The sequence below is a fragment of the Stagnihabitans lacustris genome (assembly GCF_025950525.1).
Taxonomy (GTDB): Bacteria; Pseudomonadota; Alphaproteobacteria; order Rhodobacterales; family Rhodobacteraceae; genus Stagnihabitans.
This window is the reverse complement of the sequence record NZ_JAPDGS010000008.1, coordinates 56,684-113,029: the sequence shown is the minus strand read 5'-3', so window position 1 is coordinate 113,029 and position 56,346 is coordinate 56,684. Positions and strand designations below refer to the sequence as shown.

The following is a 56,346-nucleotide window of genomic DNA, read 5'->3' as shown; positions in this document are numbered from 1 at the left end:
GGGAAATGGACCTTCAGACCCTGCAGGGCTGGAAGGATTGCATCGACAACGCCCATCACTTCGGCGCGCATACCGTTGCGGGCTTTACCGGCCGGCTGCGCGGTCGCCCGCTGCCCGAAAGCCTGCCGCGCTACCGCGAAATCTGGTCCGACCTGGCCAAGCGCGCGGCGGACAAGGGCATCCGCATCGCCTTTGAAAACTGCGCCATGGATGGCAACTGGCAGACCGGCGACTGGAACATCGCCCATAACCCCGACGCCTGGGAGATGATGTTCAACGAGACCCCGGACGACAATCTGGGTCTGGAATGGGAGCCCTGTCATCAGTTGGTTTACCTGATCGACCCCCTGCCGCAGATCCGGAAATGGGCGTCCAAGATCTTTCACGTCCACGGCAAAGATGCCACCGTCCGCCACGACGTGATCCGCGAGCATGGGATTTTCGGGCGTCACCCCTTTGTCTTCATGCGCACGCCGGGCTTTGGCGACAGCAACTGGACCGACATCATCAGCGAACTTCGCCTCGGCGGCTACCAGGGCTCCATCGACATCGAGGGCTGGCATGACCCGGTTTACCGCGACGCGCTGGAGATGACCGGCCAGGTCCGGGCGCTGAATTACCTGAAGGATTGCCGGGGCGGCGACTTTGTTCCGCTGTCGGCACAATACGAGGGCGGAGACCCCTCGCTGACCAAGTAACAGGCGCACAAGCCTGTTTTCAAACAACCAACGGGAGGAAGACATGAAGAAACTGTTTTTGGCGATGACCGCTTCGGTGATCGCATTGTCGGCCCAAGCCGAGCCGGTCAAGCTGACGATCTGGGGGCTGGATGGCGACAACGGGTTGATCCCGACCATGGCGAAAGAGTTCGACGACGCGAACGAGGATATCGTGGTCGAATTCCGCGCCGTGGCCTTTGACGATCTGGTGAACGAAACGCTGAAGGCCGTGGCCACCGGCAATCCGCCCGACATGATCAGCCTTGATAACCCGGATTTCGCGATGTTTTCCTCGCGCGGCGCCATGCTGGACATCACGGAACGGGTGGCGGCCAGCACGGTGATCAAGGCCGACAGCTATTACCCCGGCCCGTGGAATTCGGTGATGTGGGACGGCAAGGTCTATGGCGTGCCAAAGGCCACCAACACGATCGCGCTGTTTTACAACAAGGACCTGTTTGCCAAGGCTGGCATCGCGAACCCGCCCCAGACCTGGGACGAGCTGCTGGAGGATGCCCGCAAGCTGAACGATCCGGCCAACAAGGTTTACGGCCTGACCTGGTCGGCGCGGGCAAACGAGGAAGGCACCTTCCAGTTCCTGCCGTGGATTCAGATGTCGGGCGGCGGCTATCAGGCGGTGAACGGCCCCGGCGCGGTCAAGGCGCTGGACCTGTGGAAGACGCTTGTCACCGAAAAGCTGGGCTCTCAGGATGTGCTGTCCCAAGGCCAGTGGGATTCGACCGGCACCTTCAACGCGGGCAATGCGGCGATGGCGATCTCCGGCCCGTGGGAGCTGGGGCGCATGTCCACCGACGCCAAGTTCGATTGGGGCGTGACGCTGCTTCCGACCGAAACGGCGGGCGGGGCGCGGTCCTCGGCCATGGGCGATTTCAACTGGGGCATCTTTGCCGCGACCGAACATCCCGATGAAAGCTTCCGGATGCTGGAGTATTTCGTGTCCCAGGCCGACCGTCTGTTCCCCGAGTTTTCCAACATCCCGGCGCGCAGCGACATCGCTTTGCCCTCGACCGGCGACGCCCGCAAGGATGCGGCTTTGGCCGTGTTCCAGGAGCAGCTGAAATATGCCCAGCCGCGCGGTCCGCACCCGGAATGGGCCAAGATCTCGAAGGCGATCTATGACGCGATGCAACAGGCGCTGACCGGCCAGGCCACGTCGCAAGAGGCGCTGGACCAGGCGCAAGCCACCATCGACGGCATCCTGAAAGGCTGACGTCGCCGCCCGGGGGACGCTCCCTCCCCCGGGCACTCTTAACCGGAGACCCCAATGCGCATCCTTCGCAGCCTGACCGACGGCATCGGGTTTGACCTGATCCTGATCGGCGCCGCCATGGCCTTTTTGATGGCGATGGCCGGCCTGCCCTTGGTCTACAACGTGCTGATGAGCTTTCAAGAGGTTGACATGTTCTCCCTTGGAAGCCTGATCCGCCCCTGGGCGGGGTTCGACAATTACCGATCCGTCGTGGCGCAGCCGGAATTCTGGCTGGTGATGAAGAACACGGCGCTTTTCGTGGTGGGCTCCATCGCCGGCCAGTTCACCCTGGGCTTTGCGCTGGCGCTGTTCTTTCACCAGAACTTCCCGGGGTCGGCCACGATCCGGGGCCTGTTCCTGGTGTCCTGGGTCATGCCCGGCCTTGTGGTCGGCGCGATCTGGAGTTTCATCCTGGCGGGCGACTACGGCGTCTTGAACGCGCTGTTGCAAGGCGTCGGGCTGATTTCCGAGCCGGTCTTCTGGAAGTCCGATCCCAACCTGTCGCTGTATGCCGTCATCATCGCGAACATCTGGCTGGGTCTGGCCTTCAACATGCTGTTGCTCTCGGTGGGCCTCGCCGCCATCCCGCGTGACATCTATGAGGCGGCGGAGCTGGACGGCGCGACCGCCTGGCAAAGGTTCCGCACCATCACCCTGCCGATGATGCGCTCCACCATCGGCGCGGTGCTAAGCTTGGGCCTGATCGGCACGCTGCAGCAATTCGACCTTTTCCCCGCAATCACCGAGGGCGGCCCGGCCAACACCTCGAACGTCTCGCAATACTGGGCCTGGCAGATGAGCTTCAAACTTTACGACTTCGCCCGCGGCGCCACGATCTCGGTCATGATGCTGGTCCTGGTGCTGTTTGCCGCCGTGATCTACGTGCGATCCACAAGGGGCGAGGTGCGCGGATGAATATGGTGAAGCGCCCCTGGGTCTGGTTCGGCTTTGCGGTCTTTTTCGCGGCCATCTATCTGTTCCCGCTGTATTGGATGTATGTGACCGCGGTCAAAACCCAGTCCGAAATCTTTGTCTCGCCGCCGACTTTCTGGCCGAATGACCCCGATTTCGGCGTCTATTCCTATGTCTGGACCGACCGGAACATGGCGCCCTATCTGTGGAATTCGGTCGTTATCGCGTCGGGCGTCACCGCGCTGACCGTGTTTTTCGGCACCGGTTGCGCCTATGTGCTGGCGCGCTATCGCAACGCCTGGGTCGATGTCGGGCTGTTCACCATCCTGATGCTGCAGGTCCTGCCCGCCTCGGTCATGGTGACGCCCTTGTTTGTGGCCTTCAACCAGTTGGGGCTGCTGAACTGGCCCCGCAGCGCCGTGATCCTGGGCGCGGCCGCCAAGGCGATGCCCTTCTTTGTGGTCCTGACCCGCGCCGCCTTCATGTCCGTCCCGCGGGAGTTGGAAGAGGCCGCCTTGGTCGATGGCAACTCGCGCCTTGGGGCCTTTACCTCCATCGTGCTGCCCCTGGTGCGCAATGGCGTGCTGGTCTGCGCCATCCTGACCTTCATGAGCGCCTTTGGCGAGTTCATCTATTCCAAGTCGATCATCCAGGACCCGGGTCTTCAACCGGCCTCGGTCGGGCTGCAAGGCTTTCTTGGGCCGAATTCAAAGGACTGGAACGCGATCATGGCCTATTCCGCGATCTATGTGACCCCGATTCTTGCGATCTTTGTTTTGCTGCAACGCCGGATCGTTTCTGGCCTGACCTCCGGAGCCCTGAAATGAACGGCGCAATGAACCAGATCGAACTGACCGGCATCGAGAAACATTACGGCGGCTATCACGCGTTGAAATCGGTCAATCTGGCGATCCCCAAGGGCGGGTTTGTCGCCTTGGTCGGCCCGTCGGGCTGCGGGAAAAGCACCCTGCTGCGCACCATCGCGGGGCTGGAGACGATCACCGGCGGGGCGATCCACATCGCGGGGCAGGATGTCACCACCCTGCCGCCGCGCCTGCGCGACATCGCCATGGTCTTTCAAAGCTATGCTTTGTATCCGCATATGACGGTGGCCGAGAACCTGACCTATGCCCTGCGGCTGAAAGGCGTTCCCAAACCCGTGGCCCGCAAACGCGCCGAGGATATCGCCGAGACCATCGGCCTGACCCCCCTGCTGGACCGCTATCCCCGCGCGCTGTCGGGCGGCCAAAGGCAACGCGTCGCCATGGGCCGGGCGATCATCCGCGAGCCCAAGGCCTTTCTGTTCGACGAGCCGCTGTCCAACCTGGATGCCGCCCTGCGCGTCCATATGCGCGCCGAGATCCGCAAGTTGCACAACCGGCTGGGCGCGACCTCGGTCTATGTGACCCATGACCAGATCGAGGCGATGACCATGGCCGATCATGTCGTCGTGATGCGGGCGGGGGTTATCGAACAGCAAGGCGCGCCCTTGGAGCTTTATGACCGCCCCGCCAACCGCTTTGTCGCGGGCTTTATCGGCAGCCCGGCGATGAACTTCATCGACGCGGTGACGACGGACCAGGGTGTAAAACTCGCCCTCCCCGGTGAGCCTGTGATTGCGACGACAACCCGCAGCCAACCGGGCCGCAAGGTGCTGGCGGGCCTGCGCCCCGAACATCTGGCCGTGGACCCGGACGGAGCCTTGCGCCTGCCCGTGGCGCTGGTCGAACAAACCGGCTCGACCTCGTATCTTGTGACCGACACCGAACCGATGCTGACCGTGTCGGCCAACCTGCGGCGCGATATCCACCCGGGCGATGTGGTGGGCCTGTCCATCGACCCCGCGCGCGTGCATCTGTTCGACCCCGCCACCGAAGCGCGGCTATAAGGGAAGGGGAGCGCCCACCCCGTCCCGGGCGCTTGCCCGGGGCTTGAGGTGGGCGCTTCCCCCTAACCATTACCCCTGCCCGTGTTCATAAGGCACGTCTCGGCGCAAATCCGGGTCGATGCTCAACCGGCGTCCCACCGGCGGAAAGGCCCGTTGCGCGCAATCCGCCCGGTCACACAAGCGGCACGAGGTCCCGATCCGCGCCACCTCTCCGCGCTTCACATCCAGCCCATCGGCAAAGACCACCCGATCCGCATAAGCGATGTCGCACCCCAACCCCAAAGCATAGCGCCGCACCGGCGCATGGGCCGTGGCCCCCCTTTTGGTGATCGCCACCGCCAGCGACAGATAGCGCAGCCCGTCCGGCATCTCGGCCACCTGGGTCAGCATCCGATCGGGCGTCTCGAAGGCCTCATGCACGTTCCACAGGGGACAGGCCCCGCCATAACGCGCAAACTGGAACCGCGTCGCAGAGTGTCGTTTGGTGATGTTCCCCGCCCGGTCCACTCGCAGAAAGTAAAACGGCACCCCCTCCATCCCCGGCCTTTGCATTGTGGAAAGCCGGTGACAGACCTGTTCCAGGCTGGCGCCGAAACTGGCCGCCAAGGCCAGGATGTCATGGCGCAGCGCCCCCGCCGCAGACAGGAACCGCCCATAGGGCAAGACCAAAGCCCCGGCGAAATGGTTGGCCAGCGCCACCCGCGCCACGGCCATGGCGTCCGGACTGCGAAACCCCGCCCCCCGCGCGATCCGGTCGATCTGCGCCCCCGCCTCCAGCAGCGCCAGTTGATGCGCCAACGCAAAGGTCTGCGTCGGGCGGTCGGCAAAGGCATCCACCGTCACCACCCCCGCCGCGCGGTCAAACCGCCGGATCGGCTTGCGGTGATCCAGGCCCCGGTCATAGCCCACCTGCACGCCATGCCGTTGCACCAACCGCGCCTTGATCCGTTCATGCGCCTCGGCCCCGGCAATCGGCAAAGCCTCACTGACCGCTTCCGCCATCGTGTCCAGCTCGTCCACGTAATTGCCAATGGAATGGAAGTAATCGCGCACCTCGTCATAGGGCAGGTTCTGCTCACCGGTCGTCTGGTCCAGCGCCATGTAACGATCCAGCGTCGCCCGATGCGCGCCCTGCAGCCGGATCAGCGCCCGGGCCACCGAAGGCGCGTTCTGCGCCACCGATTTCACCTCGACGGCCGGGGTTTCCGCGCCCCCAAAGGCCGGGTCCGACAGGGCATCGCGCAGGTCATAGATCAGCCGGTCCTGGGCATCATCCGAAAACGCCGCGACATCGACGCGAAAGACCCGTGACAAGGCGATCAGCACATTGGCCGACAGGGGCCGCTGGTTCTGTTCGATCTGGTTCAGGTAGCTGGGCGAAATATCCAGTTTCCCGGCCAATTCGGCCTGCGTCATCCTTGCGTCGGCCCGCATCGCCCGTATCGTCAATCCGGAGAAGAGTTTGGCTTGTGTCATTTTGCGAATCTGCGAAGTTTGCTGATTTGCAAGATGGCACGAAAACCCGAGACATGCGCAATAAAATTACAATAGGGGTCAGGGAACGATGGGGGGACGCATGAAAGACGTGTTGCAAGAGCTGGAAAACCGCCGCGAGGCCGCGCGTCAGGGCGGCGGTCAGCGCCGCATCGACGCCCAGCACGCCAAGGGCAAGCTGACCGCGCGGGAACGGGTGGAACTGCTGCTGGACGAGGGCTCTTTCGAAGAGTTCGACATGTTCATGGCCCATCGCTGCACCGAATTCGGCATGGAATCCGACCGCCCCGCAGGCGACGGCGTCGTGACCGGCTGGGGCACGATCAACGGCCGCCAGGTCTATGTCTTCAGTCAGGATTTCACGGTCTTTGGCGGGTCTTTGTCCGAAACCCATGCGCAAAAGATCTGCAAGATCATGGATATGGCCATCCAGAACGGCGCCCCGGTCATCGGCATCAATGACAGCGGCGGGGCGCGCATCCAGGAAGGTGTGGCCTCCTTGGCCGGTTACGCCGAGGTCTTTCAGCGCAACATCATGGCCTCTGGTGTCGTGCCGCAAATCTCGCTGATCATGGGGCCTTGCGCGGGCGGGGCGGTCTATTCCCCCGCCATGACCGACTTCATCTTCATGGTCCGCGACAGCTCTTACATGTTCGTCACCGGCCCCGATGTGGTGAAAACCGTCACGAACGAGGTCGTGACCGCCGAAGAGCTGGGTGGGGCGCGGACCCATACGTCGAAATCCTCGGTCGCCGATGGCGCCTTTGAAAACGACGTGGAAACCCTGGCCGAGGCCCGGCGCCTCTTCGACTTCCTGCCCTTGAACAACCGCGAAAAGGCGCCGGTCCGCCCCTTCTTTGACGACCCCGCCCGGCTGGAGGCCAGCCTTGACACGCTGATCCCCGACAACCCGAACACGCCCTATGACATCAAGGAACTGATCCTGAAGACCGCCGACGAGGCCGATTTCTTTGAAATCCAGGCCGCCTATGCCGGCAATATCGTCACCGGCTTTATCCGGCTGGAGGGTCAGACGGTCGGCGTCGTGGCCAATCAGCCGATGGTTCTGGCAGGCTGTCTGGACATCGACGCCAGCCGCAAGGCCGCGCGCTTCGTGCGGTTCTGCGATGCCTTCGAGATTCCGATCCTGACCTTTGTCGATGTCCCCGGCTTTCTGCCCGGCGTGACGCAGGAACTGGGCGGCGTCATCAAGCATGGCGCGAAACTGCTGTTCGCTTACGGCGAGGCGACGGTGCCCAAGGTGACGGTCATCACCCGCAAGGCCTATGGCGGCGCCTATGACGTGATGGCCTCCAAACACCTGCGCGGCGATTTCAACTATGCCTGGCCCACCGCCGAAATCGCGGTGATGGGGGCGAAAGGCGCGGTGGAAATCCTGTATCGGTCGGAACTGGGCGACCGCGACAAGATCGCCGCCCGCCAGGCCGACTATGAGGCGCGCTTTGCCAACCCCTTCGTCGCCGCCGAAAAGGGCTTTATCGACGAGGTGATCATGCCCCATTCGACGCGCAAACGGATCGCCCGCGCCTTTGCCTCGCTGCGGGGCAAAAAGCTGGTCAACCCGTGGAAGAAACACGACAATATTCCCTTGTGAGGCCCATCATGTTCAAGAAAATCCTGATCGCCAACCGGGGTGAGATCGCCTGCCGCGTCATCAAGACCGCGAAGAAGATGGGCATTGCCACCGTCGCCGTCTATTCCGACGCGGACCGCAATGCGCTGCATGTGAAAATGGCCGACGAGGCCGTCCATATCGGCCCCTCACCGGCCAACCAGTCTTATATCGTCATCGACAAGATCCTTGACGCCGTCCGCCAGACCGGCGCCGAGGCCGTCCATCCCGGTTACGGCTTCCTGTCGGAAAACCGCGCTTTCGCCGCCGCACTAGAGGCCGAAGGCGTGGTTTTCATCGGCCCGCCCTCCTCCGCGATTGAACAGATGGGCGACAAGATCACCTCCAAAAAGATCGCCCAAGAGGCGGGCGTTTCCACCGTCCCCGGTTACATGGGCCTGATCGACACCCCTGACCAGGCCGCCGAAATCGCGGCCCAGATCGGCTACCCCGTCATGATCAAAGCCAGCGCAGGCGGCGGCGGCAAGGGGATGCGCATCGCCTGGGACGATGCCGAAGCGCGCGAAGGTTTTGACTCTTCGCGCAACGAGGCCAAGGCCAGCTTCGGCGACGACCGCATCTTCATCGAGAAATTCGTGACGCAACCGCGCCATATCGAAATTCAGGTCCTGGCCGACAAACACGGGTCAACGCTGTATCTGAACGAGCGGGAATGTTCGATCCAAAGGCGAAACCAGAAGGTGATCGAAGAGGCGCCCTCGCCCTTCCTGGACGCCGCCACCCGCAAGGCGATGGGCGAACAGGCCTGCGCTTTGGCGAAAGCCGTGGGCTATACCTCGGCGGGCACGGTGGAATTCATCGTCGACGGCAACCGCAACTTCTATTTCCTTGAAATGAACACCCGCCTGCAGGTCGAACACCCGGTCACGGAACTGATCACCGGCATCGACCTGGTGGAACAGATGATCCGCGTGGCTTATGGCGAGCCGCTGGCGTTCACCCAACAAGACGTGAAAATCCACGGCTGGGCGATGGAATCACGCCTTTACGCCGAGGACCCCTACCGCAAATTCCTGCCCTCCATCGGCCGCCTGACCCGCTATCGCCCCCCGGTCGAAGGCCCAACCGAAACCGGCATCATCCGCAACGACACCGGCGTCACCGAGGGCGGCGAGATCAGCATGTTCTACGACCCGATGATCGCCAAGCTCTGCACCTGGGGCCCAACCCGCGCCGCCGCCATCGAGGAAATGCGCCTCGCGCTCGACACATTCGAGGTCGAGGGCATCGGCCACAACCTGCCCTTCGTGGCCGCCGTCATGGACCACCCGCGCTTTACCAGTGGCAACATCACCACCGCCTTCATCGCCGAAGAATACCCCGACGGCTTCAAGGGCGCGACGCTTGATCCCGACACCCTCCGCCGTGTCGCCGCCGCCGCCGCCGCCATGAACCGCGTGGCCGAGATCCGCCGCACCCGCATCTCCGGCACGATGGACAACCACCGCCGCCGCGTGGGCGACGCCTGGGTCGTGGACATCCAGGGCGAGACGATCCCCCTGACGATCAAGGCCGATCCCAACGGCTCCACCGTCACCTTCGACGACGGCACCCACCTGCGCGTCACCTCTGACTGGAACCCCGGTGAGACCCTGGCCCGGCTTCACGTCGGCGCCGCCCCCCTGGTGATGAAAGTCGGCAAGATCCCCATGGGCTTCCGGCTTCGGCTCCGGGGCGCTGACCTGAAAGTCCTGGTCCGCTCGCCCCGCGCCGCCGACCTTGCCCGGCACATGCTGGAAAAAGCCCCGCCCGATACGTCGAAATACCTCCTTTGCCCGATGCCCGGCCTTCTGGTCAAACTCGCGGTCGAAGAAGGCGAAGAGGTCGAGGAAGGTCAGACCCTGGCCACTGTCGAGGCAATGAAGATGGAAAACATCCTCAAAGCCACCCGCGCCGGCGTGGTGAAAAGGATAAAACACCAGCCCGGCGCCAGCCTTAAAGTCGACGACATCATCATCGAATTCGCCTGACACCAAGCGGCGCCCCTGACCGGCGCGCCGCTTCGAATTCATCTTTTCATAAATATCCCGGGGGTCCGGGGGCAGCGCCCCCGGCGACCTCCACGAGGAGATCACGATGACGAATTCCGACTGGACGGCCAAGGATTGGGAAAAGCTTGCCACCAAAGAGCTGAAGGGCGCCGCCCCCGAGACGCTGAATTGGCAAACGCTTGAAGGCATCGCGGTCAAGCCGCTTTACACCGCCGAAGATGCCAATGACCTCGCCCATATGGGCGGCTTCCCCGGTCTTGCGCCTTTCACCCGGGGGGTCCGGGCCACGATGTATGCCGGCCGCCCCTGGACGATCCGGCAATATGCGGGGTTTTCCACGGCCGAGGAATCCAACGCCTTTTACCGCAAGGCGCTGGCCGCCGGTCAACAGGGCGTCTCTGTCGCCTTCGACCTGGCCACCCATCGCGGCTATGACAGCGACCACCCCCGCGTCGTCGGCGATGTCGGCAAGGCCGGCGTCGCCATCGACAGCGTCGAGGACATGAAGATCCTGTTTGACGGTATCCCCTTGGATAAAGTCAGCGTTTCCATGACGATGAACGGCGCGGTCATTCCGATCCTGGCGTCTTTCATCGTGGCAGGCGAGGAACAGGGCGTCCCCCGCGCGGCGCTGTCTGGCACGATCCAGAACGACATCCTCAAAGAATTCATGGTGCGCAACACCTATATCTATCCGCCCGAACCCTCGATGCGGATCGTCTCGGACATCATCGCCTATACCGCCAGCGATATGCCGAAGTTCAACTCGATCTCGATTTCCGGCTATCACATGCAAGAGGCCGGGGCGAACCTGGTGCAAGAGCTGGGCTTCACCCTCGCCGATGGCCGCGAATATGTCCGCGCCGCGATTGCGCGCGGCATGGATGTCGACGCCTTCGCCCCGCGCCTGTCGTTCTTTTTCGCCATCGGGATGAATTTCTTCATGGAGGCCGCGAAGCTGCGCGCCGCCCGCCTGCTCTGGCACCGCATCATGACGGAATTCGGCGCCACCAAGCCGGAATCCCTGATGCTGCGCACCCATTGCCAGACCTCGGGCGTCAGCTTGCAGGAAAAAGACCCCTATAACAACGTCATCCGAACGGCCTATGAGGCGATGGCGGCGGCGCTTGGGGGCACCCAATCCCTGCACACCAATTCCTTTGACGAGGCCATGGCGCTGCCCACCGAAGCCTCGGCCCGGATCGCGCGCAACACCCAGTTGATCCTTCAGGAAGAAACCGGCATCACCCATGTCGCCGACCCCTTGGCGGGCTCCTATTACGTCGAGGCCCTGACGGCGGAACTGGCCGACAAGGCCTGGGCGCTGATCGAAGAGGTGGAATCCCTGGGTGGCATGACCCGCGCCGTGGCCAGTGGGATGCCGAAACTGCGGATCGAGGAATCCGCCGCGCGCCGACAGGCTCTGATCGACCGCGGCACCGAAGTGATTGTCGGCGTGAACAAATACCAGCCCAAGAGTGATACGCCGGTCGATATCCTGTCCATCGACAATATGGCCGTGCGCGATGCGCAGATCGCCCGGCTGGCCACGACCCGCGCCGTCCGGGATGAGGCCAGGGTGATCGCAGCCCTTGCGCGCCTGGAAGAGGCCGCTCGCGGATCGGCCAACCTGCTGGAGGCGGCCGTGACCGCCGCCCGCGCCCGCGCCACGGTGGGGGAAATCTCGCTTGCCATGGAAAACGTCTTTGGCCGTCACCGGGCAGAGGTGCGGACGCTGTCGGGCGTCTATGGCGCGGCCTATCACGGGGACGCAGGCTTTGAGGCGATTGCTGCAGATATCAAGGCCTTTGAGACGGCTGAGGGTCGCCGCCCCCGCATGCTGGTGGTCAAGATGGGCCAGGATGGCCATGACCGCGGCGCCAAGGTCATCGCAACCGCCTTTGCCGATATGGGCTTTGACGTCGACATGGGGCCCTTGTTCCAGACCCCCGAAGAGGCCGCGCAAGACGCCATCGACAACGATGTGCATGTGGTGGGGATCTCGTCGCAGGCGGCGGGTCATCGGACCTTGGCGCCGAAACTGATTGCCGCGCTGCGGGAAAAGGGCGCCGGGGATATCCTGGTGATCTGCGGCGGCGTCATCCCGGCCCAAGACTACGAGGAACTGAAGGCCGCGGGCGTCAAGGCGATCTTTGGCCCGGGAACCAATATCCCCCAGGCCGCCGCCGAGGTCTTGCGTCTGATCCGGGCGCGCTGACCCCGGGGCATGCCCCGGGCTACGCAATGGAGCCAGAGCGCCCTTGACCCGCCCCCCCCCCCTGCCCTATCCCTTCCCCGTCCGGCGCCTGCAAAGGCCGGGAAGGCGGTGCAACTCCGCCGCGTGCCCAACGCTGTAAGGTGGACCCGCCGCAAGATGCCACTGGGAGGACCCGGGAAGGCGCGGCAGGGGAGGAAACCAAGCCAGAAGACCGGCCGGACAAGATAGGGGCAGCGCCTGGAAAGCGCGGCTTCGGTCGATGACAGGGGAATGTCCATGACCAGTCCTTCGGGTGCGCTCGCGCCCGCCTTTGCCTTTTCGCAGGCCGAACGCGACGCGCTTTACCGCGCCATCGAAACCCGCCGTGATGTCCGCAGCCAATTCCTGCCCGACCCGCTGGACCCTGCCCTTCTGCGCCGGCTGCTGGATGCCGCCCATCACGCGCCCTCGGTCGGCTTCATGCAGCCCTGGAACTTCGTGGTGATCCAGGACCGCCAGGTCAAGGCCGACCTGCGCGCCGCCTTTGCCCGCGCCAATGACGAGGCGCGCGAGATGTTCCCCGAAGAGCGCCGCGAGCTTTACGGCTCGATCAAGCTGCAGGGTCTGACCGAGGCGCCTGTGGTTCTGGTCATCACCTGCGACCACACCCGGGGCGGCAAGGTCGTGCTGGGACGCACGCACAACCCCGACACCGACCTGTATTCCACCGCCTGCGCCGCGCAGAACCTGGCGCTGGCCGCCCGGGCCGAGGGCGTGGGCGTGGGTTGGGTCAGCATTTTCCGCGAGGCCGAGTTGCGCGCCATCCTGCGCCTGCCCGACCATGTGACCCCTGTGGCCTGCCTCTGCCTTGGCCATGTCGCCGAACTTTACACCGAGCCGGAGTTGCAGGCTCGCGGCTGGCGGTCGCGGCTGGCGCTGGAGGATCTGATCTTCCAGGACCGCTGGCCAGAGGAGGCCTGACCGCCCAAACGGCTTGATCTCTTTTCCGGGCCGCTGATCCGATTTCGCTGGATTTTAACGGAAACTTTCCTTCTGGATAGGTTAACATTGGGAAACTGGCCCTATCCTTGGCGGGCCAGACCTCCGAAGTTGACCGTCCAGAAGACCGGAAAGACCAGATGACCGACCAGACCCAGATCGCCCGCACGACCTGTTACATGTGCGCCTGCCGCTGCGGGATTCAGGTTCATCTGAAGTCGGGTCAAGTGACCTATATCGAGGGCAACCGCGACCATCCGGTGAACAAGGGTGTGCTGTGTGCCAAGGGCGCCAGCGGCATCATGCAGGTCAAGGCGCCCTCGCGGCTGCGGGTGCCCTTGCGCCGGGTGGGGCCAAGGGGCTCTGGCGCGTTTGAGGAAATCACCTGGGAGGAGGCGTTGTCGACGGCCGCCGCCTGGATGAAACCCCTGCGCGAAACCGCGCCCGAGAAGCTTGCCTTCTTTACCGGCCGCGACCAGTCGCAGTCTTTCACCGGCTGGTGGGCGCAAGCCTTCGGGACGCCGAATTACGCGGCACATGGCGGGTTCTGTTCCGTCAACATGGCCGCGGCGGGCATCTACACGATGGGCGGCGCGTTCTGGGAATTCGGCCAACCGGATTGGGACCGCACGAAACTCTTCGTCATGTTCGGCGTGGCCGAGGATCATGACAGCAATCCCATCAAGATCGGCCTTGGCAAGCTGAAGGCGCGCGGGGTGCGCGTCGTGGGGGTGAACCCGATCCGCACCGGATACAATGCCGTGGCCGACGACTGGTTCGGCATCACGCCGGGGACCGATGGGCTGCTGATCCTAAGCCTGATCCATTGCCTGTTCGAGGCCGGCAAGATCGACCTGGATTACCTGGCCCGCTGGACCAATGCGCCGCTGTTGATCCAGGAAGACGGCCCCGAAAAGGGGCTTTTCGTGCGCAATGCGGAATCTCAGCCCTTTGTGATCGACCGCCGCACGGGCATGCCCGCGCCTTGGGATGGCAAGGGCGTGCAACCCGACCTTGGCGCGGTCCATAGCGGCAACCGCACCGTGTTTCAGCACATGGCGGAACGCTACCTGTCGCCCGAACACGCCCCCGAGGCGGTGGCCGCCCGCTGTGGCATCCCCGCCGCCCGCATCCGGTCCTTGGCCGCTGAGCTGGCCGATGTCGCCTTCAACCAGGCCATCGAAATCGCCTGCGAATGGACCGACTTCCGCGGCGACCATCACAAGACCATGCCCGGCAGGCCCGTAAGCTTCCACGCCATGCGCGGCATCTCTGCCCATGCCAACGGCTTTCAAACCGCCCGCGCGCTGCATCTGCTGCAAATCCTGCTGGGCACCGTGGAGACCCCCGGCGGCTACCGCTTCAAGCCGCCCTATCCCAAACCGGTCGAGGCCCATCCGACGCCGCATTTCGTCACCGCCCCGGGCAAGCCCCTTTCCGGCCCCCACCTCGGCTATATCCGCTCGCCCGAGCAACTGGCGCTGAAGGAGGACGGCACCCCCGCCCGCATCGACAAGGCCTTCACCTGGGAGAACCCGTTCTCCGCCCATGGGCTGATGCATATGCTGATCCCCAACGCCCATGCCGGCGACCCTTACCGCATCGACACGTTGTTCCTGTATATGGCCAACATGGCCTGGAACTCGTCGATGAACACGGCCAAGGTCATGGAGATGCTGACCGACCGCGACGCATCGGGCGACTATATCATCCCCCGCATCATCTATTCCGACGCCTATGCGTCAGAGATGGTGGCCTATGCCGACCTGATCCTTCCCGATACGACCTATCTGGAACGTCACGACTGCATCAGCCTGCTGGATCGGCCGATTTCGGAGCCGGATGCGGCAGGCGACAGCATCCGCTGGCCCGTGATCGAGCCTGACCGCGACGTGCGCGGCTTTCAGTCGGTGCTGTTGGACCTTGGCCACCGGCTTGGCCTTGCCCCCATGGTGGCGCCCGATGGAAGCCCAAAGTTCAAGGACTATGCCGATTATATCCAGAACCACATCCGCCGCCCCGGTGTCGGCCCGCTGATCGGCTATCGGGGCGATGGCACGGCGGAAGGCCGCGGTGACGCCAACCCGAACCAGATCGAGGCCTACAAGCAGAACGGCGGCTTCTATCAGGCCCATGTCCCCGAAAACGCGCGGTTTTTCAAACCCTGGAACATGGATTACCAGAATTGGGCCGTGAAAACCTCGTTCTACGAAAGCCCGCAGCCCTATCTGTTCAACCTCTGGTCCGAGCCGATGCGCCGGTTTCAGATGGCGGCCGAGGGGCTGGGCCCGATCCAGCCCCCCGACCATCTGCGCCCGCAACTGATCAAGGCGATGGACCCATTGCCCTGCTGGTATCCCTGCACCGACGACGCCTTCCCGATCCATGCCCTGACCCAGCGCCCGATGGACATGTATCATTCCTGGGGCACGCAAAACGCCTGGCTGCGCCAGATCCGCGGCCAGAACGTCCTGTATGTGCCCACGAAAATCTGGGAGGCGAACGGGTTCAAGGATGGCGATTACGCCCGCCTGACCTCGGTCAGCGGAGAGATCACGGTGCCGGTCGCCCATATGGCGGCGCTGAACGAAAACACCGTCTGGACCTGGAATGCGATCGGCAAGCGCAAAGGGGCCTGGGCGCTGGACGAGGGCGCCCATGAGGCGAAGGAGGGCTTCCTCCTCAACCACCTGATCAGTGAGCTTTTGCCCGAAAAGGGCGACGGCCAGCGTTGGGCCAATTCCGACCCGGTCACAGGCCAGGCCGCCTGGTTCGACCTGAAGGTTCGCATTGAAAACGTCGGTCCCCGGACCGAGGCCCTGCCCGCCTTCCCCCCGATCCCCCGCGCCGTCCCGCAAGGGACCACCCGGGCCAAGGGGGTCAAATGAGCACCCGCAAGGAAACCATAACGGCGCTGCTGGACCTGATCCCCCTGCCCCTGACGACGAAACCGATGTTCGGGGAATACGCGCTGTATCTGGATGGCAAGGTGCTGGGTTTCGTCTGCGACGACACGCTTTTCGTCAAAGACACCCAAGCCGCCCGCGCATATCTGCCCGATGCCCCCCAAGGCCACCCCTACCCCGGTTCCAAACCCTATATCGACGCCCAGGGGGCCCTGGACGACCCCGAGCCGGTCACGCTTGCGCTGCGCGCCCTCGCCGAAACCCTGCCCGCCCCCAAGCCCAAGGCCCCGAAGAAGGCGAAATCCCCATGACCTCGCTGCCCACCCATGTCGACAAGCAACTGGGTCTGGTGATCGACCTTGACACCTGTGTCGGCTGCCAAGCCTGCGTCACCGCCTGCAAGGGCTGGAACGACCATTCTCAGGGCCTGTCGGACCAGGACCCCTATGGCTCCGAGCCGATGGGCGCCTTTCTGAACCGGGTCCACACTTATGCCGTGCAACCCGCTGATGGCACAGCACAAACCATCAACTTCCCCCGGTCTTGCCTGCATTGCTCGGATGCCCCCTGCGTCACCGTCTGCCCCACCGGCGCCTCGTATAAACGCGCTGAAGACGGCATCGTCCTGGTGAACGAGGACGCCTGCATCGGCTGCGGCCTTTGCGCCTGGGCCTGCCCTTACGGCGCGCGGGAACTGGACCCGACCGAGAAGGTGATGAAGAAATGCACCCTCTGCGTCGACCGTATCTATGATGAGGCTTTGCCCGAGATCGACCGCGAGCCCGCCTGCGTGCGCACCTGCCCGACCGGCGCGCGCCATTTCGGCGACCTTTCGGACCCGGCGTCCAAGGTCAGCCAGCTGGTCGCCCAACGCGGCGGCTATGACCTGATGCCCGACCTTGGGACCAAGCCGTCGAACAAATACTTGCCGCCCCGCAAGAAAGACCGGCTGGAAACCTCGCCCCTGGCCCCCTTGCTGGACATCAAGGCGCAGGGTCTGGCCGGATGGCTGGACAAGATGCTGGGACGCCTGCCATGACCCCAAGCCCAAACACCGGGCCGCGCCGCCCCACCCCCGGCACACAAGGTCCAGGCACGCTCGCTCGGTTTGACCGCCCCCATCGTCACAAAGCCACGCACCTTCGACGCAGACGCAACCCGGCCCGCAAAAGCGCCGCAGCGCAATCACCCGCCCTGCCCCGCCCCAAGGCCAAGATCGCACCCAAAACGCCCGCGCCCCTTCCCCTTTCATACTGGCTCAAATATTCCACGGGGGTCCGGGGGTGTGAAACCCCCGGCTTTTACAACGGGTCCGGCGGCGCAACATCTCCGGCTTTCCAACAGGTCCGGGCGCGCAACATCCCCGACCTTCTAACAGCCCCGGGCGAGTGACCCCCCAGACTTTCCACCGAACCGGGGGCGCAACCTCCCCGGGAACAGCGCCAGACCGGAAAACATATGCATCCCGCCCCCTCTGTCATCCTCTTCACGACGCTTTCCGGCATGGGCCTTGGCCTTTTGGCCTTCCTTGGCCTTGGCCTTGCGCCCTCTCATGGCCTTGCCGCCTTCCTGCACTGGGGCCTGGCCTATGGGCTGACGGTCGCGGGCCTTCTGACCTCGACCTTTCACCTGGGCCATCCCGAACGCGCATGGCGCGCCTTTAGCCAATGGCGCAGCTCGTGGCTTTCGCGCGAGGGGATCGCGGCGGTGGCGACGCTGTTGATCCTGGCCCCGGTGGCCCTGTCGGATATCGCGGGCGCCCCCCTGCCCAGCGTGCTTGGCTGGATCGGGGCGGCCGGCGCGCTTGCAACGGCCTTCACGACCTCGATGATCTATGCCCAGCTGAAGACCGTCCCGCGCTGGAATTCGCCAACGGTGCCGGCGCTGTTCCTGGGTTATGTCCTGACCGGCGGCGCGCTTCTTGCGGGCCTAACCCTGCCCGCCCTGATCGGCACGCTGGCCACGCTGATCGCCGTGCTGGCGCATTTCCGGGCCGGAGACCGCGCCTTCGCCAAGGCCGGTCAGACCCTTGGCACGGCCACGGGCCTGGACCGGATCGGCACCGTCCGGGTCTTTGAACAGCCCCATACCGCGCCGAATTACCTGATGCGCGAGATGATTTTTCACGTCGGGCGCAAACATGCGCGGCGGCTGCGGGCCATTGCCCTGGCGCTGCTGGTCTTGCCCGCGCTGGGGCTTTTGATCCTGCCGCAGGCGCCTTGGGTCTTTGGTCTGATGGCGGCGCTGCACTTGTTGGGCGCAGCCGCGCAACGCTGGCTGTTCTTTGCCGAGGCCGAACATGTCGTCGGCCTGTTCTACGGCCAGCGTTAGGCCGCTTCGAATCCGGCCTCGGCCAAGGCCTTGGCAAGCAATTCTCGGGCGGCAGAGGTCTTGACCTCGACGTCATGGGTCGCAAGGTCGGCGGCCACTTCGGCGGCAGGATCGACCGACTGGATCGCCCGGGTCACACCGCGCACGCAGCCGCCACAGGTCATGTTTTCAACGTGAAATTGCATCGCGAGCCTCCTTGGCTCTGACAGATGTAAGCCCGTCATGGCCGCCCTGCAAGGCCGCGCCTTGACCTTGGGCCGCCCGGGGTCCTTATCTGAAGCACAAGGCAGGAGGCCCCGATGAACGACCACGAGACCCTGGAAATCGACGGCATGACCTGTGCCAGCTGCGTGGGCCGGGTGGAAAAGGCGCTGGCGGCGGTGCCGGGGGTGGCATCGGTCGCGGTCAACCTGGCGACCGAGCGGGCCGAGATCGCAGGCAGGCTGGACCGTGCGGCCCTGATCGCAGCCGTAACGCGGGCAGGCTATGATCTGCGACCCGGGATCACCGACCTGGAGGTGACAGGCATGACCTGCGCGTCATGCGTCGGACGGGTGGAAAAGGCCCTGGCGGCGGTGCCGGGCGTGGTCCGGGTCTCGGTCAACCTCGCGACCGAACGCGCGCAGGTGACGGGGACGGCGGGTCTGGCCTCGCTGATCGCCGCGGTCGACCGCGCGGGCTATGATGCGACAGAGGCGGTGCGGGGGAGGACCGATGCCTTGACCGCAAGACGCGAGGCCGATGAGGCGCAGTTGCGGCGCGATTTCTGGGTGGCTGCGGGCCTGACCCTGCCGGTCTTTGCGCTGGAGATGGGGGGCCATCTGATCCCTGCCCTGCATCACTGGATCATGGAAAACATCGGGATGCAGACCTCTTGGCGGCTGCAGGCCATCTTGACAAGCCTGGTGATGGCGTTCCCAGGCTTTCGTTTTTATATCAAAGGCTTACCTGCGCTTTTTCGCCTTTCTCCGGATATGAATTCGCTGGTTGCCTTGGGCAGTCTGGCGGCCTGGGGCTTTTCGATGGTGGCGGTTTTCGCACCGGGGCTTTTGCCTACTGGCTCGGGGACGGTCTATTTCGAAAGCGCCGCGGTGATCGTGACGCTGATCCTGTTTGGCCGCTGGCTGGAGGCGCGGGCCAAGGGGCAGACCGGTCAGGCGATCCGGCGGCTGGTGGGGCTTCAGGCGCCGACGGCAAGGGCGTTTCGCGGCGGGGCTTTCCGGGATGTGGCCCTGGGCGAATTGCGCCTTGGCGACCGAATCGAGGTGCAACCCGGCGCCCGTGTGCCGGTCGATGGCGTGGTGACGCAGGGCCAAAGCTGGGTGGACGAATCGATGATCACCGGAGAGCCCCTGCCCGTGGAAAAGGCCCCGGGGGCGGTCGTGACCGGGGGGACGGTGAACCAGTCCGGGGCCTTCGAGATGGAGGCGCAGGCGATCGGCGGGGCGACGGTCCTGGCGCAGATCATCCGCATGGTCGAGGCGGCGCAGGGCGACAAGCTGCCGATTCAGGGCGCGGTGGACCGGATCACGCTGTGGTTTGTGCCGGCGGTGATCCTTGTGGCGGGTTTGACCTTTCTGGGATGGCTGGCGCTTGGACCCGCGCCGTCGCTGGGGCTGGCGGTGGTTCATGCGGTGGCGGTGCTGATCATCGCCTGCCCCTGTGCGATGGGGCTGGCGGTGCCGACCTCGATCCTGGTGGGGACGGGGCGCGGGGCTGAATTGGGGGTCCTGTTCCGCAAGGGTGAGGCGCTGCAACGGCTGGCCGAGGTGCGGGTGGTGGCCATGGACAAGACCGGCACGCTGACCGAGGGGCGCCCGGTGTTGACCGACCTGATCCTGGCCGCGGGCTTCACCCGTGAGACGGTTCTGGACCTGGTGGCCGCCATTGAGGCGCGGTCAGAGCATCCCATCGCGCGGGCTTTGGTGGCGGCCTGGGAGGGGCCGATCCGGGAGGTGGGGGATTTCAGCTCGACCACCGGGCAGGGGGTTTCGGGGCTTGTCGCGGGGCGGCGCGTGGCGGTGGGCAATGGCGCGCAGATGGCGGCGCAGGGCCTGTCGGTCGCGCCCTTTGCGGCGGCAGTCGAAGGCCTGACCGCCCAAGGTCGCAGCCCGCTTTATGCCGCGGTCGATGGCGTGCTGGCGGCGATGCTGGCGGTGGCGGACCCGGTCAAGGCCTCGACCCCGGAGGCGCTGGCGCGGCTGCGGGCGATGGGGTTGCGGCTGGCGATGGTGACGGGCGATGACGCTCGGACGGCGGAAGCCATCGCCCGGGGTCTGGGGATCGACGAGGTGGTGGCGGGTGTCTTGCCCGCCGGGAAAGTGGCCGCGGTGGAACGGCTGCGGGCGGGCGGCGTGCTGGCCTTTGTCGGCGACGGGATCAACGACGCACCGGCGCTTGCGGCGGCGGATGTCGGCGTGGCGATGGGGACAGGGACGGAAGTGGCGATCGAGGCCGCCGATGTCGTGCTGGTCGGCGGCCGCCTGCCCGCGCTGGCCGACGCGGTGGACCTGAGCCAGGCCGTGATGCGCAACATCCGGCAGAACCTGTTCTGGGCCTTTGCCTACAACGCAGCCCTGATCCCGATGGCGACCGGCGCTTTGGGTCTTGGCCTGTCGCCCGGCTTCGCCGCCGGGGCCATGGCCTTGTCGTCGGTCTTTGTCCTTGGCAATGCCCTGCGATTGAAAAGGGCCGGTTACCGCCCGGTAACCGGCCCGAAAGTTACCGCTCGGTAACCGGCTATTCGCCCAAGGCCGCGAAAAAGGCGCTGACGGCGCGGTCCAGTTCGGCGCGGTCCAAAGCGGTGAAATCCATCGCCGCCCGGATGCGCAACTCGCCGTTGCGGGCGGTCACTTTGGCCTCGCCGATACGGAACTCGAACTTCTGATCCGGGCCCTTGTCGCTTGCCTCGGTCACAGGCTTCAGGAACAACCGCAGCGCTTCAGCCTGCTCTTCCTCGCGACTGACCCGGGCCAGACGCGCCTGCAGACCCGCCACTTCGGCCTGGGACACGATGGCCAACTTGCGCGCCACTTCCACCCCAAGATCGCGCGAAACGGCCCGGGGGAACGGCAAGTCCACCTGCCCCATCAAGGCGACAAAGGCGCGGATATAGGACCGCTTCACCTTGTGCAAAGCGCGGTAAAGCCGCCCCACGGCATCCTCGACCGAGGCCACCCCCGCAGCCGGGTCCCGCGCCAGCTCGATGGCGATATGCGCCATTTCGGCGAAACTCAGGTCCTGGCGGATGACGTTCTCTTCGACCATGTCGAGATACAGCGCCGCCCGATCCTCGCCACCCGACGTCACCCGCGCCAGCACTTGATCGAACCGCGGATCGCCGGTTTCTTCGCGCAGCTGCCGCAAGGCCGTCAACCGCCGCCAGCCCGCCTTCAGCTCCCAGCCCGCGGCACTGGCGAAAACCTCGATCGGCTCGCGTTGCCCGCGCTCCCGGATCGAGGCCTTCAGCTCCTCCATCGCCTCCGAGGTCGCCACATCCGCAAGATCCATCCGGTCACGGGGCAGGGCGGTGACGCCGATCTGATCCAGCCCCAGCGACAGGATAACCCGACCCGACTCCCGCGCGGCGCGGTATTCCCGCGCATCCGCCGCGTTCTGCCGACGGCTCTCGACCAGACTGTCGCTGGCCTCTTGCGCGCTGGCCGCCACCTCGCGCACCGCCACGCTCATCGGCCCCGGATCGCGCGGACGCCGCGGCTCCGCGGGCAGATCCACCGGACCGATGCCAAACCGATTGCCCTTGGTCATTTGCCACCCTCCGCATTGCGCGCAGCCCAAGCTTTCAGCATCGAGCCCTTGAACTCCTGATAGGCATTGTCGAACGACTGCCGCGCCCGCTTCCAGGTCTCGCGCGTCATCTCCCGGTAATCCTGCTCATAGACCGACATCTGGAACCGCCCCGACTGTTCGACCGCCCGCGTCATCTCGATCGGATGCTGGCAGACATCGGCGCCAAAGACATTGCGAAACGCCTCCAGCATGGCGGCATGAAGCGGATTGGCCGTCTCATAGCGCGTCATCAAGACCCGCACATCCAGGAAGGACTTCGGCAGCTTGATCCCGGCGTTGGCCGCAATCTTTTCAAACCCCATCGAAATTTCCTGCAGCGCATCGCCCAACTGCCCCAGGAAGGACGTCGTCGAATCGTATTCCCAATAGCCCGGCCCCGAGGGGATATAGAGGACATCCGCCGCAAAAGCCGCGTTCAGGGACTGATAGCCAATCGCCGGGGGGCAATCAAAGATCACCACGTCATACTGGTCATGCGGCAGCTCATCCAGATAGCGCGCCACGCAGCCGAAAAAGCTCCAGGCCTTGTGCAGACTGCGATACTGGGCGCTGGCAAACTCGACGAAAGCCGCATTGGCACAGGAGGGGATGATGTCGATGGTCGGCCAGGAGGTCTTTTGAATGAAGTCCTGCGCCCGCATCGTGCCGATTTCCTGCACATCCTTGGGCAGCTCGTCAGCCGCCGGATAGGGGCAATCGGCCGGATCATCATAGCTTTCCATGATCCGATCCGCCTCGCGGCACAGGTCGCGGCACATGATGCCCCAGACCGTGTTCCACTCCTTGACCTCGACCAGCCCCATCGAATGTGTCAGCGTCGCCTGAGGGTCAAAGTCGATGACCAAGACCCGATAGCCATCCAGCGCCGCCGCATTGGCCAGGTGCTGCGCCACGACCGTCTTGCCAACGCCCCCCTTGAAGTTGGACACCGCCACCCGCAGCGCCGGCCCCTTGGGACGTTCCGGGCTAAGCGGTTTGCCGCGAAACCGCACGCGACGGCGCAACTCGTTGATCTCTGACAGGGTAAACCAGCGCTGGCGGCCATCTTCCTCGACCTCGCCCTGGGGCAGGGTCGGGTCCTCGGCCAGCTTTTTACGCAAAGTGTCGGCAGGGACATCGAACATGAAGGTCGAAATCTCCCAGATCGAAAAGGGCCGCAGCGTCTTGACCTCGGCCGGCGAAAAGGTCGATCGCCGCACCGCCGCCTGTTGGGCAAGGCTGCGTTCGTTCATCTGCTGCAAATAGCTGTAGTCGCGCATGGTATGCTCGCGTTATTGTCGTTGAAATGCTGAATAGCGCGAATAGCCGAATCCGCAAATTCAAAAATCACGTTCTTTGGGTTTTTTCGCTGAAAAACGAGAGTTTGGCGGGGCAACGCGGGAAAATAGGGGACACCCTATCTCGAAACCCGCGGAAATAGGGGACATGAGGGGATGAAATAGGGGACACCCAGCCTGTCACCCTATACCAATATACCCTCATTTTCCTGAGTTCTTGGAAAGAAGCGCGCTTTTCCCGTCTTTCGAAACCTCATTGACAAAAAACGCGAAATCCCCCGAGATATCCACATAAAGAATCGGATCAACCGAAGCGAGCAGCAGCACCATGATGCGACCCAAGCATCTCTCTGGCCCAGGCGCCGGGGTTCAGAAATACGACCTCCTGACCGCTTTGTCGGTTGCTGGCCTCTCGGGCAGCGGGGTTGAACAAACCTCGATGCTGCGGCTGATCGCCGTGGTGACGGCCCGGTATAACTGGTCCGAGGACGATTTGACCATGGGCCACCGAGAGATGGCGGCGCTCTGGTCGGTCGACGAACGCACCGCCAAGCGCGAGACCAAACGGCTGATCGAGGCCGGGTTTCTGGAGATCAAGCGTCGGGGCGCCCGGGGCCGTGTCAGCAGCTATCGCCTGTGCATCGACCGCATTTACGCCTTGTCAGAGCCTGTTTGGACTCAGGTTGGTCCCGATTTCCAAAGCCGCATGGCCGGCCACAGCAAAGAGGGACGCGCGGTCGATCAGCCCAAGGTCGTGAAGGTCGATTTCACCCGCGCCCGGTCCAACGATCCGCAATGGGAGCAGGTGGCGGCCCATCTGACAGAGGCCAATCCCGCCCGTTTCGCCGCCTGGTATGCCAAGCTGCGGCCTTTGGCCTGCGAAGGCGGGCTTTTGACGCTGGAAGCCGCGTCCAGCTTTGCCTTGCAATACATCCAGACGCATCTGATGGCAGAGCTGCAGGCCGCCATCTACCGCGCCTATCCGAACGTGCGACGTGTGCTTCTGGTCGGCGAAAACAGGCTCTGACAAGGCGGAAACCATGGATGTGATCGAGGCGACCATTGCCGATCTGCGGGACGCGCTGCGTCATGGCTCTGTCACCAGCACGGGGCTGACGCTCGCTTATCTGCAACGCATCGCGAGTTATGACCGGGCAGGGCCCTGCCTGAACGCGGTGCCAGTGCTGAACCCCAAGGCGCTGGAGGAGGCCGCGGCTTCGGACCTGCGCCGCCTGCGCGGTCAGGTTCTGGGGCCGCTGGACGGCATCCCCTATACCGCCAAGAACAGCTTCAAGGTCCGCGGGATGACCGTGGCCGCGGGATCGCCTGCGTTTGCCGATCTGGTGGCGCGGGAAGACGCCTTTACCATCGCGCAACTGCGCGCCGCCGGGGCCGTTCTGATCGGTCTGACCAACATGCCGCCGATGGCCAATGGCGGGATGCAACGGGGGCTCTATGGTCGTGCGGAAAGTCCCTATAATGGCGATTTCCTGACGGCGGCCTTTGCTTCCGGGTCGTCCAACGGGTCGGGAACGGCGACGGCTGCCAGCTTTGCGGCCTTTGGTCTGGGCGAGGAAACCTGGTCCTCGGGCCGCGCGCCTGCCGCCAACAACGGGCTTTGCGCCTGGACGCCGTCACGCGGCGCCATCTCGATCCGGGGGAACTGGCCCCTGGTGCCGACGATGGATGTCGTGGTGCCCCATACCCGGACCATGGCCGATATGGCCGAACTTGTCCCGCTTTTGACCGCGCCGGACTCTGTGACCCGGGGCGATTTCTGGCGCGATCAGCCTTGGGTAAGCCTGCCCGCCCTGACCCCGCCCAAGCCCCAGACGCTGCGGGGCAAACGCTTCGCCCTCCCCCGGCTTTACGCGGGTGCAGAGACGAAAACCGGCACCGGGATCGGTGGCCCGACGGGGCAAACCATCCACACGCGGCCGTCGATCCTGGCGCTTCTGGACCAGGCGGTGGCCTGGCTGACAGGGCAGGGCGCCGAGGTCATCCTTACCGAATTCCCCTTGATCGAAACCTACGAGGGCTATGATGCCCCAACGATCTGGACCCGCGGCCTGATCCCCCCCGGCTTCAAAGAGCGTGAGATCCTGGACCTTTCCGTCTGGGCCTGGGATGATTTCCTGAAGACCAACGGCCATCCCGGTTTGGCGCATGTCGACGGCGCCCGCATCTTCCCCCATCCTCCGGGCGCGCTGCCCGACCGCTATGTCGGCTTTGGCGATGCGCTGGAGGTCTACCCCTCTCATGCTGGCGCCCATGCCGATTACCGCGACATTCCCTTGATGGAACAGGCTCTGCACGGGCTGGAAACCACCCGTCGCCTGGATCTGGAGGACTGGATGGACACCCATGGTTTCGACGCCGTGATCTTTCCGGCGGCGGCGGATATTGCGCGGGCGGACAGCGACACGAACAAGGCCTCGGCCGATCATGCCTGGCAAAACGGCACCTGGATCGCCAATGGCAACCTGGCGATCCGTCATCTGGGCGTGCCCACCGTCACCGTGCCCATGGGGCTGATGGCCGATACCCAGATGCCCGCGGGCCTGACCTTTGCGGGCAAATCGCAGGACGACCACCGGCTTTTGGCCTTTGCAGAGATGTTTTCGGCCCGCCCCGACCTGCGCATCCCCCCGCCGCGCACGCCCGCCTTGCCGCCCGTGCCCCATGTCCCCTTCCGCGAAACGCCCGCCCAAGGGACCCCGGTCTGGAGCCTGTCCCAAGGCGGCATCACGCTGCACCTTTATGCCGACGGTCGTGGCGCCCTGGTGTCGGGAACCGAACCCCATCTGCCGCATGTCGCCTTGACAGAATCTGACCCCGGGGCTTAGGTGGCGGGGATGGTTCCCCAAAGCCAATGGGGATGAAAAGGGAACACGGTGAGGATTACCCATCAGGGGCCTATTCCGTGGCTGCCCCCGCAACTGTAAGCGGTGAGGACTGGTCGATTACCACTGGCGCCCCCCATTCCACGGGGGAGAGCGCGCCGGGAAGGTGGCCAAAGTCCTTCGACCCGCGAGTCAGGAGACCTGCCATCACAACGCGTCGCAGCCGACCCGGGCGGGGTGCCCGTGGCCGTCACTCATGCGGCGCCAAAGTGGAAGGACGACCCATGCACATCATGGAGGGCTATTTGCCCGCCGCCCAATGCGCCGCCTGGTATGCCGCGACCGCCCCCTTCGTGGTGGCAGGCGCCATAAGGTTGCGCCGGATCATCGCCGAACGCCCCGAGGCGCGGATGACGCTTGCCGCCGCTGGCGCCTTTGCCTTCGTGCTGTCGGCGCTGAAGATCCCCTCGGTGACGGGCTCTTGTTCGCATCCGACCGGGACCGGGCTTGGCGCCGTGGTCTTTGGCCCGGCGGTCATGTCGGTGCTGGGGGTGATCGTCTTGTTGTTTCAGGCGCTGTTGTTGGCCCATGGCGGGCTGACCACGCTGGGCGCCAATGCCTTTTCGATGGCCGTTGTGGGGCCCTGGGTCGCCTGGGGCATCTGGCGGGCCGGGCGCGCGGTGGGGCTTGGCGCCTCGGTCACGATCTTTTTGGCCGCGGCTTTGGGCGATCTGGCGACCTATGTCTTCACCTCGTTCCAACTGGCGCTGGCCTATCCCGACGCGGTCAGCGGCTTTGCCGGGGCCATGGCGAAATTCGCCTCGATCTTTGCGCTGACCCAGATCCCGCTGGCGATAGCCGAGGGGCTTTTGACCGTCGTCGTGATCGACGCCCTGGCGGGCAAGACGGACAACAAGGTCGCGGTTTTGGCCGGGGAGGCACGCGGATGACCCGGCAGACCTGGATGCTTTTGGCCGTGGCGGCCCTGGTCGCGCTGCCCCTGTTGCGCGGTGGCGAGTTTGGTGGGGCGGATGGTCAGGCCGCCGCCCATATCGAAGAGAGCAACCCCGATTTCACCCCCTGGGCCACCCCCCTGTGGAAACCCCCCAGCGGCGAGGTCGAGGGGCTGTTCTTCACGTTGCAGGCCGTGTTGGGCGCCCTGGTGATCGGTTATGCCATCGGCCGCCGCCACGAGCGCGCCAAGGCTGAACGGTCGGAATAATGTCCATCGGCGTGATTGACCGGGCGGCCAGCCTGTCCCGCTGGCGCCACCGGCCCTTGGCCGAAAAGGCGCTGTTGACCTTGGGCTTTCTGATCGTCGCGGTCAGTGTCCCGCCGTGGCCTGGCGCGGCGGTGGTGGCCTTGGTTATCCTGGCCGTGACCTTTGGCGCGGCGCGGGTGCCCTTGGGGCTTTGGCTGTCGGTCGCGGCGCTGCCTTTGGGCTTCATGGCCAGCGGCGCCGTGGTTCTGTTGGTGCAGGTCGGACCCGAAGGTCTGGGCCTTGCCCCCCATGGCCTGCAGGACGCCGCCGCCCTGTGCCTGCGCGCCATGGCCGCGACCTTTTGCCTGATCCTTCTGTCGCTGACCACGCCCGCCGCCGACCTGATGGCCGGTCTGCGCCGACTTGGCCTGCCCGCCGAAATCGTCGAGATCGCGCTGCTGACCTATCGCTTCACCTTTCTGATCGGCGAAAGCGCCGTCGCCATGACCCATGCGCAAAGCGCGCGGCTGGGGCATCGGACCAACCGGCTTTGGCTGCGGTCGACCGCACTGGTCATTGCGGGGCTTTTGCCGCGCGCCATGGACCGGGCCCGCCGGCTGGAGACGGGGATGGCCGCCCGCGGCTGGAGTGGCGAGATGCGGGTGCTGTCGGATCGCCCCGCGGCGTCCTGGCCCGTGTTGGCCGGGATCGCCGTGGTGCAAATCCTGGTGCTGGCGCTTGGGTGGCCCGCGTGATCCAGGCCCAAGACCTGCATTACACCTTCCCCGGCGAGGTCCCGGCGCTGCAGGGGCTGGACCTGACGATCCAGAGGGGGCGCAGCCTTGCCATTCTGGGGCCGAATGGCGCGGGCAAGTCGACGCTGTTCCTGCATCTGAACGGGACGCTGCGGCCCGCGCGGGGGCGTGTCCTGCTGCAAGGTCAGCCGGTCGGCTATACCCGACGCGACTTGACGGCGTGGCGGTCCCGGGTGGCCCTTGTGCTGCAAGACCCCGACGATCAGCTTTTCGCGGCGACGGTGGCCGAAGATGTCTCTTTCGGTCCGCTGAACCTTGGCCTGTCCGAAGCGCAGGCCCGCGCCCGTGTGGCCGAGGCGCTGGAGGCCCTTGGCCTGACCGATCTGGCGCATCGTCCGACGCATATGCTGTCGGGCGGCCAGAAAAAGCGGGCGGCGATTGCGGGGGCGGTGGCGATGCATCCCGATGTGCTGCTGTTGGACGAGCCGACGGCGGGGCTGGATCTTGCCGCCAGCGAACAGCTGATGGCCCATCTGCGCCATTTGGCCGCAAAGGGCATGACGCTGGTCTTTTCGACCCATGACATCGAGCTGGCCTGGACCCTGGCCGACGAGGTCGCCTTGTTCAAGGATGGCCGCGTGACAGGGCAGGGGCCGGCCGAGGCCCTGTTGACCGATGCCGCGGCGCTGGCGCAGGTGGGATTGCGGCCTCCAGTGCTGGTCGATCTGTGGCTGGCCGCGCGGGACTTGGGCCTGAAGACCGAAGCGCCGCCGCGCGATGCGGCAGCGTTTCGGGCGATGATGGCGGGCTGGGGTCAGCCGACGCGCTGACCCTGCACCCAAGTGCCGCGCACCCGCGCCCCGCCGTCCAGCCGCCGCACGCGGATCAGGTCGGCCCGCATCCCCGGCGCAATCAGCCCGCGGTCCCGCAGCCCGACCGAGGCGGCAGGATTGGCGCTGACCGTCGCCATGCCGCGGGCCAGGTCGTCCCACAGATCGCCCAGCATCAGCCCCGCCATCAACAGCGCGGCGGGCACATAATCCGACGAGACGATGTCCAGCAAATCCGCCTCGGCCAGGGCGCGCGCCGCGACATTGCCGGAATGTGACCCGCCGCGGATCAGGTTCGGCGCGCCCATCATGACGGCGATGCCATGGGCGCGGCAGGCCTCGGCGGCCTCGTGCGTGGTGGGGAACTCGGCCAGGCGGGCGCCGAAGGCGTGGCTGGCCATGACCTGCTCGGCGGTGGTGTCGTCATGGCTGGCCAAGGTCGCGCCATAGCGGCGGCAGGCGGCGACGGTGGCGGCTTCGTGGCTGTCGCGCACCCGCTCACCCAAAGCCTGCTCTGCGGCGATCTTGGCTTGGAAGCCCTCTTCGGACAGGCCCCTTTTGCCGATCACATAGGCCCGCAGCTTGTCGATGTCGCGGAACTGTCTTTGCCCCGGCGTGTGGTCCATCAGGCTGACGATGCCCACGCCGTCCTCGGGGCCGAACCGGTCCAGCTCGGCCATCAGCGTCACCGAACAGACCTCGGCGCGCAGATGGATGCGGTGGTCGATGCGCAAGGCGCCCTCGGCCCGCAGGTCCAGGATGTCATCGGCCAACTGGCGGGCATATTCCCCCAACTCGCCCTCGGGGTCATTGTCGGACCCTAGCCGCAGCGCGTCGAAAACCGTGGTGATGCCGCAGGCCGCAAGCTCTCCGTCATGGGCCAGGATCGCGGCGCGGTGCGGCCAGTCGACCTTGGGGCGCGGCTCGATGTGACGCTCCAGGTTGTCGGTGTGCAGTTCCACCAGACCCGGAAGGATCAGGTCGCGGTCACAGTCCAGGGCGTCGCGCGGGGCAGGTCCGGTCGAGACGTCGACAACGACGCCCTGACGGATCAGGATCGACCCATGGATCAGGCCATCGGGCAACAGGATGCGGGCATTGGTCAAAACGGTATCGGTCATCTTTGGTTCCGGCTTGGGTTTCGCCCTCGTGACACGGGCGTGTCACAAGGGCATGACAAGAGGGGGGAAAAGGAGGCACTGATGTATCGGCGTTATGCGATTTACTGGGCGGGGCAGGGGGCTTTTGCCGACCTTGCGGCGGAGTGGCTGGGCTGGGACAACGCCTTGGGTGCGCCGGTGACGCAGCCCGAGGGGCTTGCCCTCTGGACCGCCGAGCCGCGGAAATACGGCTTTCACGGCACGGTCAAGGCGCCGTTTCGCCTGGCCGAGGGCTGGGACCAGGCCCGGCTTTCGCAGGCTTTCGCGGACCTGTGCGCGCACCTTGCGCCCGTGACGTTGGATGGGTTGCAGATGGCGCGGCTTGGGTCGTTCCTGGCCTTGATCCCGCGCGGCGACACCACGGCGTTGCAGGCGCTGGCGGCCCGGGTCGTGCGCGACCTTGACCCGGCCCGCGCGCCCTTGACCGAGGCCGAATTGGCCCGCCGCCGTCCCGAAACGCTGTCCCCCCGCAAACGCGCGCTTTTGGACCAATGGGGCTATCCGCATGTGATGGAGGAATTCCGCTTTCACCTGACGCTTTCGGGTGCTTTCCCGGCCGAGGTCCTGGATCAGATCGAACCCCGCGCCGCGGCGCATTTCGGCCCGCTGCCCGCGCCTTTTGTGGTGCAGGACCTGTGCCTGTTTGGCGAAACGGACACCGGCTTTCACCTGATGGCCCGTCACACCCTGGCGGGCTGAAGCGCCGCCAAAAGCCGCGCCACGCCGATATCTGGCGTGGCGTCGTTCACCACATCGACGACATCCACCCCCTCGGGCAGGTCATAAGAGGCGCGCGCCAACCGGGCCTCGATCTCTGTGCGGCTTTCGCGGCCCCGGGCGGCCAGACGTTCGGCCAGCACTTTCGACGGCGCGGTGATGCGGATCACCCGCAGGCCGGGCAGGCGTTCCATCGCCGCCCCGATCGCCTGACGCGACCCGTTGAACACCACGCGATCCCCGCTTAATTCGCCATGGGCAATCCCGTAGCGCAGCCCATGGGCCTGCCAATGCAGCGCGAATTCCCCCGCAGCAAGGCGGCGGGCAAAGGTCGCAGCGTCGACGCCCTCAAACGGCTCGCCGCCTTCTTGGGTCGGGCGCGTCACCACACGCCGCGCCCAGTGCAGCCCCGGGCAGGCCGCAACCGCGCCGGCCAAAAGCGTATCCTTGCCCGCCCCAGAGGGCCCCACGACGGCAAAGATCATGCGACACGCTCCGAAGGTTCTTTGGAGGGGGTGAATCCCGTCACATCGACCAAACGGTCGCAAACCCGGGCCCGCGCCGCCTCGTCGTGGAAAATCCCTAGGATCGCGGCGCCGCGCGCCTTGGCCTCTTCGATCAACGTCAGGACCACTTCGCGGTTGCCAGCATCCAGACTGGCCGTCGGTTCGTCCAGCAACAGAACCGGCCAGGCATGGATGAACCCCCGGGCGATGTTGACCCGCTGTTGTTCGCCCCCCGAAAAGGTTGTGGGCGACAAGGACCACAGCCGCGCCGGAATGTTCAGGCGGCGCAGCAGGGTTTCGGCCCTGTCGCGCGCCACATCCGAAGGCAGGCCCAGCCCCAACAGCGGCTCGGCCACCACATCCACTGTCGGCACGCGGGGCACGACACGCAGGAACTGGCTGACATGGCCCAAGACCGACCGTCGCAGCGCGATGACCACGCGCGGATCGGCGCCCACGATCTCGGTTCCGCCAATGCGGATCGACCCGCCCGCGGCCAGGTAATTGCCCTGGATCATCCGCATCAGCGTCGATTTCCCCGCCCCCGAAGCGCCGGTCAGCGCCACACATTCGCCGGGGGCAACCGACACCTCCGCCCCCTCCATCACCGAAAGCCGGACGCCGCCCTGATTGTGCAGGGTGAAGGATTTGGACAAGTTGCGCACTTCGATCATGTCAGACCTGCAAAACCGAGGAAACCAAAAGCTGCGTATAGGCGTGCTGCGGATCGTCCAGCACCTGATCGGTCAGGCCCTGTTCGACCACATGGCCGCCCTTCATCACCATCAGCCGATGCGCCAGCAAACGCACCACCGCCAGGTCATGCGTCACGATGATGACCGAAAGCCCCATCTGCCGCACCAACCCGCGCAACAGGTCCAGAAGCCGCGCCTGAACGCTGACATCCAGGCCCCCGGTCGGCTCGTCCATGAACACCAGCTTCGGCCCGGTCACAAGGTTGCGCGCGATCTGCAAGCGTTGCTGCATCCCGCCCGAAAACGCCCGCGGCTTGTCGTCGATGCGGCCAGGGTCGATCTCGACGCGGCCAAGCCAATCCTCGGCCTTCTCGCGGATCTCGCCGTAATGGCGCGCACCGGCGCCCATCAGACGCTCTCCGACATTGCCGCCGGCGCTGACGCCCATGCGCAAACCGTCGCGCGGGTTCTGGTGGACATAGGCCCAATCGCTGCGCAACAGGCGCCGCCGCGCGGCCTCGGCCAGGGTCAGGACATCGCCGCCCTGCCACAGGACGCGGCCCTGATCCGGCGCCAGATGCCCCGCCAGACAAGACAGCAACGTCGATTTCCCCGAGCCGCTTTCGCCAACGATCCCCAGCACTTCGCCGGGGTAAAGGTCAAAGCTGATCGGCCCGCAACCCAGGCGCGTGCCATAGGTCTTCACCAGGTCGCGCACCGACAGGATCGGCAGGCTGGGCGCATGTGACAGGTCCATCATTGGCCTCCCCGGCAATAGTCGGTGTCGGAACAGACAAACATCCGTCCGCCCTTGTCGTCGGTGATGACCTCGTCCAGGTAAGAGGTCGCAGAGCCACAGATGTCGCAGGCGTGATCGGCCTTTGAGGCCACAAAGGGATGGTCGTCGAAGTCCAGGCTGACGACCTGGGTATGGGGCGGGACCGCGTAAATCCGCGCCTCGCGCCCGGCGCCAAACAGCTGCAAGGCGGCGTTGCCCGACAGTTTCGGATTGTCGAATTTCGGGATCGGCGAGGGGTCCATCACATAGCGCCCCTCGACCTTGACCGGATAGGCATAGGCCGTCGCAATCGTGCCATGCCGCGCGATATCCTCATACAGCTTGACATGCATGAGGCCATATTCCTCCAGCTCATGCATCTTGCGCGTCTCGGTTTCGCGCGGTTCAAGAAAGCGCAGGGGCTCGGGGATCGGGACCTGATAGACCAGGATCTGATCCTCGGTCAGGGCGGCTTCGGGGATGCGGTGGCGGGTTTGGATCACACTCGCCTCGGCGGTGCGCTCCGTGACCGCAACCCCCGAGGTGCGCTGAAAGAACTTGCGGATGGATACCGCATTGGTCGTGTCATCGGCGCCTTGGTCAATGACCTTCAGCACGTCTTCCGGCATCAGACAAGCGGCCGTGACCTGCACGCCGCCCGTGCCCCACCCATAGGGCATCGGCATTTCGCGGCTGGCAAAGGGGACCTGATAACCGGGCACGGCCACCGCCTTCAGGATCGCGCGGCGGATCATCCGTTTGGTGTCTTCGTCCAGATAGGCGAAGTTGAAACTGGTCTCTGCCAGGGTCATTGCGGAGGTCATTCTGCGGCCTCCTGATGCGCGTTGCGGCGCAGGCGGCGGATCAGCTCCAGTTCGGCCTGGAAGTCGACGTAATGCGGCAGTTTGATATGCTCCAGGAAGCCCGTCGCCTGCACGTTGTCGCAATGGGACAGCACGAATTCCTCGTCCTGCGCCGGGGCGCCTGCAAAGTCCTCGCCCAGTTCCTCCCAGCGCAAGGCGCGGTCGACCAAAGACACCGACAGGGCCTTGCGTTCGTTCTGGCCAAAGACCAAACCGTAGCCGCGGGTGAACTGCGGCGGCTCGGTCTTGGAGCCTTTGAACTGGTTAACGGTCTCACATTCGGAAACCTCGATCTCGCCGATTTCGATGGCGAACCCCAGTTCGGGAACCTCCATTTCCACCGTGACCGCGCCGATGCGCAATTCGCCCACAAAGGCGTGAGTGCGCCCATAACCGCGTTGGGTGGAATAGGCCAGGCCCAGAAGAAAACCCTCGTCGCCCCGCCCGATGGCTTGCAGACGAAGCGCGCGGTCGGCCGGGTATTCCATCGGCGTCCGCGTCATGTCGATGGGTTGGCCGCCCTGGGGGGCGGCTTCGATCAGCCCGTCGCGGTCCAGCAAAGCCATGACATGCGGGACTTTTTCGTCCCGGATCGGCGCGGTCGGCGCGGTCGGAAGCTCGCCCTCGGCCATCAGCGTGAAATCCAGCAGGCGGTGGGTATAGTCGAAGGTCGGCCCCAGAACCTGCCCGCCCGGCAGGTCCTTGAAGGTCGCAGAAACCCGCCGCGTCACCTCCATCGCCTCGGTGTCCAAAGGAACCGAAGACCCGAAGCGCGGCAGGGTCGTGCGATAGGCGCGCAGCAAGAAGATCGCCTCGATCAGGTCGCCGCGTGCCTGCTTGATCGCCAGCGCGGCAAGGTCGGGATCATACAAAGCGCCTTCGGTCATGACGCGGTTGACGGCCAGGGTCAGTTGCTCGCGGATCTGGGCGACCGAAAGTTCGGAAACCCCCGGATCGCCGCGGCGTTCGCAGGCCAACCAGGCATGGGCGGCGTCGATGGCGCGCTCGCCCCCTTTGACGGCAACATACATCAGACGGCCTCCACGCGGGTTGAACGGGGCAGGGCGGCAAGGCGCGCGCCGCAGGTGAAAAAGAAGTCCAGACCTTGCGGGAACAGCGCGCGGTTCTCCTGAAAGGCGGTCACTTCGGGCAGGGAAAGGTGGGCCTCGGTCTGGATGCCGGGGCCGGTCAGGCGCGGGCCCTCTGTCGTCAGCGTCGCGGTCTCGACGATCAGCGTGGCCGAGCGGTCGGGATAGTCGGGCAGGCCCAGCGGAAAGCGCGCGCGGGGCAGGGTGTCCCAGGTGCCAAGGGCCAGCATGGCGGCTTCGGGCGCGACAAAGGGCGCGCCGGTGTGAAAGGTGATCCAGTCGCGGACCGCCTGCACATCGTGGCTGGCGCCCAGATGGATCGGCGTGTCGCGGTCGGCCAGCACCAGAAGCAGCGTTGCCGCCGCCGCCGACAAGGGCGCAGGGCCCTCGGCGCCCGAGACGGTCTCGATCCGGCCAGGGCGTGACAGGGCGTTCAGCGCCAGCCGAAAGGCGCGGGCGGATTGGCGGGGGGCGTCGTGGAAGCCGCCGGTCAACAGGGTCATGCGTCTTCTCCACGGACGAGGGTGAAAAACTCGACCCGGGTTGCGGCGGCCTTTGCGGCGCGGGCCTGGCGGCGGGCGGCCTCTTCGGCTTGCAGCGTCGCAAGCAGGCCTGCGACCGACCCCGGATCGGCCTGCCATAACGCATCAACCACCGCCGCGCGCCGCGCATGGGCCTTGTCGCGACCCTGAACATGGGCGTGACCGGCAAAGCTGCCGACCTGCAGCACGCAGCGCGTCACCGTCATCTCGCCCATGTTGAAGGCCGCCCCGGTGCCGCCGATCCGGCCTTGGACCATGACGGTTCCAACCTGCGGGGCGCGCAGCTCGGTCGCCTCGGGCAGGGCGGGAAGAAGTTCGGCCAGGCGGTCGGGCCTGGCGCGGGAGAGCAGGCCCATCACGGCCCGGCGTTCGTTCACGGAGGTCACGGCAAAATCCTCTGGTTGCGCCTGCCTTCTGCGCCGTTTCGGTGACAGGGTCGTGACCTTGGGATTGCAGTTTCGTGACGGCCGGACCCCTTGGGCCTTAGCCGTTGTATTTCTCGAGGAAGGCCTCGGCCTTCAAGGCGCGGAAATCCGGCAGGGCCTGGCGCAGGCGGCCATGGTCCCAGTCCCACCAGGCCAGTGCCATCATCCGGTCGGCCACACCCGGTTCATAGCGCGGCCGCAGGGGTGTGGCGGGCAGGCCTGCCATGATCATGTAAGGCGGCACGTCCTTGGTGACGACGGCGCCCGAGGCGATGATGGCGCCCGCGCCGATCGTGACCTCGGGCTTGACGATCACGCCATGGCCCAGCCAGGTGTCCGGCCCGATCACCGTCCGCCGCGCCTGCCGGGCGTCAAAGAAGGTCGGATCGTCCTCGGCATCCTCCCAGTAATACGAACTGCGATACAGGAAGTGATGCAGCGAGGCATTGCGCCACGGATGATCCGTCGGCCCGATCCGCGTCATGGCGGCGATGTTGGCGAACTTGCCGACCGTTGTATTCGCGATATCGGACAGGCGGTCGCAATAGGCGTAGTCCTCGAAGGTCGAGTGCAGGACGCGGCTGCCCTCGCCCACCTCGCACCACTGGCCGAACTGGCTGTCGACGACCATGCAGCCCGGATGGATCAGCGGGTCTTTCCCCAGTTTGGTCATTCATTCGCCCCCAATTCATTCCCCCCTGATCAGCTTGCGGCGCAAAAAGCCCGAGACCGCGTCCATCGCCATCACCGTCAGCACGATCAAAAGCAGGTAGTAGGCGACGTCCTCCCAATCCTTTTGCGTCTGGATCGCCTGGGTCAGCAACAGCCCGATCCCGCCGCCAACCAGCGCGCCGACCAAAGTCGCCGACCGCGTGTTGCTTTCCAACGCGTAAAGCAGCTGCGACAGAAACACCGGCAGGATCTGCGGCAGAACGCCGAACCTTGCGCGCTGCATCGGTGAGGCGCCGGTGGACCGGATGCCCTCGACCTGTTTGCCGTCGATGTTCTCCAGCGCCTCGGAGAAGAGTTTCCCGAAGGCGCCGGTGTCGGTCATGACCAAGGCCAGCGCGCCGGTCATCGGCCCGGGGCCAAAGGCGCGCAACAAAAGCAGCGTCCAGATCAGCGCATCGGTGCCGCGGATAAAGTCGAACAGCCGGCGCAGGGCAAAGCGCAGGGGGGCAAAGGGCATCAGGTTGCGTGCGGCCATGAAGGACAGCGGCAACGAGATGATCCCCGCCGTCACGGTGCCCAGAAAGGCCATCAGCACCGTCTCGCCCATGGCGGCAAAGACCTCGGCATGGTGCCAAAGCCGGTTGTGCCAGAAGGCATCGGCCATCGCCGCAAGGTTCGACACTGCGGGGTCAAGGCGGGGTTCGGTGATCGCCAGCGCCGCAAGCTGGCCCCAGGATTTCGACGCCCAGGGCGTGTCCAGCGTGAAGAAGAAAGAGGCCCAGCCGGGGAAATAGCGCCAGACCTCGGCCCGGGCCTTGATGTAGTTCAGCCGACCCGCCTTTGTCACAATCGTGACCTTGGCGGGCGAGGCCGAGACCCAATCCGGCAGGGCGCCTTGGGGGCCGCTGACGGACAGACCCTCGGGCCCCTGCATCACGGTCAGCGTGCCATAGCCCGGCACGTCAAAGCGCGCGCCGTCGGGCAGATAGGTCACGACATGGCCTTGGCCGAGGTCGACGACCTGACCCGCCCAATCCGGCAGGGTCGCAAAAGCGTCGCGGGCGTCGCCGTCGATGTTCGCGGTGATCGCGCCGGACCGGTTGTCGCGGATCACATGAACCTTGTAGGACACGAAATCGCCCAGCAGGATTTGTGCATTGTCCCAGCGCATCTTGGCCGCCAGATCGCCCAGCTGAAAGGCCCAGCCGGCGTAAAACAGATAGACCAGCACCAGCGCGGGCAGGGCCAGCGAAATCCGCGCGCGGCGGCGGAATTGGGTCAGCGTCGCGTCCATCTTACGCCCCTTCGGTCAGGCGGCGGCGCAGGCTGTCGGACAGCCGGTCAATCGCCACGATGGTCAGGAACAACAGCAGAAAGATCGCCACGACCTGGTCATACCGCCCCTGTCCCCATTGCAGCGCAATCTTCAGATCATAGCCGATGCCGCCCTGGCCCACAAAGCCCAGGATCGCCGAGGCCCTGACGTTGATTTCAAAGCGCATCAGCGCATAGCTCAGCCAGTTCGGCGCGACCTGCGGCAAAAGGCCAAAGGCCATGCGCTGCGTCCAGGTGGCGCCGACCGAGGTCAGGCCCTCGATCGGCTTCAGGTTGGCGTTTTCGGCCACCTCGGAGAACAGCTTCCCCAGCGCGCCGGTGGTGTGAAAGGCGATGGCAATGACGGCGGGGATCGGGCCGCCCCCCATGACAAAGATCAGGACCAATGCGATGACCACATCGGGCACGGCGCGGGCGATGTCCAGGCTGCGGCGAAAGACCGGGATCAGCAGGGGAAACCGCGCAAGGCCCCGGGTCGACAGGGGCGCCAGCACCCCGGCCAATAGCGCGCCGATCAGGGTGGAAACGGCGGCGATGTTCAGCGTCTCGATCAGGGCGGGGAAATGTTCGGCCATCAACCCGGGGATCGCGGCGCGGCCCGTCCAGGCCTCGGCCAGGATCTCGGCGGGGAAGTCGAAAACATGCGGCAGACCGCGCAGAAAGCCGCCGGCGTTGCGCGCCTCGGCCAGGGGAAAGCCCGCGACCAGAAGCAAGGCCACCAGCCCCAGGATCGCCAACGAATAGACCCGCCGCCGCCGCGTCAGGATCAGGTAGGCTTCGGTCCGGTCAGAGGCATTCCACCGCCGCCCGGGCTCGGGTCCGAAAGACAGGTCGACCATGGGTCCGCTCCAATGAAAAGACCGAAATGAAAAGACCGGGCCCCCGATGGGCGGGGGCCCGGCCATCCGTCATGAAATCACTTCTGGGCGTCTTGGAACTTCCGGGCCTCGACGATGCCGTCATAGAAGCCCGCTTCGACCGGGACGTAATCCTTCAGATCGCCGCCGTTCACCGACATGGCGCAGGCATGGTCCACCTCGGCCAGGGTGTCGGTCAGTTTGACGACCTTGTCCTTGACGTCCTGCGGCAGGGCGGCGCGGATCACGAAGGGCCCGTTCGGGATCAGCTTGGACCGCCAGATTTCGACCAGGGTGTTCATGTCCACCAGGCCCGCTTCGGCCGCCTTGTGGAAGCCGCCCGAGGTGTAACCCTCGGCCCAATCGCCGATGCCGTCGCCAAAGGACACGCCCGCGTCATAGGTGCCATTGGCCACGCCGACGATGGTCTGTTCATGCCCGCCCGAGAAGGGGACGTCCTTGAAGAAGGCCTTCAGGTCGCCATGCATCGCGGTCAGCTCCGAGGCCGGAACCAAAAAGCCCGAGGTCGAATTCGGCTCGCCGAACGCAAAGATCTTGCCCTTGGCCTCTTCGATCGAGGTGATGCCGGTGTCTTTGCGCGTGAAACCGATCGAGTAGTAGCCCGTGGTGCCATCGACGTTCATCGCGGTCAGCGGGGCTTCGACGGCGGCGGCATCGGTCAGGGTGATCTTGGCATAGGCCGAGGCGCCCAGGAAGGCCACGTCCAGCGTGCCGCCCAACAGACCCTGGATCACGCCATCATAATCGGCCGGGGTAAAGACCTTGACCGGGACGCCGATCTCCTTCTCGATCGCCGCGCGGTAGCACTCGTTCGAGGTGATGCGGTCCTGGGCGTTTTCGCCGCCAAGGATGCCGATGTTGAACTCGGTGATGCCTTCGGCATGGGCAGACGTCATGCAGGTCGTGGCGATCAGGGCGGCAAGCAGCTTTTTCATGGGTCGTCCTTTTGGGGTTGGTCAAAGGTTCGGGGTGGTCAAAGCTTTGGGCGCCCGGAACCCCGGGTCGCCCAAAGGCTTAGTCGGCCAGCATCGCTTCGGCATATTGGCCGTCGGGCGCGGTCGGCAGATCGGTCAACGAGGTCGAGGTGGCGGCCTCGTTGAAGGTCTCATCCGCGCCATAGATGTCGCGGGCGACGCCGGTGGTCAGCTGATCGGGCGTGCCGTCAAAGACGACGCGGCCGTCGCGCATCCCGATCACCCGGTCGCAATAGCGCCGCGCGGTGTCCAGCGTGTGCAGGTTGGCGATCACGGTGCGGCCGTCCTCGTCATGGATGCGGCGCAGCGCGTCCATCACCAGGGCCGCGTTCATCGGGTCAAGGCTGGCGATGGGCTCGTCGGCCAGGATCAGCGCCGGGTCCTGCATCAGGGCGCGGGCAATCGCCACGCGCTGTTGCTGGCCGCCCGAAAGCGCCTCGGCCCGCTTGGAGGCCTGATCGGCAATGCCCAGCCGGTCCAGGATCGCCAGCGCGTGCCGGATATCCTCTTCGGACCACAGGTTGAACAGCGTCCGCGTCACGGGTCGGCGCGACAACAGCCCATGCAGCACATTGCTGGCCACATCCATCCGCGGCACAAGGTTGAACTGCTGAAAGATCATCGCACAGCGGCCCTGCCAGGCGCGCAGCTCGCGGCCCTTCAGGCTCAGGATGTCCTGACCCTGAAACAGCACCTGACCGCTGCTGGCATCGGTCAACCGGTTCAGCATCCGCAGCAGCGTCGACTTGCCCGCCCCCGATTTGCCGATGATCCCGATGAAGCCCGGGCGGTCGATGGCAAAGCTGACCGCATCGACGGCGCGGCGGGTGCCGAAAATCCTCGTGACGTCTTTGACCTGCAGCACGGCGCGCTCCCCTTGGCGGTTCACAGGGGGATAGGGGGGGCAGGTGACGCGGGGGTGAAGGCCGCGTGAAGCTTCAGTGACAGGTCAGGCGCGCGCCGCGACCCAAGCCACAAGGTCGGCATAGTCCGCGAAGGCCAGGTCATGGGGCAGGTCCGCGACCGGGGCCTTGCGATAGCCTTGGGTGTAAAGCGCAAAGCGGATGCCGGCGCGTTGGGCGGTTTCGGCGTCGACCTCGCTGTCACCGACGTAAAGCAGGGGGGCGCCAAGGCCTGCGAAACAGGCATGAAGCGGCGCGGGGTCGGGCTTTTTCTGCGGCAGGCTGTCGCCGCCGATGACCTCGGCGAAATGGCTGCGCAGGTTCAGCGCATCCAGGATATCCAGCGTCGGTTTCAAGGCCTTGTTGGTGCAAAGCCCCAGGGGATGCCCGAGGTCGCGCAACGCGTTCAGCGCCGCCACAGCCCCGGGGTAGGGCCGCGTCAGATCGGCCGGATGGGCCAGGTAATGCGCCATCATCGCCTCGGTCATCGCGTGCTGGCGGTCCAGGTCCAACCCCCGCGCATGGCGTGCCTGAGCGACCAGGTTCGGGATGCCATGGCCGATGAAGCCCCGGGTCTCGGCCTCGGTCACGGGCCGCGCGCCCTCGCCCGCCAGCACCTTGTTCAGCGCGACATGGATATCGGGCAGGCTGTCGATCAGCGTGCCGTCAAGGTCGAAGACGATGGCGGTCATGGTGTCTCCTTTGGCTGGCCCAAGGGTAAACCCCTGCCCACCGGATGCAAGCCCAACGGATGCCGGCCTGCCAGACGCACGGCAGCGGAGGCATAACAGCGAATCGCCGCAGCCCAACCCGGACCTTTCGTGCAGTTTTCGACTTCTCTGCGGTGCAGAAAGACAAAATAGTATCGGTGGGGCGGCGTTGTCGTGGTAGCGGTCTGCTGAAATCCTATGCATTGTGCAAAGATCGGCGGAACGGAGGCTGCTGATAAGGGGGGATGCATGACGCCGGATCTTGAAGTCGTCCAGATCGGACAGGGCCAAAGCTTCACCGCTTGGGCGCATGGCTGGCCGTTTCACACCGTGCGCTGGCATTTCCACCCGGAACTCGAGATTCACCACGTCGTCGCCACCTCGGGTCACTATTACGTCGGCGATTTCATCGGGGATTTCGGCCCCGGCAATCTGGTCCTGACCGGGCCGAACCTGCCGCACAACTGGGTCAGCCATATGGCACCCGGCGAGACCGTGGCGCTGCGCAACCGCGTTTTGCAATTCCCTCAGGACCTGCTTTTGCGGCTGGCTGACCTGTTCCCCGACACCGGCGGCTTTCAGGCGCTGTTCGCGCAGTCCCGTCGCGGGGTCGTCTTTTCCGACGCCACCTCGCAGGCCTGCGGTCCGATCCTGGCCGAGCTGATCGGGGCCAAGGGGCCGCGCCGGGCTGCGCTGTTCCTTGACCTTTTGGCGCGGCTGGCGTCCGACCCGGGCGCCACGTGCCTCGCCTCGGATGCCTATTTGCCCGACCCATCGGGTTTCATGACCGATGGGGTGAACAAGGCGCTGGCCTTCATCAACCAGAACCTGACGGAAGATTTCGCGGAAACGGATCTGGCTTTGGTCGCGGGGATGACGGCTAGCGCCTTTTCGCGCAGCTTTCGCCGTCACACGGGAATGGGGCTGGTTGAATATGTCAACCGGCTGCGGATCAACCTAGCCTGCCAGATGCTGATGAACGAAGTCGCCATGACGGTGACAGAGATCTGCTTTGCGGTGGGGTTCAACAACCTGTCGAACTTCAACCGCCAATTCCTGCGGCGCAAGGGGATGAACCCCAGCCGCTTTCGGGCCCTGCTGGAGGCGAACCAGTTGGCCGCCTGACCCAAACCGCCACGCCCCCCGGCCCCCGGGTGTGCGCGGATCAACAGGGGGCTTTTCCAAGACCTTCCATCTGACGCCCCCGGGCGGCACGGGAAGGTTTGTCTGAGGGAGTGAGATATGAAGAAGATCCTTTTGGCTTCGGTGGCCGCCCTGTTCCCGGTGGCCTCGATGGCGGCCGATGGCGCGGTTGTGGCCTTCCTGATGCCCGACCAAGCCTCGACCCGCTATGAGCAGCACGACTATCCCGGCTTCAAGGCCGAGATGGAAAAGCTGTGCCCGACCTGCACCGTGATCTACCAAAACGCCAATGGCGATGCGGCCGACCAACAGCAGCAGTTCAACTCGGTCATGGCGCAGGGCGCGACCGTGATCGTGCTGGACCCGGTGGATTCGACGGCTGCGGCGTCGCTGGTGGCGCAGGCGCAGGCCCAGGGCGTCAAGGTCATCGCCTATGACCGCCCGATCCCGGACAAGGCGCCGGATTTCTATGTCTCCTTTGACAACAAGGGCATCGGCTTTGCCATCGCTCAGAGCCTCGTCGAACATATGAAGGCCAAGGGCGTTCCTGAAGGGTCGGGCGTGTTGCAGATCAACGGCTCGCCCACGGACGCCGCCGCCGGTCTGATCCGTGACGGCATCCACGAGGCGCTGGCCGCGTCGGGCTACAAGACCCTGGCCGAGTTCGACACCCCCGATTGGGCGCCGCCCAAGGCGCAGGAATGGGCTTCGGGCCAAGTCACCCGGTTCGGCGCCGAAATCATGGGCGTTGTGGCGGCCAATGACGGCACCGGCGGCGGCGCGATTGCGGCCTTCAAGGCGGCGGGCGTCGATCCGGTTCCCCCGATCACCGGCAATGACGCGACGCAAGCCGCGTTGCAGCTGATCATTGCGGGCGACCAATACAACACGATTTCCAAGCCCTCCGAGATTGTGGCGGCGGCGGCGGCCCAGGCGGCGGTGCTGTTCCTCGACGGCAAGACCCCCGAGGCGACGTCAGAGTTGTATGGCGCGCCCTCGCAGCTGTTTGTTCCCGCCGTCGTGACGGCCGAGAACATCAAGGCCGAGATCTTTGACAAGGGGATCGAAAAGGCCGCCGATATCTGCACGGCCGACTATGCCGAGGCCTGCAAGGCGCTTGGCATCGAGTGAGACTTTGGCCGGCGCGGAGACGCGCCGGTCCACCAAAAGGGGGGGAGAACATGGCACAGCAACCAATCCTCAGCCTGCGCGGCGTGTCGAAGAAATTCGGCGCCGTTTCGGCTTTGACGGACATCGAACTGGATATCAACCCGGGCGAGGTCGTGGCCCTGGTGGGCGACAATGGCGCGGGGAAATCGACCTTGGTCAAGGTCCTCGCGGGGGTGCATCAGCCCACCTCTGGCGTGATCCGTTACGAGGGCCGCGAGGTGACGATGGACAGTCCGGCGGCGGCGATGAAGCTGGGGATTGCGACGGTCTATCAGGACCTGGCGCTTTGCGAGAACCTGGACGTGGTGGCGAACCTGTTTCTGGGCCATGAACTCTCTCCCTATGCGCTGGACGAAGAGGCGATGGAGGCGCGGTCCTGGACCCTGCTGCAGGAACTTGCCGCGCGGATACCGTCCGTGCGTGAGCCGATTGCCTCGCTGTCGGGCGGTCAGCGTCAGACCGTGGCGATTGCGCGGTCGCTGATCCTGAACCCCCGCATCATCATGCTGGACGAACCGACCGCGGCCCTGGGTGTCGCCCAAACCGCCGAGGTCCTGAACCTGATCGAGCGCGTCCGCGACCGCGGGCTTGGTGTCATCATGATCAGCCACAACATGGAAGACGTCCGCGCCGTCGCCGACCGCATCGTGGTCTTGCGATTGGGCCGCAACAACGGCGTCTTTGACCAGACGACCTCGCATCAAGACCTTGTGGCCGCGATCACCGGGGCCACCGACAATGCCGTCACCCGCCGCATGGAGAAGCACCAATGAGCGCCCCTCTGGACCGCGCGGACAGCCGTGTCCGCCATGACGACAGCCTGACCGGCGCGCTGCGCAGCTTTGTTGACCGGGTGAAATCGGGCGACCTTGGGATGCTGCCGGTGGCGGTGGGGCTGGTCGTGATCTCGGTGGTGTTTTCCATCCTGAATCCGATTTTCCTGGTGCCGAACAACCTGGTGAACCTGCTGTTTGATTGCGCCACGGTGGGGATCATTTCGCTGGGCATCGTCTGCGTGCTGCTGGTCGGAGAGATTGACCTTTCGGTGGGCTCGATCAGCGGTTTCGCCTCGGCCATGGTCGGGGTCTTTTGGGTGGGGCAGGGCTGGCCCGTGCTTCTGGCCATCGCGGCGGCCCTGGTGATGGGCGGCGCGGTGGGCTGGGTCTATGCGCAGCTGTTCAACCGGCTGGGGATGCCGTCTTTCGTATCGACCCTGTCCGGTCTTCTGGCGCTTTTGGGGATGCAGCTTTACATCCTTGGGCCGACCGGGTCGATCAACCTGCCATATGAAAGCGCCCTGGTCAGTTTCGGCCAGACGCTTGTGATGCCTCCGGCCGTCTCCCATGGGCTGGGGCTGTTGCCCGGGATCGTCATGCTGATCGCGGGTCAACGTCGTCGTCTGCGGCGCGGAAAGGCGAACCTGTCGGTTCCGCCTTTGGGAGGCCTTGTCACAAAGGCCGCCGTCCTCACCGCCGCGCTGCAGGGGGCGATCTTTTACCTGAACCTGGGGCGGGGTCTGCCATGGATGTTCGGGCTTTTCGTGCTGCTGGTCGTTTGCCTGAACTACGGCTTGACCCGCACCCAATGGGGCCGGTCGGTCATCGCCGTCGGTGGCAACCGCGAGGCTGCGCGGCGGGCCGGCATCAATGTGCGGGGGATCTATACTTCGGCCTTTGTCCTGTGCGGCACGTTGTCGGCTTTGGGCGGCACCTTGGCGGCCTCACGTCTGGCGTCGTCCAGCCAGCAGGCCGGGACCGGAGACGTCAACTTGAACGCCATTGCGGCAGCGGTGATCGGGGGGACCAGTCTATTCGGCGGCCGCGGAAGTGCCTGGTCGGCGCTTTTGGGGATCATCGTCATTCAGGCGATTTCCTCGGGGCTGACATTGCTCAATCTCTCGTCGTCGTTGCGCTACATGATCACCGGGGCCGTGCTGGCCATCGCCGTGATCGTGGACAGTCTCGCGCGGCGGTCGCGTATTTCTCATGGCAGAGGCTAAGATGAAACTGACAGGTAAAGTGGCGGCCGTCACCGGGGCGGCCTCGGGGATCGGTCTGGCCTGCGCGCGGGCCATGGCGGAAGAGGGCGCGCTTGTCGTGCTGATCGACCGCGACGGGGCCAAGGCCGAGGGGCTCGCCAAGGGCATCCCCGGCGCCAGCGCCTTGGCGGTCGACCTGATGGACCCTGCGTCGGTCGAAGGCATGATGCCCGCGATTCTGGCCAGCCACGGCAGGCTGGACATCTTCCACGCCAATGCGGGCGCCTATGTCGGCGGCGAGGTCTGGGCGGGCGATACCGCCCAATGGGACCGGATGCTGAACCTGAACATCAACGCGGCCTTTCGGTCGGTCCATGCCGTCTTGCCGCATATGATCGAGAGGGGCTCGGGCGATATCATCATGACCTCCTCTATCGCGGGCGTCGTCCCGGTCGTCTGGGAGCCGATCTATACGGCCAGCAAATTCGCGGTGCAGGCCTTCGTTCACACGATCCGTCGCCAGCTTGCGCCCAAGGGGCTGCGGGTCGGTGCGGTCCTGCCCGGGCCGGTGGTGACGGCCCTTCTGGATGACTGGCCCAAGGCCAAGATGGAGGAGGCCCTCGCCAATGGCAGTCTGATGCAGCCCGAAGAGGTTGCCGAGGCGGTGATTTTCATGCTTTCTCGGCGCAAAGGGGTTGTGGTGCGGGACCTGGTGATCCTGCCCAATACGGTGGATCTGTAAATGCTGATCGGGGTGGATGTCGGAACGGGCTCGGCGCGGGCGGGGGTCTTTTCGGCCGATGGGAAAATGCTGGGGGTGGGCAAACATCCCCTGACCCTGTGGCACGAGGCGGGCGAAATCGTCGAGCAGTCCTCCGCCCAGATCTGGGAGGCGGTTTGCATCGCGGTGGGTCAGGCCATGCAGGGGCTGGACCCCTCGGGCGTGAAGGGCGTGGGCTTCGACGCCACCTGTTCGCTGGTGGCCGAGGGGGTATCGGTCAGCCCCTCCGAGGACCCTCTCCGCGATGTCATACTCTGGATGGACCACCGCGCCAGCCCCGAGGCCGAGGAAATCAACCGCGGCGGCTATGCGGTGCTGGACTATGTCGGCGGCAGGATTTCGCCGGAGATGGAGACGCCGAAGCTCCTCTGGCTCTCGCGTCACCGCCCTGAGGCCTTCGCGGGGGCGCGCAGGTTCTGGGACCTGCCCGACTGGCTGACCTTCAAGGCCACGGGGTCGGAGAAAAGGTCCTCCTGCACGGTGACGTGCAAATGGACTTACCTGGCGCATGAAGACCGCTGGGACGAAGGCTATTTCCGCGCCATCGGTCTGGGTGCTTTGGCTGATGAGGGCTTCCGGCGGATCGGGACCCAGATCGTCGCCCCCGGCACGCCCTTGGGTGGCCTGACGGCGCAGGCGGCGCGTGACCTTGGCCTGTGCGAAGGAACCCCGGTGGCCGCCGCGCTGATCGACGCCCATGCGGGGGGCTTGGGGACCCTGGGCGTGACCTTGCCGGGTAGTGCCGATCCGACGCGCCGGCTGGCCTATATCTTTGGCACCTCGGCCTGTTCCATGGCCTCGACCCATCAGGCGACGCCGGTGCCCGGTGTCTGGGGGCCCTATTACAACGCCATGCTGCCCGGCCTTTGGCTGAACGAGGGCGGGCAATCGGCGGCGGGTGAGGCTTTGGCTCATCTGATCCACCTGCACCGCGATGCGGGACCGGGGATCGCGCAGGTCGCCGCCCATGCCGAGACGCTGGGGGCCACGCTGTCGGAAACCATCCTTGCCGCCGCCGAAGTCGTCGTGGTGCCCGAGTTCCTTGGCAACCGCTCGCCTTTCGCGGAACCAGATGCGCGGGCGGTGATCAGTGGGCTGGGGCTGGACCGCGGCATCGACACGCTGGCCGCGCTGTATCTGGGGGGGCTGTCGGGCATCGGCTATGGGCTGAAACAGCTGCTGGACCGGTTCGACGCAAAGGGCATCGCGATTGACACGATCGTGGCCTCGGGGGGGGCGGCGCAATCGCGGCTGGCCTGTCAGATGCTGGCCGATACGACGGGGCGGCAGGTCGCCTTGCCCGGCGGTCAAGAGCCGGTGCTTCTGGGGGCGGCGATGTTGGCGGCTCCGGCGGGGGGGGTGCATCACGACCTTGCCGCCGCCATGGCCGCGATGTCGGGCGATGCGGTGATCTTTGCCCCCGCGACGGGCAAGGTCGCCGATCTGCACGCCCTGCGCTTCACCGCGTTTGAGGCCTTGCAACTGGCGGCCCGCACCCTGCGCGCCGCCCGCAAGGCTTAGACCAGAAGCGGGCTGTCGACAAAGGACCCCGACAGCCCGGCGACCCGCATGTGCCACTCCACCGCCCAGGCCTGGAAATGCGTCAGCGGCATGGGTGGCGCGATGCAAAAGCCCTGCGCCACCTCGCAGCCCAAAGCCAGAAGCTGCCGCGCCGCGCCCGGCGTTTCGACCCCCTCGGCCACGACCTGCTTGCCAAAGGCGGTGGCCATGGCCAGCACGGCGCTGGCGATCTTGCGGCTGGGGGCATCGGTCGCAATGTGGGTCACAAAGGACCGGTCCAGCTTGATCGTGTCGGCGGGGATGCGGCCCAGATAGGACAACGAGGCAAAGCCCACGCCGAAATCGTCGATGGCCAGACGAAAGCCGTCGCGGTGACAGCGGTCGATGGTGCGGGCGATTTGCGGATCGTCGTCCAGGGCGGCGGTCTCCAGCAACTCCAGCTGCAACAGCGCGTGATCCTTCAGCCCAAAGCGCTGCGCCTGGCGGTGCAGATAGGTCGCGAAATTCGGCCGCCGCAGGTCGCGCGCGGTGACATTGATCGAGATGGGCAGCGTCAGCCCCCCGGCCTGCAGGCTGCGGATCGCCTTCAGCGCGTCGACGATGACAAAGGCGCCGATCTCTTCGATCACCGGATGGTCCAGCACCTGCGTCAGAAAGGCGCCGGGCAGGCGCAGGCCCGCGGGGTGAACCCAACGCAACAGCGCCTCGGCCCCCACGATGGCGCCGGTGGCCAGATGGACCTTGGGCTGGAAATGCAGCTCGAATTGGCCTTCGGTCAGGGCGGTCTCGATTTCGCCCACCAGACGGCGCTGGCCGATCTCGCGTTCCTGCCTGGCGCTGTCGAAATGGCGGATCTGGTTGCCGCCCTGCTTTTTCGCCTCGAACATCGCCTGATCGGCCAGGCGGATGATCTGTTCCCCGCCGCCCCGATCCTGGGGAAAGGTCGCCACCCCGATCGAGGCCGCCACCCGAATCTCCAACCCCGCCCGGCGGATCGGCTGGCGGATGCGCGCCAAAAGCCGGTCCAGCACCTCGGTCCGTCGGGGGCGGCCACGGGCCTGGGGCAGGATCACCACGAACTCGTCCCCCCCGATCCGCGCGACCGTATCCGAGGCCGCCAGACAGGCCGTCATGCGCTGCGCCAGGGCGATCAGGATCTCGTCCCCGGCGTCATGGCCGTGGCGGTCGTTCACCGCCTTGAACCCGTCGATGTCCAGATAGGCGACCGACACTTCGCTGTCCGTGGCCAGCGCCTGACCTAGCGCGCGGTCCAGGCGTTCATGCATCAACAGCCGGTTGGGCAGGCCGGTCAGGTCATCGTAATGCGCCAGCCGCTCCAGCGTTTCCTGTTGCAGCCGCAACGAGGTCACATCGGCCAGGATCGCGATATAGCGGTTGTCATGGCTGGCACAGGGCAGCGCGGTGATGGTCAGGAACCCCGCCAAGGCCGAGCCGTCCTTGCGCCGGGTCCAGATCTCGCCCTTGGAAATCCGGTTGCGGCGCAGCTCGCGGATCATGCGCCGCGCCTCATGTGGGGATTGCCGGCCGGACCGAAAGGCGTTGAAGGACCGCCCCACCATCTCGGCCTCGGAGAATCCGGTGATCGCGGTAAAGCCCGAGTTGACCTCGACGAATTCGCCCTTGGCGTTCAAGATCATGATCGCCTCGCCGCAGTTCTGATAGACCGAGGCCAGCACCGTCAGCCTTTCGGCCCGGGCGCGTTCGGGGCCCATGTCGCGCGCGATCTTTGAGGCGCCGATGACGAGGCCTTCGGCATTGCGGATCGGAGAGACGGTGACGGACAGGTCCAGCACCCGGCCATCCCGGGCGATGCGCGTGGCCTCATAGTGGCGGACCATGTCGCCGCGCCGGATGCGGGCGATGATCTCGTTTTCCTCGGCGATGCGTTCCAGCGGGAACAGCATGGTGACAGACCGGCCGATGGCCTGATCGGCGCTGTAGCCGAACAGCGCTTCGGCGGCAGAGTTCCAGGACGTGATCGTCCCGTCCAGCGTCTTGGTCAGGATCGCGTCCTGGCTGCCCTCGACGATAGAGGCCAAAAGCCGCATCGTGTCCTGATCGGCGGGGCGCAGGAACAGGGCCAGCGCCGGGGCGGCGCCCGCGGCCGTCTCCAGCCGGTGCAGCTGCGCGGTCATGTCGGCATCGGCCAGACGCAGGGGCAGGGGGGGCAGGGTCTGTCCAGCCAGGCCATGCCGCAGGGCGCGGCGCAAGGCGTCATGGTCGGGCGGGTCAAGGAAAGCGGTCAGCGGGCGGCCGATCACCTGATGCAGCGCCCCGCCCAGCAGGGTCAGGCCCGCGGGATTGGCGTGCAGGATTTCGCCCTCGGGATGCAGGATCACCACGGCATCGGCCAGAAGGTCCAGGACCTTTAACCAGCTGTCTTCGGTCGACATGTCGTCCTCGTTGGTCGCGCGGTTTCCCTAGCGATAAGCCCGCAACCGGGTGTGAGTCGAGAGCCGCGTTCAACCCAGGGCATAGGTCCGGGTGCTTCGGTCGAAATCCCGGATGCGCAGGCCTGCGGCAAAGGCGCTTTGCAGGGCGGCGCGCATGTCCAGACGCAGGCGCGTGGCGGCGGCGGGGTCGCTTGCGGCCAGGGCCTCCAGGTTCTGAGGCAGGGTCAGTTCCAGCGGGGTCAGGGCGCCGCGGTCGGGCGTCTCGTCCCGGGCGAGGGCCGCGACATGCGGCGCGGTCAGGTCCCAATCGGCCATCAACCGATCTGACCCCAGACCGCGGTTGATCCCCGCCATTTCACCGTAAAGATCGGGCAGATAGGTCCCGGCCTCGGCGCCAAGGCGGTGGATGTTCAAGGTGGCATTGACCGACCGCAGCGGATCGAAGGTCCACCTGACCCGGGTGATCCCCCGCGCAAGGCACCAGTCGCGCTGATACCGTTTCAGCCGCAGACCCAGCCCCAGCCCGCGCGCCTGGGGCAAGACGGCCAGCCGGTGCGAGTGCTGGATATGCGCCTCCCGCGTTGGAAAGCCGAAGACATAGCCGACCAGCGCGCCGCCCACAAAAGCGCCGCCCACCAGACCGCCTTCGGATTGCACGGCCAGCATCAGGTCGGCCGGATCGGGTTGGTCGCCCTCGCCCCAAACGGCACGTTGCAGCGCCTCGGCCCGGGTCAGGTCACTCATCCCGATCAGCTCGCGGAAGTGAAGGTCGGTCATGGGCGGACCTCCTGGAGCGACAGGCTGGCATGGGTCAGGTAGTCCAGATCCAGCGTCACGCCGATGCCGGGGCCCTTGGGGACGGGCATCCGACCGGCGGTGGTCTCCAGTTTCTGTTCCACGATGTCGCGGGTGAAATAGCGGCTGGCCGAAGAGGTATCGCCGGGCTTGGTGAACCCCGGCAGGGTGGACAGGTGGATGTTATGCGCGCGCCCCACGCCCGATTCCAGCATCCCGCCGCACCAGACCGGAACCTGAAAGGCGGTGCAAAGGTCATGGATGCGCCGCGCCTCGGTATGGCCCCCGACGCGGCCGACCTTGATGTTGATGACCCGCGCGGCATCGGTCTGCAGCGCCTTGCGGGCATGGTCCAGGGTGCGGATACATTCGTCCAGACACAGCGGCGTCCGGATGCGCTGTTGCAAGGTCGCATGGTCGTGGATGTCGTCCCAGGCCAGCGGCTGTTCGATGTAATCCAGGCCGAATTCGTCCATCGCGGCAATCAGCCCACTGTCGGCCAAGGTATAGCAGCAATTGGCATCCACCGTCAGATGGGCGTCGGGATACTCGGATCTGACCGCCCGCAACAGCCCCAGGTCATGCCCCGGCTTCACCTTCAGCTTGATGCGTCTATACCCCTGATCCAGATGGGCGCCCACCCGGTCCAGCGTCTGCGCAACAGGCCCGATCCCCAACGAGACCCCGACGTCGATGGCATCCCCCGCGCCGCCCAAAAGGGTTTGCAGCGGCAGGCCAAGGCTTTTCGCCCACAGGTCCCAAAAGGCCATTTCCACCACGGCCTTGGCCATGTGATTGGCCCGCCAGGGCGCCAGCGCGCGGGCCAGCGCCTCGGGGTTGGCGAAACTGCGGCCCAGCACCTGCGGCAAAAGCACGGTCGAAAGCAGGTCCATGGCGCCGGCCACGGTTTCCTCCAGGTAATCGGGCAGCGGGTCCATCACCCCCTCGGCGTAACCCTCCAGCCCGCCACTGTGCAGCACCAGCAGCGGAAAGACCTTTTCCGTCAGCGTGCCGGTCGCGATGGTAAAGGGCGTGACCAGGGGCAGGCGCACCAGGCGCAGGGTGGCGGCTTCGATCTTCAAGGTCATAGGGGCCTCCTGTCCGGTCGGATTACAGCTTACTTGCAAGATTGACCGATTGAAAGTTTCCTGTCACTCTTTATTCAACCACAGGAGATGCGGGTGGACGACGGCTCCGAAAACATCGGCGATCTGCGCGACAGGCTGGCCCAGGCGGTCGAGTCCGGCACGCCCTCCGAACGCGCCATCGCCCATTTCCTGATGACCAACCTGCAGGCCCTGCCGTTTGAAACCGCGGCGACGGTGGCGGGCAAGGTCGGTGTCTCCGAGGCTTCGGTGGGGCGGTTTTGCCGGTCGATCGGGTATCGGCATCTGAAAGACCTGAAGGGGTCCTTGCAGGTCGACTTGGGCGACAAGGCCTGGCTGATCGGCGACCGGCTGAAGGATTTCCACGCAAGGTCGCGCGACGGCCACGAACTCTCCCGCGCGTTGGAGCGTGAGATTGCGGCCTTGGTCACGGTCTATGAACTGGCGGCCTCTGCGCCTTTTGCGGCGGCGGTGCAAAGGCTTGCCCGCAGGCGTCAGGTCTTTGTCGCGGGCTTTCAGACCGAGCGGGGGCACGCGGCGGAACTGGTCCACAACCTGCAATACCTGCGCCCCGGCGTGCAGTTGGCCGATGTCGCGGGCGGGCATTTTGCCGAAGTGCTGCTGTCAGACCCCGAGGACACGACTCTGGTCCTGGTCGACGGCCGCCGATATTCACGCCTGACCCGCGACCTGGCCCATGCCGCGCGGGACGAGGGCATCCCGGTGACGCTGATCACCGACCCCTATTGCGATTGGGCGCCGGGCCTGGTGACAGAGCTGTTCACCGTGCCCACCGATCTGAACCACTTCTGGGACACGACCTCTGCCATGTCGTCGCTGATCGGGCTTTTGGTCAACGGCGTCTTTGCCGAACTGGGCGCCGCGGTCGAGAACCGCATGGCCCGCGTCTCGGCGCTTTACGGCGATTTCATCGGACATACCGCGCCCCGGGATGCAACCCGGGCAAACCCCAAGCAACAGTGAGGACCACATGACGTTTTCCTTCCGCAAGACCCTTATGGCCTGTGTCTGCCTGGCCGCCCTGACCGGCATGGCCCAGGCGCAAGAGGCCATCTTTGTCCTGGCCACGCCCGAGGTCGGAACCCCGACTTACAACCCGATCAAGGCGGGCAATCTGAACAAGGCGACGACGCTGATCTTTGACCGCATGGTGTCTCAGGCGGCGGATCTGTCCTATCACCCCTGGTTGGCCGACAGCTGGGAAGAGGCCGCCGACGGCATGTCCTGGACCTTTAAACTGCATCCCGGCGTGACCTTCCACAACGGCGAGCCCTTCAACGCCGCCACGATTGCCGCCTGGGTGCCGCTGTTTGCGGGATCGGACAACGCCTATATGGTCGAGGCCATCGCCGAGGTTCAGGTGGTCGATGACCTGACCGTCAAATTCGTCATGTCCCGGCCTGAACCGAACATGCTGTATAACCTGTCCTCCAGCTTCATGTCGGTGGTGGAACCCAAGTCCTTTGCCGCGCTGGGTGACGATTATGGCGTGACCGAGGTTTACGGCACCGGCCCCTTCAAGATGGAAAGCTTCGCCATCGGCCAGGAAACCGTTCTGGTGCGCAACGACGATTACACCTGGGGCTCGCCCTTGGCTGCGAACCAGGGTCCGGCCAAGATCGCGAAACTGACCTTCCGCGAGATCCCCGAAGACAGCACCGCCTTTCTGGAGCTGAAGACCGGCGGGGTGGACATGCTGTTGGGCGTGCCGGCCGACCTGATGTCCGAGGTGCAAAAGGAAGCCAACCTGACGCTTCTGACCCTGCCGGGGCAGGATGTCTATTACATGCCGATGAACGTGACCAAGGCGCCGTTCGACGACATCAAGGTGCGCGAGGCTGCGGCCAAGGCGATCAACCAGGACGAAATCCTGGCCTCGGTCTTTGGCGGCGTTGGGTCGGTGGCGAACACCTTCCTGATCTCCGCCCTGCCGGAATCCAAGGTCGCCGACAGCTCCAAGATCGCCTATGACCCCGCCCGCGCCAATGCCGCGCTGGACGAGGCCGGTTGGGCGATGGGGCCGGACGGCGTCCGTATGAAGGACGGCCAGCCGCTGAAGATCAGCCTCTGGACCCAAAGCGACAGCGTCTTCCGCCGCCTGACCGAAGTCGTGCAGGCGCAGTTGAAAGCCGTGGGGATCGAGGCCGAGATCACGACCTATGACAGCTCGATGATCCGCGACCAATACAAGACCGGCGAGCAACAGGCGGCGGTGCGGTCCTACAACTGGGACAATGCCGATATCGTCGACTGGTTCTTTGGCGGCGACCGTCTGGGCTATCCGAATGTGTCGATGTTCAACGACCCCAAGGCCGAGACCCTGCGGGCGGCGGCGATGACGGGGTCCAAGAACATGGAAGAGCGGGTGGCGAATTTTACCGCCTATCACGACTATGTCCTGACCCAGTTCCCCATGGCGCCGATCTATCAGCCGGTGGACGCCGTCGCCTATAACAAGGACCGCCTTGTCCTGCCGCCCGCGATCAACGGCGTGGGCGTGGGCGCCATCGCGATCATGGACATGGAAGTCAAAGAGTAAGAAAGCGACCGGCATGATGTCATACCTGATCAAGCGGGTCCTGATGCTCGTGCCGGTGTTTCTTGCCGTGTCGGTGGTGATCTTTGCCATCCTGCATTTCATCCCGGGCGACCCGATCGACAACCTGTTGAAGGTCGGGTCCTCACCGCAGGCCCGGGCCGAGATGGAGACGCGTTACGGCCTGGATCGGCCCTTGCCGGTGCAATATGCGATCTGGCTGGGGCGAGTGGTGACGGGTGATCTTGGGACCGCGATTGTGGCCCGCCGCCCGGTGGCCGACCTGATCGCAGCCGCTCTGCCTCATTCGCTGGCGCTGGGGGGGCTGGCGCTGCTGTTCTCCTCGGTGCTGGGGGTGGTCCTGGGCGTCGTGGCCGCGCTGAACCGCGACGGCTGGGCGGATCGGGCGATCATGGGGGGCGTTTTGCTGGGGTCGACCATGCCAAGCTTTTGGCTGGGCCTGATCCTGATGCTGGTGTTTTCGGTCGGGTTGGGGTGGTTTCCCGTCTCGGGCGCGCGGGGGTGGTCGTCTTTGGTTCTGCCCGTGCTGACCATCGGCCTGGGCGGCACGGCCTTGGTCGCCCGCATCACAAGGGTTTCGATGATCGAGGCCGCGGGCCGGGATTTCGTCCTGCTCTTGCACGCCAAGGGGCTGTCGCCCTTGCGCATCCAGCTGGGCACCGTCCTGCGTCATGCGCTGATCCCGGTGGTGACGATCCTGGCCCTGCGCATCGGCTGGATCTTGGGCGGCGCCGTCACGGTCGAGGTCGTCTTCGCAAGGCCCGGCCTTGGGACGCTGCTGATCAAGTCGCTGAGCCAGCACGATTACCCCGTGGTGCAAGCCTGCCTGTTGATGCTGGCCATGGCGGTGATGCTGGGGACCCTGCTGGGCGATATCCTGCAGGCGGTGATGGACCCCCGCGTCAGGGCCTCGCTGTCATGAACTTTCCTGTCATGAAGGCTTTCCGTCACCCGATCCCGGCGCTCTCCGCGCTCTGGCTGGTCTTGGTCATATTGGCCGCGATCCTGGCGGACCTGTCGCCCTATGACTACGACATCCAGGCCCTGTCAGAGGCCTATCGGTCGCCAAGCGCGGCTCATTGGCTGGGCACCGACGAATTCGGCCGTGACCTGTTGACACGGCTGATCCATGGCGCGCGGACCTCTTTGTCGGTTTCGGTCACGGCCATCGCCATTTCGGTCGCCTGCGGCATGGCGCTTGGCGCCGCCGCCGCCTGGTTTGGCGGTTGGTTCGACCGCGCCGTCACTGTCACCGTCGACCTGACCTGGTCCTTCCCGGAAATCCTGATCGCGCTGATCCTGGTGGCCATCATCGGGCCGGGCACCACCGGAACCATGGTGGCCATCGCGGTCGCCTATCTGGCGCAGTTCACAAGGCTGACCCGCGCGCAAATCCTGACGCTGAAGGGCGAGACCTTTATCGAGGCCGCCCGGTCCCTGGGGGCCGGCAACACCCATATCCTGACCCGCCACCTTCTGCCGAACGCCTTGGCGCCCGTGTTGGTCTCGGCCATGCTGGCCACCGGCGACGCGATCAT

53 protein-coding genes and 2 riboswitches (2 of these 55 only partly in view) are annotated in these 56,346 nt (G+C 65.4%); of the genes, 31 read left to right on the top strand and 22 right to left on the bottom strand.

From position 1 onward, the window contains the following. The 5 genes in view from NX862_RS16595 to NX862_RS16575 are tightly spaced (at most 54 nt apart) and all read left to right on the top strand, a layout consistent with a single transcriptional unit that may run on beyond the window. On the top strand, nt 1-698 hold the 3' portion of the coding sequence (locus NX862_RS16595) for a sugar phosphate isomerase/epimerase family protein (RefSeq protein ID WP_264495057.1). Its footprint begins 229 nt before the window's first position; 698 of the gene's 927 nt are visible here — the last part of the coding sequence; its start codon lies beyond the left edge, outside the window; the stop codon is at nt 696-698. A gap of 43 nt (nt 699-741) precedes the next feature. Beyond that, on the top strand, nt 742-1,950 hold the full coding sequence (locus tag NX862_RS16590; protein WP_264495056.1) for a sugar ABC transporter substrate-binding protein: 1,209 nt from the start codon (nt 742-744) through the stop codon (nt 1,948-1,950). Nucleotides 1,951-2,004: 54 nt separating this feature from the next. After that, nucleotides 2,005-2,904, top strand: coding sequence for a carbohydrate ABC transporter permease (locus tag NX862_RS16585; protein ID WP_264495055.1), 900 nt, complete (start codon nt 2,005-2,007; stop codon nt 2,902-2,904). Continuing rightward, the gene (locus NX862_RS16580; protein ID WP_264495054.1) at nt 2,901-3,728 is read left to right on the top strand and encodes a carbohydrate ABC transporter permease; all 828 of its coding nucleotides are present in this window, start codon (nt 2,901-2,903) and stop codon (nt 3,726-3,728) included. The genes NX862_RS16585 and NX862_RS16580 overlap by 4 nt, the downstream gene beginning before the upstream one ends. Then, the gene (locus NX862_RS16575) at nt 3,725-4,789 is read left to right on the top strand and encodes an ABC transporter ATP-binding protein (protein ID WP_319800892.1); all 1,065 of its coding nucleotides are present in this window, start codon (nt 3,725-3,727) and stop codon (nt 4,787-4,789) included. Before NX862_RS16580 ends, NX862_RS16575 begins: the two co-directional genes overlap by 4 nt. A gap of 69 nt (nt 4,790-4,858) precedes the next feature. Here NX862_RS16575 and NX862_RS16570 read toward each other — a convergent pair whose 3' ends face one another. Then, nucleotides 4,859-6,265: a helix-turn-helix domain-containing protein gene (locus NX862_RS16570; protein WP_264495053.1), complete on the bottom strand. Its 1,407-nt coding sequence runs from the start codon at nt 6,263-6,265 to the stop codon at nt 4,859-4,861. Between the two features lie 100 nt (nt 6,266-6,365). Between NX862_RS16570 and NX862_RS16565 the strand changes: the two genes are divergently transcribed. The 8 genes from NX862_RS16565 (at nt 6,366) to NX862_RS16530 (ending at nt 18,361) form a co-directional block, all read left to right on the top strand. Continuing rightward, the gene (locus NX862_RS16565) at nt 6,366-7,898 is read left to right on the top strand and encodes an acyl-CoA carboxylase subunit beta (protein WP_264495052.1); all 1,533 of its coding nucleotides are present in this window, start codon (nt 6,366-6,368) and stop codon (nt 7,896-7,898) included. A gap of 8 nt (nt 7,899-7,906) precedes the next feature. Further along, a complete protein-coding gene (locus NX862_RS16560) occupies nt 7,907-9,907 on the top strand; it encodes an acetyl-CoA carboxylase biotin carboxylase subunit (RefSeq protein WP_264495051.1) in 2,001 nt (666 codons plus the stop codon). A 106-nt stretch (nt 9,908-10,013) separates the two neighbouring features. Beyond that, a complete protein-coding gene (gene scpA / locus NX862_RS16555) occupies nt 10,014-12,146 on the top strand; it encodes a methylmalonyl-CoA mutase (protein ID WP_264495050.1) in 2,133 nt (710 codons plus the stop codon). A gap of 65 nt (nt 12,147-12,211) precedes the next feature. Beyond that, nucleotides 12,212-12,380, top strand: a riboswitch (cobalamin riboswitch). 42 nt (nt 12,381-12,422) lie between these two features. Then, nucleotides 12,423-13,106 carry a 5,6-dimethylbenzimidazole synthase gene (gene bluB, locus NX862_RS16550; RefSeq protein WP_413694582.1) on the top strand — a complete coding sequence of 228 codons (684 nt, stop codon included), beginning with the start codon at nt 12,423-12,425 and terminating at the stop codon, nt 13,104-13,106. A 158-nt stretch (nt 13,107-13,264) separates the two neighbouring features. Beyond that, the gene (locus NX862_RS16545) at nt 13,265-16,012 is read left to right on the top strand and encodes a molybdopterin-dependent oxidoreductase (RefSeq protein WP_264495048.1); all 2,748 of its coding nucleotides are present in this window, start codon (nt 13,265-13,267) and stop codon (nt 16,010-16,012) included. Further along, nucleotides 16,009-16,341, top strand: a complete 333-nt coding sequence (locus NX862_RS16540; RefSeq protein ID WP_264495047.1) for a TfoX/Sxy family protein — start codon at nt 16,009-16,011, stop codon at nt 16,339-16,341. The genes NX862_RS16545 and NX862_RS16540 overlap by 4 nt, the downstream gene beginning before the upstream one ends. Further along, nucleotides 16,338-17,069, top strand: coding sequence for a 4Fe-4S dicluster domain-containing protein (locus NX862_RS16535; protein WP_264495046.1), 732 nt, complete (start codon nt 16,338-16,340; stop codon nt 17,067-17,069). The genes NX862_RS16540 and NX862_RS16535 overlap by 4 nt, the downstream gene beginning before the upstream one ends. 419 nt (nt 17,070-17,488) lie before the next feature. Next, nucleotides 17,489-18,361, top strand: a complete 873-nt coding sequence (locus NX862_RS16530; protein WP_264495045.1) for a dimethyl sulfoxide reductase anchor subunit family protein — start codon at nt 17,489-17,491, stop codon at nt 18,359-18,361. On the opposite strand, the gene NX862_RS16525 is transcribed toward NX862_RS16530, so the two are convergent. After that, nucleotides 18,358-18,546, bottom strand: coding sequence for a heavy-metal-associated domain-containing protein (locus NX862_RS16525; protein ID WP_264495044.1), 189 nt, complete (start codon nt 18,544-18,546; stop codon nt 18,358-18,360). The genes NX862_RS16530 and NX862_RS16525 overlap by 4 nt on opposite strands. A gap of 114 nt (nt 18,547-18,660) precedes the next feature. Here NX862_RS16525 and NX862_RS16520 point away from each other — a divergent pair, with 114 nt between their 5' ends. After that, nucleotides 18,661-21,096, top strand: a complete 2,436-nt coding sequence (locus tag NX862_RS16520; protein WP_264495043.1) for a heavy metal translocating P-type ATPase — start codon at nt 18,661-18,663, stop codon at nt 21,094-21,096. Between the two features lie 4 nt (nt 21,097-21,100). On the opposite strand, the gene NX862_RS16515 is transcribed toward NX862_RS16520, so the two are convergent. From NX862_RS16515 to NX862_RS16505, 3 genes are all read right to left on the bottom strand, one after another. Continuing rightward, on the bottom strand, nt 21,101-22,129 hold the full coding sequence (locus tag NX862_RS16515) for a ParB/RepB/Spo0J family partition protein (RefSeq protein ID WP_264495042.1): 1,029 nt from the start codon (nt 22,127-22,129) through the stop codon (nt 21,101-21,103). Further along, entirely contained in the window at nt 22,126-23,430 is a 1,305-nt protein-coding gene (locus NX862_RS16510) for an AAA family ATPase (RefSeq protein WP_264495041.1), read from the bottom strand. The genes NX862_RS16515 and NX862_RS16510 overlap by 4 nt, the downstream gene beginning before the upstream one ends. Before the next feature lie 219 nt (nt 23,431-23,649). Further along, a complete protein-coding gene (locus NX862_RS16505; protein WP_264495040.1) occupies nt 23,650-23,778 on the bottom strand; it encodes a hypothetical protein in 129 nt (42 codons plus the stop codon). On the opposite strand from NX862_RS16505, the gene NX862_RS16500 reads away from it, so the two are divergent. The 6 genes from NX862_RS16500 (at nt 23,777) to NX862_RS16475 (ending at nt 29,077) form a co-directional block, all read left to right on the top strand. Beyond that, the gene (locus tag NX862_RS16500; RefSeq protein ID WP_264495039.1) at nt 23,777-24,475 is read left to right on the top strand and encodes a DnaA N-terminal domain-containing protein; all 699 of its coding nucleotides are present in this window, start codon (nt 23,777-23,779) and stop codon (nt 24,473-24,475) included. The genes NX862_RS16505 and NX862_RS16500 overlap by 2 nt on opposite strands. Nucleotides 24,476-24,488: 13 nt before the next feature. Beyond that, nucleotides 24,489-26,294, top strand: coding sequence for an amidase (locus NX862_RS16495; protein WP_264495038.1), 1,806 nt, complete (start codon nt 24,489-24,491; stop codon nt 26,292-26,294). Further along, a riboswitch (cobalamin riboswitch) is annotated at nt 26,288-26,514 on the top strand. It overlaps the preceding gene by 7 nt. Nucleotides 26,515-26,575: 61 nt before the next feature. Further along, nucleotides 26,576-27,241 carry an energy-coupling factor ABC transporter permease gene (locus tag NX862_RS16490; RefSeq protein ID WP_264495037.1) on the top strand — a complete coding sequence of 222 codons (666 nt, stop codon included), beginning with the start codon at nt 26,576-26,578 and terminating at the stop codon, nt 27,239-27,241. Continuing rightward, entirely contained in the window at nt 27,238-27,513 is a 276-nt protein-coding gene (locus tag NX862_RS16485) for a cobalt ECF transporter S component CbiN (RefSeq protein ID WP_264495036.1), read from the top strand. Before NX862_RS16490 ends, NX862_RS16485 begins: the two co-directional genes overlap by 4 nt. Next, nucleotides 27,513-28,247: a cobalt ECF transporter T component CbiQ gene (gene cbiQ, locus NX862_RS16480; RefSeq protein WP_264495035.1), complete on the top strand. Its 735-nt coding sequence runs from the start codon at nt 27,513-27,515 to the stop codon at nt 28,245-28,247. Before NX862_RS16485 ends, cbiQ begins: the two co-directional genes overlap by 1 nt. After that, on the top strand, nt 28,244-29,077 hold the full coding sequence (locus tag NX862_RS16475; protein WP_264495034.1) for an energy-coupling factor ABC transporter ATP-binding protein: 834 nt from the start codon (nt 28,244-28,246) through the stop codon (nt 29,075-29,077). Before cbiQ ends, NX862_RS16475 begins: the two co-directional genes overlap by 4 nt. Here NX862_RS16475 and NX862_RS16470 read toward each other — a convergent pair. Further along, complete coding sequence (locus tag NX862_RS16470; RefSeq protein ID WP_264495033.1) at nt 29,062-30,198, bottom strand: alpha-D-ribose 1-methylphosphonate 5-triphosphate diphosphatase; 1,137 nt, start codon at nt 30,196-30,198, stop codon at nt 29,062-29,064. The genes NX862_RS16475 and NX862_RS16470 overlap by 16 nt on opposite strands. 81 nt (nt 30,199-30,279) lie before the next feature. Here NX862_RS16470 and NX862_RS16465 point away from each other — a divergent pair, with 81 nt between their 5' ends. Next, nucleotides 30,280-30,936 (top strand): DUF1045 domain-containing protein, encoded by a 657-nt coding sequence (locus tag NX862_RS16465; RefSeq protein ID WP_264495032.1) that lies wholly within the window; start codon nt 30,280-30,282, stop codon nt 30,934-30,936. Here NX862_RS16465 and phnN read toward each other — a convergent pair. From phnN to gph, 13 genes are all read right to left on the bottom strand, one after another. Further along, the gene (phnN, locus tag NX862_RS16460) at nt 30,918-31,439 is read right to left on the bottom strand and encodes a phosphonate metabolism protein/1,5-bisphosphokinase (PRPP-forming) PhnN (RefSeq protein WP_264495031.1); all 522 of its coding nucleotides are present in this window, start codon (nt 31,437-31,439) and stop codon (nt 30,918-30,920) included. The genes NX862_RS16465 and phnN overlap by 19 nt on opposite strands. Continuing rightward, nucleotides 31,436-32,134 (bottom strand): phosphonate C-P lyase system protein PhnL, encoded by a 699-nt coding sequence (phnL, locus tag NX862_RS16455; RefSeq protein ID WP_264495030.1) that lies wholly within the window; start codon nt 32,132-32,134, stop codon nt 31,436-31,438. The genes phnN and phnL overlap by 4 nt, the downstream gene beginning before the upstream one ends. Nucleotide 32,135: 1 nt before the next feature. Continuing rightward, a complete protein-coding gene (gene phnK / locus NX862_RS16450) occupies nt 32,136-32,912 on the bottom strand; it encodes a phosphonate C-P lyase system protein PhnK (RefSeq protein ID WP_413694581.1) in 777 nt (258 codons plus the stop codon). After that, nucleotides 32,912-33,757, bottom strand: coding sequence for an alpha-D-ribose 1-methylphosphonate 5-phosphate C-P-lyase PhnJ (locus tag NX862_RS16445; RefSeq protein WP_319800891.1), 846 nt, complete (start codon nt 33,755-33,757; stop codon nt 32,912-32,914). Before NX862_RS16445 ends, phnK begins: the two co-directional genes overlap by 1 nt. Then, nucleotides 33,754-34,827 carry a carbon-phosphorus lyase complex subunit gene (locus NX862_RS16440; protein ID WP_264495028.1) on the bottom strand — a complete coding sequence of 358 codons (1,074 nt, stop codon included), beginning with the start codon at nt 34,825-34,827 and terminating at the stop codon, nt 33,754-33,756. Before NX862_RS16440 ends, NX862_RS16445 begins: the two co-directional genes overlap by 4 nt. Continuing rightward, nucleotides 34,827-35,387 carry a phosphonate C-P lyase system protein PhnH gene (gene phnH, locus NX862_RS16435; RefSeq protein ID WP_264495027.1) on the bottom strand — a complete coding sequence of 187 codons (561 nt, stop codon included), beginning with the start codon at nt 35,385-35,387 and terminating at the stop codon, nt 34,827-34,829. Before phnH ends, NX862_RS16440 begins: the two co-directional genes overlap by 1 nt. Next, entirely contained in the window at nt 35,384-35,812 is a 429-nt protein-coding gene (gene phnG, locus NX862_RS16430) for a phosphonate C-P lyase system protein PhnG (RefSeq protein WP_264495026.1), read from the bottom strand. The genes phnH and phnG overlap by 4 nt, the downstream gene beginning before the upstream one ends. Before the next feature lie 97 nt (nt 35,813-35,909). After that, the gene (locus NX862_RS16425) at nt 35,910-36,524 is read right to left on the bottom strand and encodes an LbetaH domain-containing protein (protein ID WP_264495025.1); all 615 of its coding nucleotides are present in this window, start codon (nt 36,522-36,524) and stop codon (nt 35,910-35,912) included. A gap of 15 nt (nt 36,525-36,539) precedes the next feature. Further along, nucleotides 36,540-37,817 (bottom strand): phosphonate ABC transporter, permease protein PhnE, encoded by a 1,278-nt coding sequence (gene phnE / locus NX862_RS16420; protein ID WP_264495024.1) that lies wholly within the window; start codon nt 37,815-37,817, stop codon nt 36,540-36,542. A gap of 1 nt (nt 37,818) precedes the next feature. Further along, complete coding sequence (gene phnE, locus NX862_RS16415; protein WP_264495023.1) at nt 37,819-38,697, bottom strand: phosphonate ABC transporter, permease protein PhnE; 879 nt, start codon at nt 38,695-38,697, stop codon at nt 37,819-37,821. A gap of 77 nt (nt 38,698-38,774) precedes the next feature. Next, nucleotides 38,775-39,671, bottom strand: a complete 897-nt coding sequence (phnD, locus tag NX862_RS16410) for a phosphonate ABC transporter substrate-binding protein (protein ID WP_264495022.1) — start codon at nt 39,669-39,671, stop codon at nt 38,775-38,777. Nucleotides 39,672-39,750: 79 nt separating this feature from the next. Continuing rightward, nucleotides 39,751-40,575 carry a phosphonate ABC transporter ATP-binding protein gene (gene phnC, locus NX862_RS16405; RefSeq protein ID WP_264495074.1) on the bottom strand — a complete coding sequence of 275 codons (825 nt, stop codon included), beginning with the start codon at nt 40,573-40,575 and terminating at the stop codon, nt 39,751-39,753. An 84-nt stretch (nt 40,576-40,659) separates the two neighbouring features. After that, nucleotides 40,660-41,304 (bottom strand): phosphoglycolate phosphatase, encoded by a 645-nt coding sequence (gene gph, locus NX862_RS16400; protein ID WP_264495021.1) that lies wholly within the window; start codon nt 41,302-41,304, stop codon nt 40,660-40,662. A gap of 267 nt (nt 41,305-41,571) precedes the next feature. Here gph and NX862_RS16395 point away from each other — a divergent pair, with 267 nt between their 5' ends. The 6 genes from NX862_RS16395 (at nt 41,572) to NX862_RS16370 (ending at nt 47,915) form a co-directional block, all read left to right on the top strand. Continuing rightward, nucleotides 41,572-42,447, top strand: coding sequence for an AraC family transcriptional regulator (locus tag NX862_RS16395; RefSeq protein WP_264495020.1), 876 nt, complete (start codon nt 41,572-41,574; stop codon nt 42,445-42,447). Nucleotides 42,448-42,564: 117 nt separating this feature from the next. Continuing rightward, complete coding sequence (locus tag NX862_RS16390; RefSeq protein WP_264495019.1) at nt 42,565-43,596, top strand: ABC transporter substrate-binding protein; 1,032 nt, start codon at nt 42,565-42,567, stop codon at nt 43,594-43,596. A 50-nt stretch (nt 43,597-43,646) separates the two neighbouring features. Further along, nucleotides 43,647-44,408 carry an ATP-binding cassette domain-containing protein gene (locus tag NX862_RS16385; RefSeq protein ID WP_264495018.1) on the top strand — a complete coding sequence of 254 codons (762 nt, stop codon included), beginning with the start codon at nt 43,647-43,649 and terminating at the stop codon, nt 44,406-44,408. Next, the gene (locus tag NX862_RS16380; protein WP_264495017.1) at nt 44,405-45,634 is read left to right on the top strand and encodes a sugar ABC transporter permease; all 1,230 of its coding nucleotides are present in this window, start codon (nt 44,405-44,407) and stop codon (nt 45,632-45,634) included. The genes NX862_RS16385 and NX862_RS16380 overlap by 4 nt, the downstream gene beginning before the upstream one ends. Before the next feature lies 1 nt (nt 45,635). After that, nucleotides 45,636-46,355, top strand: a complete 720-nt coding sequence (locus NX862_RS16375) for an SDR family oxidoreductase (protein WP_413694580.1) — start codon at nt 45,636-45,638, stop codon at nt 46,353-46,355. Continuing rightward, complete coding sequence (locus tag NX862_RS16370; protein WP_264495015.1) at nt 46,356-47,915, top strand: FGGY-family carbohydrate kinase; 1,560 nt, start codon at nt 46,356-46,358, stop codon at nt 47,913-47,915. It abuts the gene before it with no gap. Here the strand turns inward: NX862_RS16370 and NX862_RS16365 are convergent. From NX862_RS16365 to menC, 3 genes are all read right to left on the bottom strand, one after another. Then, nucleotides 47,912-50,329, bottom strand: a complete 2,418-nt coding sequence (locus NX862_RS16365) for a sensor domain-containing protein (RefSeq protein WP_264495014.1) — start codon at nt 50,327-50,329, stop codon at nt 47,912-47,914. The two genes, NX862_RS16370 and NX862_RS16365, sit on opposite strands and share 4 nt — an antisense overlap. 69 nt (nt 50,330-50,398) lie before the next feature. Further along, nucleotides 50,399-51,106: a GNAT family N-acetyltransferase gene (locus NX862_RS16360; RefSeq protein ID WP_264495013.1), complete on the bottom strand. Its 708-nt coding sequence runs from the start codon at nt 51,104-51,106 to the stop codon at nt 50,399-50,401. Next, the gene (gene menC, locus NX862_RS16355) at nt 51,103-52,212 is read right to left on the bottom strand and encodes an o-succinylbenzoate synthase (RefSeq protein WP_264495012.1); all 1,110 of its coding nucleotides are present in this window, start codon (nt 52,210-52,212) and stop codon (nt 51,103-51,105) included. The genes NX862_RS16360 and menC overlap by 4 nt, the downstream gene beginning before the upstream one ends. A 93-nt stretch (nt 52,213-52,305) precedes the next feature. Here menC and NX862_RS16350 point away from each other — a divergent pair, with 93 nt between their 5' ends. The 4 genes in view from NX862_RS16350 to NX862_RS16335 are tightly spaced (at most 13 nt apart) and all read left to right on the top strand, a layout consistent with a single transcriptional unit that may run on beyond the window. Further along, entirely contained in the window at nt 52,306-53,214 is a 909-nt protein-coding gene (locus NX862_RS16350; protein ID WP_264495011.1) for a MurR/RpiR family transcriptional regulator, read from the top strand. Nucleotides 53,215-53,221: 7 nt separating this feature from the next. Next, complete coding sequence (locus NX862_RS16345) at nt 53,222-54,790, top strand: ABC transporter substrate-binding protein (protein WP_264495010.1); 1,569 nt, start codon at nt 53,222-53,224, stop codon at nt 54,788-54,790. Nucleotides 54,791-54,803: 13 nt separating this feature from the next. Beyond that, nucleotides 54,804-55,730 (top strand): ABC transporter permease, encoded by a 927-nt coding sequence (locus NX862_RS16340; RefSeq protein ID WP_264495009.1) that lies wholly within the window; start codon nt 54,804-54,806, stop codon nt 55,728-55,730. Then, nucleotides 55,727-56,346, top strand: the 5' portion of a protein-coding gene (locus tag NX862_RS16335) for an ABC transporter permease (RefSeq protein ID WP_264495008.1). It continues 220 nt past the right edge of the window; the window shows 620 of its 840 coding nt (coding positions 1-620); it begins with the start codon at nt 55,727-55,729; its stop codon lies off the right edge, out of view. Before NX862_RS16340 ends, NX862_RS16335 begins: the two co-directional genes overlap by 4 nt.

Coding starts and splice junctions, on each gene's coding strand:
- NX862_RS16590 (WP_264495056.1), top strand. CDS start 742: ATGAAGAAACTGTTTTTGGCGATGACCGCTTCGGTGATCGCATTGTCG.
- NX862_RS16585 (WP_264495055.1), top strand. CDS start 2,005: ATGCGCATCCTTCGCAGCCTGACCGACGGCATCGGGTTTGACCTGATC.
- NX862_RS16580 (WP_264495054.1), top strand. CDS start 2,901: ATGAATATGGTGAAGCGCCCCTGGGTCTGGTTCGGCTTTGCGGTCTTT.
- NX862_RS16575 (WP_319800892.1), top strand. CDS start 3,725: ATGAACGGCGCAATGAACCAGATCGAACTGACCGGCATCGAGAAACAT.
- NX862_RS16570 (WP_264495053.1), bottom strand. CDS start 6,265: ATGACACAAGCCAAACTCTTCTCCGGATTGACGATACGGGCGATGCGG.
- NX862_RS16565 (WP_264495052.1), top strand. CDS start 6,366: ATGAAAGACGTGTTGCAAGAGCTGGAAAACCGCCGCGAGGCCGCGCGT.
- NX862_RS16560 (WP_264495051.1), top strand. CDS start 7,907: ATGTTCAAGAAAATCCTGATCGCCAACCGGGGTGAGATCGCCTGCCGC.
- scpA (WP_264495050.1), top strand. CDS start 10,014: ATGACGAATTCCGACTGGACGGCCAAGGATTGGGAAAAGCTTGCCACC.
- bluB (WP_413694582.1), top strand. CDS start 12,423: ATGACCAGTCCTTCGGGTGCGCTCGCGCCCGCCTTTGCCTTTTCGCAG.
- NX862_RS16545 (WP_264495048.1), top strand. CDS start 13,265: ATGACCGACCAGACCCAGATCGCCCGCACGACCTGTTACATGTGCGCC.
- NX862_RS16540 (WP_264495047.1), top strand. CDS start 16,009: ATGAGCACCCGCAAGGAAACCATAACGGCGCTGCTGGACCTGATCCCC.
- NX862_RS16535 (WP_264495046.1), top strand. CDS start 16,338: ATGACCTCGCTGCCCACCCATGTCGACAAGCAACTGGGTCTGGTGATC.
- NX862_RS16530 (WP_264495045.1), top strand. CDS start 17,489: ATGCATCCCGCCCCCTCTGTCATCCTCTTCACGACGCTTTCCGGCATG.
- NX862_RS16525 (WP_264495044.1), bottom strand. CDS start 18,546: ATGCAATTTCACGTTGAAAACATGACCTGTGGCGGCTGCGTGCGCGGT.
- NX862_RS16520 (WP_264495043.1), top strand. CDS start 18,661: ATGAACGACCACGAGACCCTGGAAATCGACGGCATGACCTGTGCCAGC.
- NX862_RS16515 (WP_264495042.1), bottom strand. CDS start 22,129: ATGACCAAGGGCAATCGGTTTGGCATCGGTCCGGTGGATCTGCCCGCG.
- NX862_RS16510 (WP_264495041.1), bottom strand. CDS start 23,430: ATGCGCGACTACAGCTATTTGCAGCAGATGAACGAACGCAGCCTTGCC.
- NX862_RS16500 (WP_264495039.1), top strand. CDS start 23,777: ATGATGCGACCCAAGCATCTCTCTGGCCCAGGCGCCGGGGTTCAGAAA.
- NX862_RS16505 (WP_264495040.1), bottom strand. CDS start 23,778: ATGGTGCTGCTGCTCGCTTCGGTTGATCCGATTCTTTATGTGGATATC.
- NX862_RS16495 (WP_264495038.1), top strand. CDS start 24,489: ATGGATGTGATCGAGGCGACCATTGCCGATCTGCGGGACGCGCTGCGT.
- NX862_RS16490 (WP_264495037.1), top strand. CDS start 26,576: ATGCACATCATGGAGGGCTATTTGCCCGCCGCCCAATGCGCCGCCTGG.
- NX862_RS16485 (WP_264495036.1), top strand. CDS start 27,238: ATGACCCGGCAGACCTGGATGCTTTTGGCCGTGGCGGCCCTGGTCGCG.
- cbiQ (WP_264495035.1), top strand. CDS start 27,513: ATGTCCATCGGCGTGATTGACCGGGCGGCCAGCCTGTCCCGCTGGCGC.
- NX862_RS16470 (WP_264495033.1), bottom strand. CDS start 30,198: ATGACCGATACCGTTTTGACCAATGCCCGCATCCTGTTGCCCGATGGC.
- NX862_RS16465 (WP_264495032.1), top strand. CDS start 30,280: ATGTATCGGCGTTATGCGATTTACTGGGCGGGGCAGGGGGCTTTTGCC.
- phnN (WP_264495031.1), bottom strand. CDS start 31,439: ATGATCTTTGCCGTCGTGGGGCCCTCTGGGGCGGGCAAGGATACGCTT.
- phnL (WP_264495030.1), bottom strand. CDS start 32,134: ATGATCGAAGTGCGCAACTTGTCCAAATCCTTCACCCTGCACAATCAG.
- phnK (WP_413694581.1), bottom strand. CDS start 32,912: ATGGACCTGTCACATGCGCCCAGCCTGCCGATCCTGTCGGTGCGCGAC.
- NX862_RS16445 (WP_319800891.1), bottom strand. CDS start 33,757: ATGACCTCCGCAATGACCCTGGCAGAGACCAGTTTCAACTTCGCCTAT.
- NX862_RS16440 (WP_264495028.1), bottom strand. CDS start 34,827: ATGTATGTTGCCGTCAAAGGGGGCGAGCGCGCCATCGACGCCGCCCAT.
- phnH (WP_264495027.1), bottom strand. CDS start 35,387: ATGACCCTGTTGACCGGCGGCTTCCACGACGCCCCCCGCCAATCCGCC.
- NX862_RS16425 (WP_264495025.1), bottom strand. CDS start 36,524: ATGACCAAACTGGGGAAAGACCCGCTGATCCATCCGGGCTGCATGGTC.
- phnE (WP_264495024.1), bottom strand. CDS start 37,817: ATGGACGCGACGCTGACCCAATTCCGCCGCCGCGCGCGGATTTCGCTG.
- phnE (WP_264495023.1), bottom strand. CDS start 38,697: ATGGTCGACCTGTCTTTCGGACCCGAGCCCGGGCGGCGGTGGAATGCC.
- phnD (WP_264495022.1), bottom strand. CDS start 39,671: ATGAAAAAGCTGCTTGCCGCCCTGATCGCCACGACCTGCATGACGTCT.
- gph (WP_264495021.1), bottom strand. CDS start 41,304: ATGACCGCCATCGTCTTCGACCTTGACGGCACGCTGATCGACAGCCTG.
- NX862_RS16395 (WP_264495020.1), top strand. CDS start 41,572: ATGACGCCGGATCTTGAAGTCGTCCAGATCGGACAGGGCCAAAGCTTC.
- NX862_RS16390 (WP_264495019.1), top strand. CDS start 42,565: ATGAAGAAGATCCTTTTGGCTTCGGTGGCCGCCCTGTTCCCGGTGGCC.
- NX862_RS16385 (WP_264495018.1), top strand. CDS start 43,647: ATGGCACAGCAACCAATCCTCAGCCTGCGCGGCGTGTCGAAGAAATTC.
- NX862_RS16380 (WP_264495017.1), top strand. CDS start 44,405: ATGAGCGCCCCTCTGGACCGCGCGGACAGCCGTGTCCGCCATGACGAC.
- NX862_RS16375 (WP_413694580.1), top strand. CDS start 45,636: ATGAAACTGACAGGTAAAGTGGCGGCCGTCACCGGGGCGGCCTCGGGG.
- NX862_RS16370 (WP_264495015.1), top strand. CDS start 46,356: ATGCTGATCGGGGTGGATGTCGGAACGGGCTCGGCGCGGGCGGGGGTC.
- NX862_RS16365 (WP_264495014.1), bottom strand. CDS start 50,329: ATGTCGACCGAAGACAGCTGGTTAAAGGTCCTGGACCTTCTGGCCGAT.
- NX862_RS16360 (WP_264495013.1), bottom strand. CDS start 51,106: ATGACCGACCTTCACTTCCGCGAGCTGATCGGGATGAGTGACCTGACC.
- menC (WP_264495012.1), bottom strand. CDS start 52,212: ATGACCTTGAAGATCGAAGCCGCCACCCTGCGCCTGGTGCGCCTGCCC.
- NX862_RS16345 (WP_264495010.1), top strand. CDS start 53,222: ATGACGTTTTCCTTCCGCAAGACCCTTATGGCCTGTGTCTGCCTGGCC.
- NX862_RS16340 (WP_264495009.1), top strand. CDS start 54,804: ATGATGTCATACCTGATCAAGCGGGTCCTGATGCTCGTGCCGGTGTTT.